Source organism: Neorhizobium sp. T25_13, from assembly GCF_002968675.1.
Lineage (GTDB): Bacteria > Pseudomonadota > Alphaproteobacteria > Rhizobiales > Rhizobiaceae > Neorhizobium > Neorhizobium tomejilense.
In genome coordinates, this window is the sequence record NZ_PVBI01000025.1 from 1 (window position 1) to 41,020 (window position 41,020).

A 41,020-nucleotide genomic window follows, 5' to 3' on the forward strand; every position below is an offset into this window, starting at 1 on the left:
GTTTTTATACTGGTTGAAGGCCCCTCCCCAACCCCTCCCCACAAGGGGGAGGGGCTCCACGCACCGTCGTCCCCTCACATGCTATCGCCCTATCGCGAGCGGGGAAAAGGGTGAGGAGCAATTTCTATCGAGTCAGCCACGGCTCGCCGTAAAGAAGTTCTCCGGCTCCTCCACCTCGACCAGCCGCCGGCCTTCCACCTGCCAGAAACGGGTGCCGACGGCGCGCACGAAACTGCGGTCGTGGGAGACCAGCAGGCAGCTTGCCTGGTGCCCCATCAGCTCGCTTTCCAGCGCCTCCTGCCCGTCGATGTCGAGATGGTTGGTCGGTTCGTCGAGCAGGTAGAAATTCGGCTCGCGCAGCCGCAGCGCCAAAAGGCCGAGCCGCGCCTTCTGCCCGCCCGAAAGCTCTGCCACCGGCCGCGCCTGCATCTCCACCGTGATACCGATGCCGGCGAGCAGTGAACGGGCCTTCTGGTCGCCGATGTCGAACCGGTGGATGATCGTTTCGTGCGGCGTCTGCCGGTCGTCGAGATCTGCGAGCGACTGGTCGCCATAGCCGAGGATCAGCGTCGGCGTCGCCTTGATGCCGCCGATCGTTGACGAAGATTCGGCGATCGCCCGGCGCAGCATAGTCACCAGCCGCGTCTTGCCGGTTCCGTTGCGGCCGAGCAGCACGATCCGGTCACCCTGGCAGATGAACTGCTTGCCGGTCTTGAACAGAAGGGTACCGTCCGGCGTCGTTACCGCCGCATCCTCCAGCGTCACCAGCACCTTGGCATGGGTACCCCGATTGGCGAGGCGGATGGCGCCGGCGGAGCGTTCAAGATGCGCCGGCTTGGCCGTATCCTCCAGCTTTTCGGCGCGTTCTTTCAGCTGCTTGGTCTTGACGACCAGCAGGTCGCTGCCGGAATTGATGCCGATATTCTTCAGCTTCGCCGCCTGCCGGCGCAGCTGATCGGCCGTCTTCATGTCGCGTTCGTAACGCTTCGCATCCGCCGCATCCGCCTCGTCGAGCGCTGCCCGCGCTCGGGAGTAGGGCAGGGAGAAGGCTTGAGAGTTCTCCGGCCGCAGGAAAAGCGTGCGGTTGGTCACGGTGTCGAGGAAGGCACGGTCATGGCTCGACAGGATCACCGGCATGTCGCGGGGGAGCGCGTTCAGCCAGTCTTCCAGAAGCGCGATCTTGGCAAGATCGAGATGGTTGGTTGGCTCGTCGAGCAGCAGCGCGTCCGGCTCGGTCACCCAGGCCCGCGCGATCAGCGCCAGTCTTTGCCAGCCGCCGCTCAGCGCAGCAAGCGGCCGCTCACGCAACTCCTCCGGCACGTCCATGCCTTCGAGCGCGACATCGGCGCGCCAGCTTTCGCTGTCGATCTGGTCTGCCGGGAGCGCCTGGAGCACGGCTTCGCGAAAACTCGCCTGCATCAGGGCAGGGGGCACGTTCTGCTCCACCATGCCGATCGTCAGTCCCCGGCTTCTGGTGATCTCGCCCTCGCTCGCATCGAGCGTGCCGGCGATGCATTTCAAGAGCGTGGACTTGCCGCGCCCGTTGGCCGCGACGATGCCGATCCGGTCGCCGGCATTGACGCTGAGGTTGAGCCCGGAAAACAGCGGGCTGGAAAGGGTAATTCCGAGGTTGCGGAGGTTGATGAGGCTCATTGTCGTTCTCTGGTCTTGGCTTGCAGACACAGGACATCGCGGGCACTCGCGGCCATCATCGATGTCATGCACAGTTTGCAGCGTGTTCGGAAATCGCAGCTATGCACGAGCGGGCGCTCGGCGCTGCGGGCCACGAAGGGCAGACCAGGAAGAGGGTATTTTAAGAGAAACGGCCTCTGGTCAGCCCTGCAAACGCATTTGCAGGGCGTCGACGGGACCACGTGTCCGGTAATACCGGAAATAGAAATTGTGCACGTGGTCCTCCTTTCTCTTGAAAAGCACATTGGCGAAATACCATCGCACTCAGGCGAATGCAACCGGACCATACCAGGCCGGCTTGTTGCAGCAGAGCTTGCCCGGGACGGTTCGGCTGTTATAAGCGGCCATCGCCGACTGGCGAATTGTTGATTTTCAGGAGAGACGCCGATGGCTGGCGATGATGACGAATACGTCTACGACGAAGCGACCGGCGACTGGCGCCCGGCCTCCGAACTGGCTGCGGCCGCAGGTGCCGGTGTCGCCGAGGTTCGCGACGCATCCGGAACCGTCCTCAAGGACGGCGATTCCGTCACCCTGATCAAGGACCTCAAGGTCAAGGGCGCCGGCCAGACCCTGAAGCAGGGCACGGTCATCAAGTCGATCAAGCTGACCGACAACCCCGAAGAAATCGACTGCCGCCATGAGGCGATCAAGGGCCTGGTGCTGCGGACGGAGTTCGTGCGCAAGCGGTGAGAACCTATCCCTCTCTCTTCTCCCCTCGGGGAGAAGATGCCCGACAGGGCAGATGAGGGGGAGGAGCAAAGCGACGCCTTGAGTGAGAGGCGAAAGGCAGAGCCCGCGGTGCAGGCCCCCTCATCCGACCCTTCGGGCCACCTTCTCCCCGCCGGGGAGAAGAAGCCTCAAGTCGCCAGCTCCCAAACGCCGCCTACCGCTTCAAGCTCCCCAAGATCCCGCGCACGATCGCCCGGCCGACTTGCGTCGCAACCGTCCGCGTCACGCTTTTCATCGCCGCTTCGATGATCGTTTCGCGCTGGTAGCCGGAGCGACGCGGCTGGGCGCGGCCCTGGTCGTTGTCGTCGTCCTTGCTGCCGCCGAAGCCCGGCAGGGTCCAGCCGGTCGTCTCGCCGGAACCGGCGGGCGGGGCGGATTGCAGCTCGTCCTGAGCCTTTCTGGCGGCGGCCGCATCGGCAGCCTGCTTGGCGCGGGCGGCGAGGATTTCGAAGGCGGATTCGCGGTCCATGTCCTCGTCATAGAGGCCGAGCACAGGGCTCTTGTCGATGATCATCTGCCGCTCCTGGTCGGAAAGCGGGCCGATGCGTCCGGATGGCGGGCGCACCAGCGTGCGTTCCACGATGGAAGGCGCACCCTTGCCTTCGAGCGTCGAGACCAGCGCCTCGCCGGTGCCGAGATTGGTGATCGCCGTGGCGCAGTCGAAATCGGGGTTGGGGCGGAACGTGTCGGCCGCCGTCTTCACCGCCTTCTGCTCGCGCGGCGTATAGGCGCGCAGCGCGTGCTGCACCCGGTTGCCGAGCTGGGCGAGCACGGTTTCCGGCACGTCGAGCGGGTTCTGGGTGACGAAATAGACGCCGACGCCCTTGGAGCGGATCAGGCGCACCACCTGTTCGACGCGCTCGGTCAGCACCTTTGGCGCATCGTTGAAGAGCAGATGCGCCTCGTCGAAGAAGAATACCAGCTTCGGCTGGGTCGGATCGCCCACTTCCGGCAGTTCCTCGAACAGTTCCGAGAGCAGCCACAGAAGGAAGGTCGCGTAAAGCCTGGGGTTCATCATCAGCTTGTCGGCCGCGAGCACCGAAATCTGCCCGTAGCCGGTGTTCGGGTTGGTGCGCATGATGTCTGAAATCTTCAGCGCCGGCTCTCCGAAGAAATGCTCGGCGCCCTGCTGTTCGAGCACCAGCAGCCCGCGCTGGATCGAGGCGACGGAGCTTTTCGAGATCAGCCCGAACTGGCTCGACAGCTCGCTGGCATTCTCGGCCATGTAATTCAGCAGCGAGGCGAAATCCTTGAGGTCGAGCAGCGGCAGGTTCGCCTTGTCGGCGATCTTGAAGGCGATGTTGATGACGCCTTCCTGCGGCTCGGATGCATCCATCAGGCGCGACAGCAAGAGCGGCCCCATTTCGGCGATGGTGGTGCGCACCCGGTGGCCCTTTTCGCCGAACAGATCCCAGAAGATCACCGGGAACTGTTCGAAATCATAGTCCGCAAAGCCGATCTGCTCGGCGCGCTTCAGGAGAAAATCCTTCGCTTCGCCCTTCATGGCGATGCCGGACAGGTCGCCCTTGATGTCGGCGGCGAACACGGGCACGCCGGCCTTCGAAAAACCTTCGGCGAGAACCTGCAGGGTCACCGTCTTGCCGGTGCCGGTGGCGCCGGTGACGAGACCGTGGCGATTGCCGAACTTCAGTTCCAGATATTCAGCCTTATTGAGCGAATCGTCCGGCTTGCGGCTGCCGCCGATGAAGAGCTTTCCCGTATTGTCCATGCAACTATGCGCTCCCTGACCGCGTTCTGTGGCAACTGCTTATAGGATGTGCGGAGGCGCCGGGCAACGGCAACGAGATCGGCCCGCGCCCGCTTGCGAGGGAAGGCTGGGTAGGCATGACGACCGGCGAAAGGGCGGCCGCATTGGAAACCGACAGAGGCCGTGAGGCCGATTCCCCGCAAGAGATTCCCTCCACGGGCCTGAAGGACGTCTTCTGGCGCGTCTATGCCGGCGTCACCAGGGACCGCATCATGCTGATCGCCGCGGGCGTCACCTATTATCTGCTGCTGGCGCTGTTTCCGGCGGCAAGCGCGCTCGTCTCCCTTTACGGTTTCGTCGCGGATCCCTCGGCGATCGTCGACCGAATCACCTTCCTAAGCTCCGTCATGCCGGCGGACGGCCTCAACATCTTTCTTGAGCAGTTGCGGGCGCTGACGTCGGAGCGCAACACGACGCTGTCGATCGCCCTGATCGGCGGTCTGGCGCTGGCGCTGTGGAGCGCCAACAACGGCATGAAGGCGCTGTTCGAGGCGATGAACGTCGCTTATGCGGAAGAGGAAAAGCGCAGCATCGTCCGCCTCAACCTCATCTCGCTTCTCTTCACGCTCGGCGCGCTTTTGCTGGCGATCGTCATCCTGTTTGCGATGGGCGTCGTGCCGGCGGTGCTGCGTTATCTCTGGCTCGATCGCTTCACGGAAATCACCATCCGGCTGGCGCGCTGGCCGGTGATGATGCTGTTCGTGGCCGGCGGGATCATGATGCTCTACCGCTTCGGCCCGAGCCGCGAGCCGGCCAAAGTCAAGTGGCTCACCTGGGGTGCGGCATTCTCGACCGTCGCATGGCTCGCCGCCTCGATTGCGGTTTCCTTCTATCTGGGGAATATTGCCGACTACAACGCCACCTACGGCACGCTCGGCGCGCTGATCGGTTTCATGGTCTGGACATGGATATCGGTCATCATCGTCATCGTCGGTGCCGAGATCAATGCCGAACTCGAACACCAGACGGCCCGCGATTCGACCACCGGCACACCGGTGCCCTTGGGTGCCCGCGGCGCCTACATGGCCGATACAGTGGGCGAGAGTTCCGGCGACGCATGAAGCCTGGAGATGCTTCACGCTCCCTGTTGGCTTCGGCAAAGACTGTGTGTATTACCTTGACGTTAACGTCAAAACCCGAGGAGAGATTGATGAACGAACTGGTTTCCCGCGTCGCCGAGAATGTCGGCATTGCCCCTGACGTCGCCGAAAAGGCGATCGGCATGATGCTCGGTTTCCTGCAGCGCGAGGCCGATGACGGCGCGGTTGCCAAGATGATCGAGGCGATCCCCGGTGCTTCCGAACTGGTTGCCAAGTTCAACGGCGAAGGTGCCGGCGGCGGCGGTCTCCTCGGCGGCCTGATGGCAAGCTTCGGCGGCGGCGTCATGGCGCTCGGCCAGCAGCTGATGAGCCAGGGTCTCGGCATGGGCGAGATCACCGGCCTTGCCAAGGAAACCATGGCGGTCGCCCGCGAACACGCCGGCGACGAGGTCGTCGATACGGTCATCGCTTCGGTCCCAGGCCTGTCGCAGTTCGTCTGATCTGCATCCTTCGACTTTTCCAAGCCGTCGGCCGCGAGGCCGGCGGCTTTTTTGTCTTATCCAAGGCGATGGGGCCGGCGAGGGGCCAATCGGATACCGTCGGCACCCTTGCAGGCTTGTCCTCGGTTTCGCGCTCTCCATGTCAATGAGAGAGTGGCCCCAAGATGGGAGGTTGCCATGTCCGATGATGAAGAGGCCGCCATGGTGCGGATAACGGGAAGGGTGCAAGGCGTCGGTTTCCGTGCCTGGACCCGCGAGGAGGCGGAACGGCTGGGTTTGACGGGCTGGGTCCGCAACGAGCCGGATGGCTCCGTCCTTGCTCTGCTCGCGGGGTCAACCGCCTGCATATCGCAAATGCTCGAGCGTTTTCGGCACGGTCCGCCCGGCGCTTCGGTCTCCGGTGCGGAGCGACAACCGGCGACGCTCGCGGAAAAGCCGGTCGGCTTCCGGATCACCAGATGACCCGGCCGATCGCTCGGTTTGCCGGTTATCCGGCCCGAAGCGGCGGCAGTTGTTTTGGGCTCGGCTGCGACAGAAAAGCCATTGACTTTTCATCCTCTAAGGCACATTTGCAAAAGCGAAGTGACGCCCGACCGGGTGCCACTCTTTCAAAGGACAATTGAGATGAACCCCGACAGTCGAAGTTCGACGTCATCATACCGACCCGTTCCTCCGGGGCTCTAGTCCTTGCTTGAAAGGATGCGCGCTCCGAAGGGACCGATGGTCCGAAAAAGGAGCCGTCATGCTGCGCATCCATGCCTACGACCTTGATCGCCTTGTTTCCGTCGCTTCCGATGTGCCGGCCGTTGCCGTAGCGCCGGTCGCTACCGATCCGTCGGCACCGGTCACGCCCGCCCTCGCAACCCCTGCAGTCGTCTGGTACGACCTCGTCAGCCCCACACCCGACGAGGAACGCATCGTCGGCGAGCGCGTCGGCATCACCGTGCCGACCATCGACGAGATGGAGGATATCGAACTCTCCGCCCGCCTCTACCAGGAGGACGGCGCCGAGTTCATGACCATGACGGTGCTGACCAGGCCCGACGCCGGCACGCCGCGGAAGGTCCCCGTCACCTTCATCGTCAAGGGTCAGGTCCTGGTCACCGTTCGTTATGCCGAGCCGCGCCCCTTCGATGCCTTCATGGCGCGCGCCCGCAAGCCGAACGGCGCCGGCCTGCATTGCGGTTACGGCGAACTGATTATGACCGGGCTGATCGAGGCGATCATCGACCGCATGGCCGATACGCTGGAACGGCTCGGCACCGAGATCGACCAGATTTCCCAGGAAGTCTTTTCGACCAAGGCCGCCAAGGCCAACAAGAAGACCCGCGACCTGCAGGACCTCATCCGCGAGGTCGGCCAGAAGGGCGAGTTCATTACCGTCGTACGCGAAAGCCTCGTCAGCGTCTCCAGGGTCGTCGCCTATTACGCAGCGCTCGACGGAGTCGACCGCAAGCTGTCGAAGGAATTGCGCCAGCGCCTGAAACTGCTGCAGCGGGACGCCACCTCGCTCGGCGATCACTCGGCTTTCCTGTCCGGCAAGATCAATTTCCTGCTCGACGCGACGCTGGGGCTGATCAATCTCGAACAGAACCAGATCATCAAGATCTTCTCGGTCGCCTCGGTCGTCTTCCTGCCGCCGACGCTGGTCGCCTCGATCTACGGCATGAACTTCGCCTATCAGCCGGAGCTGCAATGGCACTACGGCTATCACGCCGCGATCGCGCTGATGATCTTCTCGATGGCCATGCCCTATCTGTATTTCAAACGGAGAGGCTGGCTGTAAGCAAGGAAGGCCTCCGGATGTTTCCGGCGGCCTTTCTCATCTCCTGGCAAGCCATTCCCTCAGGACGTCGTTGATACGGGACTGCCAGCCCGGTCCAGCGGCCCTGAAACCTTCCAGCACATCCGCGTCCAACCTGATCGTTGTCGACACCTTGGTCTGCTCGCTTTTGGGACGGCCGCGGATGACTGGCGCCGCCGTCAGCTTTTCCGCCCACGGGCTTTCCGTCAAATCCGGCGCATCATCCTCAATGGCCAGCGAGTCGCGGACCATAGGCTTTTTGCTCTCGGTCATTGGCTTTCCTCGGAAACGAAAAATGCGCCGGAGATTTCCGGCGCATCATGTCAGTTTGTCGGCGAACGTCAAAGATCCCATTCCGGCGCCAGGTGGCCCGGGCTGACGATGCGGCCGGTCGGCTTGGCGAGTGCGTGGATCGCCTGCATCTCGTCCTCCGACAGCGCGAAATCGAACACGTCGAAATTTTCCGGTAGGCGGGAAACGGTCGCGGTCTTGGAAAGCGCGATCACGTCCTTCTGCTGGATCGCCCAGCGCAGCGTCACCTGCGCCGCCGTCTTGCCGTGCTTGGCGCCGATGTCCTTCAGCACCGCGTCGCCGGGCACTGCGCCGTTCGCCATCAGGTAATAGGCGGTCAGCGACATGCCGTGCCTGGCGACTTCGGCCAGAACCTTCGTCTGGTCGAGATAGGGATGGTATTCCACCTGGTTGGTGGCAAGCGGTGCATCCGAAAGCTTCACCGCTTCGGCGATCAGCGCGACGGAAAAATTGGAGACGCCGATATTCTTCACCTTGCCGGCCTCTTTGAGCGCGTTCAGCGCGCCCATGCGGTCGGCGAGCGGCATCTCGCTCTGCGGCCAGTGGAGGAGAAGCAGGTCGATATAGTCGGTCTTCAGCTTGGCCAGGCTCTCGTCGACCGAGGCGAGGAAGGCGGCATGGCCGATGCGGTCGACCCAGACCTTGGTGGTGAGAAAGATGTCGGCGCGGGGGATGCCGGACTTCGAAAGCACATCGCCGACGGCTGCCTCGTTCTTGTAAATCTGCGCGGTATCGACATGGCGGAAACCGAGCTTCAGGGCCTCCGGCAGCACGCGGGCGACGTCCTCGTCGGGCATGCGGAACGTGCCGAAACCGAGGGCGGGAATGTTGGCGCCGTTGGCGCTGACTGTGAACATATGGAACTCCTATGGGGAAGCCCGGCATACGGCCGGGCCAAATGAGGCCCGTATTACATGGACCGATTCGGTGGCGGATCAACCACCTTGATTTCAGCAGGCGTCAACCGGCAAGCGGCGGGTTGAGGCGGGCAAAGCCTTCCTGGCGCCGATAGGGGAAGTGCGGGTAGGGGGCGGTGACAGTGCTTGCCGCATCCAGCCTGCCGATCTGTTCCGCAGTCAGCGACCAGCCGACGGATCCCAGATTCTGGCGAAGCTGCTCCTCGTTGCGGGCGCCTATGATTACCGAGGAGACGGTCGGCCGGCTGGTGAGCCAGTTGATCGCCACCTGCGGCACCGTCTTGCCCGTCTCATCCGCCACCACCTGCAGCGCATCGACAACCCGGTAGAGCAGCTCGTCTTCGACTGGCGGGCCGAAATCCGCCGTCTCATGCAGCCGGCTGCCTTCCGGAAGCGGCTTGCCGCGGCTGATCTTGCCGGTGAGGCGTCCCCAGCCGAGCGGGCTCCACACCAGCGCGCAGAGTCCCTGGTCCTGTCCCAGCGGCATCAGGTCCCATTCGTAGTCGCGGCCGACCAGCGAATAATAGACCTGGTTCACGACATAACGCGTCCAGCTATGTTTCTCGGCGGCGGCGAGCGACTTCATGATCTGCCAGCCGGAGAAGTTCGAGACGCCGATGTAACGCAGCTTGCCGTCCTTCACGAGCTGGTCGAGCGTCGAGACGACCTCTTCGACCGGCGTCGAGGCATCGAAGGCATGCAGCTGGAAGATATCGATATGATCGGTGCCGAGCCGCTTCAGGGCCGCATCCACCGCGCCGATCAGGCGGGATCGCGACGAGCCCCAGTCGTTCGGCCCGTCGCCGATCGGCAGGCTGGCCTTGGTGGAGATCAGCACCTCGCTCCGCCGGCCCTTGATCGCCTCACCGAGCACCTCTTCCGAAGCGCCGGCCGAATAGACGTCGGCCGTATCGAACAGGTTGACGCCGGCCTCGAGGCAAATGTCGACAAGGCGGCGGGCTTCTTCGACGTCGGTCGTGCCCCAGTGGCTGAACAGCGGGCCGGAGCCGCCGAACGTGCCGGCTCCGAAGCTTAGGACCGGCACCCTGAGGCCGGATTGTCCGAGATTGCGGTATTCCATGGTCGTGATCCTCGAGTGTGAAAACTATTCGGCCGGGCAGGAGAGGGCGGGGTTGCCGCTTATGGCGATTTCGCGCTTGTCCAGCCGGATGGCGAAGAGGGCGACGGCAAGCGCTGCAAGCGGCACGAGGCCGGCGATCAGCGTGACCGAGCCGAGACCGGGGCCATGGTCGATGACCACGCCGCCGAGCCAGGCGCCGATCGCATTGCCGAGGTTGAAGGCGGCGATGTTGAACGACGAGGCAAGCCCCTGGCCGGCGCCTTCGGCCTTCTGCAGCACCCAGATCTGCAACGGCGAGACGGTGGCGAAGGCTGCGGCGCCGAACAGGCCGATGGCGATGACGGCGAGCACCGGCTGGTGGATCGCGGCCGTCAATGCCAGCAGCACGACGGAGAGCGCGATGAGGCTGGCGACGATGGTCGGCACCAGATGACGGTCGGCAAGCCAGCCGCCGGCAAGGTTGCCGATCACCAGACCGCCGCCGAAGACGAGCAGGATCGGCGAGACCGCGGCTTCCGAAAAGCCGGTGATCTCGGTGAGGATCGGCGCGATGTAGGTGAAGCCCGCGAACACGCCGGCCCAACTCAGCACGGTAATCAAGAGCCCGAGCAGGACCGAGCGGCGGCCGAGCACGGCAAGCGCGCCTTGCGAGCTTTCCTCCTGATTGTCCGCGGCCTTGTCCTTCGGAACGAAGAGCGCGATGACGGCGAGCGCGACGATGCCGATCAGGGTGACCGCAAGGAAGGTCGAGCGCCAGCCGAAGGCCTGGCCGAGCCAGGTGCCGAAGGGCACGCCGAGAATGTTGGCGACCGTCAGGCCGGTGAACATGATGGCGATGGCCGAAGCCTTTTTGTTCGGGGCAACCAGGCTGGTGGCGACCACCGAGCCGACGCCGAAGAACGAGGCATGCGCGAATGCGGTGAGCACCCGGGCGGCCATCAGCGTCCAGTAGTCGGGTGCCAGCGCACAGGCGAGGTTGCCGACGGTGAACACCACCATCAGGCTCATCAGCAGGGTCTTGCGCGACCATTTGCCGGTCAGCATGCCGAGAATGGGCGCGCCGGCGACGACGCCGAGCGCGTAACCGGAGATCAAGAGGCCGGCGGCCGAGATCGACACGCCGAGATCTTTGCTGACGTCGATCAGCAGGCCCATGATGACGAATTCGGTGACCCCGATGCCGAAGGCACCGGCCGTCAGCGCGTAGAGAGCGAGAGGCATTGGCTTGGGTCCTTGTCCCTGGGAGGAAGGAATTGATTATCGTTGGTGAAGCCCCCTCATCCGCCTGCCGGCACCTTCTCCCCGGGGAGAAGAGGCATGCCGTACGGTCCCGTTCACATCTCGCCATAAGCGCGGAGGAATAGTCGCGAACAGGTCCGCTCTTCTTTTCCACGAGGGCCAAGAGGAACGGATATGGTCACGACATCTCCTCTTCTCCTCAGCGGGGAGAAGGTGCCGGCAGGCGGATGAGGGGGCCCTGGGTGACAAGGAGGCCTTCTGCACCGCAATATCGTCATCTCGGACTTGCCTGTGTAGCCGCATAAGCGGATAATCATTTGTGAATTGAAATCACAGGTGATGAGGAATGGATAACCGCGCCGGTGAAATGGAAGTCTTTGCGCTGGCAGCCGAGCTGAAGAGCTTTTCCGCCGCGGGGCGAAAGCTGAAACTCTCTCCGTCCGCGGTCAGCAAGCTCGTGACCCGGCTGGAGGATCGGCTCGGCACGCGCCTTGTGGTCCGTTCCACCCGCATGCTGCAGCTGACGCCGGAGGGGGAGACCTATCTGGCGCGGGCGCAGCGCATACTGGCCGAGATCGCCGATACGGAAGAGATGGTCTCCGGCGGCGGCCGGACGCTGCCGCGCGGGCCGCTGTCGATCAACGCTTCGGTCGGCTTCGGAGAACGTTATGTCCTGCCGCTCACCTGCGAATTCCAGCAGCTTTTCCCGGATGTGCAGCTCGATATCACGCTGACCGACGACATCGTCGATTTGATCCGCGAGCGGGTCGATATCGCCATCCGCCACGGGCCGATGCGCAACTCGTCCCTGATGGCGCGAAAGCTGGGCGAGAGCCGCCAAGTGGTGATCGCATCGCCGGGTTATCTGGAGCGTCACGGTGTCCCGAAGATGCCGGCCGAGCTCATCCATCACAACTGCATCAATTTCAATTTCCGGCGGGCGGTCGAAGGCTGGCCTTTTCGTGATCCGAAAACCGGCAGCCGGGAGCTGTTGCCGGTTTCCGGAAACCTGAAGGCGAGCAACGGCTCGATCATCCGGCAGTTCTGCCTGGATCACCTCGGCATCGGCCGCGTCGGGCGTTTCCATGTGGAGCCGGATATCGAGGCCGGCCGTCTCGTGCCGGTTCTGGAGGATTTCAACCCGGAAGACATCGAGGAAATCCATGCCGTTTATGCCGGCCACGAGCACCTCGCCCTGCGCATCCGCACCTATATCGACTTCCTCGCGGCACGACTTTAAGAGACCGTTCCGGTCGTGTTGATCGGCAAACGTGTCTTTCGGGCCACGGTTTTGCCTTGCTTTGGTCCATTTCCGTACCCAAATCCCGGGTTCAGGAGAATCCCGGCATGAGTGACCAACTGAACGACATCATCGCCCGTCTGCGGGCGGAGGTAATCGCCGATTCGTCGGAGTACCCACACGTAAACGTGCCGCTGGAAGACCTGCGGCTTATCGTCCAGAGCTTCGAAATCCTTCATGCGGAGAAGGAAGCGCTGCGCCGCCGCGTGGAACAGCACGCGGAAGTCGTGGAGGCCGTCGAAGTCTTTATTGCAGCTTACCGCGATAAATATAAGAACTATGGCAATGGCGGCGTTCGTCCCAGCGCCGTGCTTCGCCGCGAGGTACGGATGATCTGGGCTGCCATGAACGGCCACGTCCTGGCGACCGAGAGCACGTTCTGACCGTTGCGGGGAATGCTGGGCCGGGTCGGCACCCGGATAGCCGACCCGTCCTAGTCCCTGTCCGGCGCGCCGAGCGGGAAGAACGGGCGGTAGGGCCGGGCCTCGTCCACCGCACGCGCAAAAGACGGCCGGGCGAGCAGCCGGCTGCGATAGGCCCGCACATTGGCAAACTGCTCACCGATCCGGTGCGTCCAGTCCGCGTAAAAGAGGGCAGGCGCCGCGGCGCAATCGGCCAGGCTGAACGCATCGGCCGCCGCCCATTCCCGGCCCGCCATCCGTTCGTCCAGCCAGCCATAGGCGGCATCCAGCATGCCGAGCGCTTCCTGCACGCCGTATGGATCGCGGTGCTCTTCCGGCCGGATGGCGTTGAAGACCACCTTTTGCTGCGGGGTGGAAATGTAGTTGTCGAAGAAGCGGTCCATCATCCGCACATCGAGCGCCGCATCCGCATCGTCGGGGATCAGCTTCACCGGGCCGGGATAATGAAGATCCAGATATTCGATGACGATCGACGATTCGAAGACCCGTTTCTCCCCGTCGAGCAGGACCGGGAAACGCTTCACCGGCCACATGCTGCAGAGGTCCTCGTAGGCCGAAGGATCCTCCGGCCCGAGCATGCGGGTGTCGAACTCGGTGCCGTTCTCATAGAGCGCGGTGAGCACCTTCTGGCAGTAAGACGAAAATGGATGCGAATACAGAACCGGACGCATGACGGTCTCCCATAACCGATTGCGAAGTGAAACTGGTTTACGGATAACTCAGCCGATTGCTTTTTGCAATCGGTTTTGTGCTGAGGCACGATTCCAACCGTCTGCTGCCGAGCAAGACGGCACCGCCTCTCGGCTCACGCCACCACGCTGACCGCCTCAACCGCCTCCCGCACATGCATCCTGCGAATTTCCTTCGCCACCATTTCCTGCAGCCGCCAGAGATTGCGGTCGTTGATGCCGAATTCGGCGAGATGCACGACGGTATTGTAGAGATATTCGGCACACGATCCCCGATGCCCGCAGGCGCGGGCCAGAACCTTTGCGACCTCGTCGAGCGGCAGAAGCGGCCGGATGATGCGTTTGCTGGTGCCGCCGACCCAGAAGGTCAGCGCCCGCACGGTCTCACCGGCCTGGGTCCGGACCGGCAGCCAGCGGAACGAGGTGAGGCTGTCGCGATGGCTGACCTCACGGCGCAGCGCTTTTTCGATCTGGACGCGTTTGTCGTCATCGGCCACGCGGTAGATCACCCCGTCGCAGCGGCCGCCGCGCGACAGCATCATCATCAGCCCCGGCTGTGTCGGCGAGCCCCGGCCGCGCTCGATCCTCAGCGAAAAGGAGCGATGCCAGCCGAACGCGGCGGCGCGCTGGCAGGCGATGCTGTCGAAGCCCGGCTTCCAGATCAGCGAGCCATAGGCAAAGACCCAGAGCGGATTCTCGCCGATTTCCGCCGCAAGGCGATCGGCGATCTGAATGTAGTCGTCGTCGGTCAGCGGCTCCCAGGTGGCGGGTGGGCCAGGGTCTGCTTCCTCGCGGAAGCAGAGATCGACCAGATCCTGCGTCAGCGACAATGTGGATTGTTTCGGCATGGCTTCGAACGGCTTTTCGGGCAGGACGACAAAACGGCAAGGTTCGAGAGTGCAAGCCGATCAGGCCTGAGTCAACCGTCTTGCTGCACTGCGGCCGAGGCCCGGGCCACGAACGCAGGAGACCTTCCGGCACCGTCCGCGGGACGAAAGTCGGCCTGGCGCCACGAAATGGTCACGGAACATTTCCAGCATGAACCATTCTTGAAGAGCTGACGGTTCAAGGAGCGATGATCATGGATATGACCACCGAAGCCCCGCCAGATCGCGTGCGGGTGAAACACAAGTGGCTCGATCTCAAAGGCATGAAGGTGTTTTACCGGGAGGCGGGCAGGGCCGGTGCGCCCGTGCTTCTGCTGCCGCACGGCTATCCGTGCTCGTCCTATGAGTTCCGCGAGTTGATGCCGCGGCTTGCCGATCGCTGGCATCTGGTCGCGCCGGATTTTCCGGGCTCGGGCTATACCGACACGCCCTCCGGCTTTGCCTACGATTTCGACGGTTTTGCCGATTTTCTCGATACGTTCACGCAGACGCTCGGCCTCGATCGGTTCGCGCTCTACCTCCACGATTTCGGGTCGCAGATCGGTCTTCGCCTGGCGATCCGGCGCCCCGAGAAGATCGCCGCGCTGATTGTCCAGAACGGCGATATCTACGAGGACGCGCTCGGTCCCAAATATGCCGGCCTGCAGGAGTTCTGGCGCAACCCGACCGAGGAGGGGCGCCGCGAGATCGCGGGCGCCGTCAGCGAGGAGGGTTTCAGGGAAGAGTTCCTCAACGAGGTCCGGCCGGAGATCGCCGAGCGCATCTCGCCCGACCTTTGGAAGCTGCATTGGGCCCTGATGGACGAACGGCGGCGGCAGATCGCCGTCGATGTCATCGCCGCGCTGCGCGAGAATGTCGCCTGGTTTCCGCGTTATCAGCAATATCTGCGCGACCGCCAGCCGCCCACCCTGATCGTCTGGGGTCCACAGGACGGCTATATGCCGGAAAAATCCGCCCGCGCCTTTCTGCGCGACCTGCCCAGGGCGGAACTTCATCTTCTCGATGGTGGTCATTGGCTGCTGGAAACCAATCTCGACGAAGTCGCACCGCTCATCCGCGATTTCCTTGGTCGGGTGCATTCCGGTTGATGGCCGGCGGAGGAATTTGATGCGTTGGCTTTTTATCGCGGTGCTGTTGATCCTCATCGGCTGTGTATTGAGTATCGGTTGGATGAATGACCCCGGTAATGGCCGGATAGAAGCGACGCCGCCCCAGCAGCAGAACCCGCTGGCCCCGCCTCCGGGCACCCCTTGAAGCCGCTCTTCACGCCTTGACCGCGATGATGAAGAACCGCGGGAAGCGCAACAGCGCCCGCCCGTCGGCCATCGGCGGGTAGGCCCCGGCGATGCGGGCGGTGTAGTCGGCCGCAAAGGCTTCCGCATGGGCAGGGCCGGCGGCGTCGAGATAGGGCCGCAGCCCGGTCGCCCTGACCCATTCGACGATCGCGGGCGCATTGGCGAGCGGGTGGTAATAGACCGTGTGCCAGACGTCGATCCGGGCGGATTTCGGCATCAGCCGCTCGAAATACGCCCCGGGCGGCGGCAGCACCGAGCGGCGCACCCGGCCACCTTCGAAGGCCGCCTTCCACGGGCCGGCCGCACCGGTTTCCTCCATCAGCACATGGCTGGGTTCGGAGAGGTTGTCCGGCATCTGCACCGCGAGCACGCCGCCGGGCCTCAGGTGGTCCATAAGCCGGGCGAGTACGGAAATATGGTCCGGCACCCACTGGAAGACCGCATTGGCGTAAAGCAGGTCGGCCGGCTCATCCGGCACCCAGGTATTCAGATCGGCCTTGGTGAATTGCGTGCCGGGCAGGCGCTTGCGGGCCGCCGCCAGCATGTTGTCGTCGCTGTCGAGGCCGGCGACATTGGCCGCCCCGAAACGTTCCGCGATCAGCTCCGTCGAATTGCCCGGGCCGCAGCCGAGGTCGTAGGCATGGGCCACCGAGCCGAGCGGTACCTGCGCCAGAAGATCGCGCGCCGGCCGCGTCCGCTCGTCCTCGAATTTCACATATTGCTCCGCCGACCATGCCATGAGCGTCTTCCTCAAGTGTTCGTTTCGATGGAACATGGCACTCCGACACCCTGGTCTCCATGGGCAAAAATATCAATTTTTGTGATGATCCATTTCATATTATCGCTTGACCTCTGCCGCGAGCCCGGACTTCACTCACCCCGCAATTTTGAAGCGTCAGAATGACCCCGAGAATGACCGAGGAGATCACCATGTCCGTCAACACCGCCCCCCGCACCACCACCTGGACGTTCGTGGATGGCGAATGGCTGGAGGGCAATCCGAAGCTGATCGGCCCCACCTCGCATGCCATGTGGCTCGGCTCCACCGTGTTCGACGGCGCCCGCTGGTTCGACGGCATTGCCCCGGACATCGACCTGCATTGCCAGCGCGTCAACCGGTCGGCCACGAACATGGGCATGAAGCCGGTGATGCAGCCCGAGGAGATCGAGGCGCTCGCCTGGGAAGGCATCAAGAAATTCGATGGCAAGACGGCGATCTACATCAAGCCGATGTACTGGTCTGAACACGGCATGCCCTACAGCGTCGTCACCGCCGACCCGGAATCGACCCGTTTCGCGCTCTGCCTGTTCGAGGCGCCGATGCAGACCGCCAAACCCTCGTCGCTCACCGTCTCGCCCTATCGCCGCCCGAACCCGGAAGTGGCGATGACCGGCGCCAAGACCGGCAGCCTTTATCCCAATAGCGGCCGCATGATCATGGAAGCCCGCGGCCGCGGCTTCGACAATGCGCTCGCCCGCGACATGAACGGCAATGTCGCCGAGACCGCCTCCTCGAACATCTTCATGGTCAAGGACGGAGTGATCATGACGCCGATCGCCAACGGCACCTTCCTTGCCGGCATCACCCGTGCGCGGGTCATCAACCTGCTGCGCCGCGGCGGGTTCGACGTGCGCGAGACGACGCTGACGGTCGCGGATTTCATGGATGCCGACGAGATCTTCACCTCCGGCAACTATTCCAAGATCGTCCCGGTCAACCGCTTCGAGGAACGCCAGCTCCAGGAAGGCCCGGTCGCCCGCAAGGCGCTGGAACTCTACATGGACTGGGCCCGCTCCCCCGGCGACGAGGCCTGAAACCTCCAGGCGGCGGCGTGCGACACAGGGGACAAGTCAGAATTCGTCGTCCTCGATGTCGTCCGCGCCGGTGAGGCTTTTGCCACCATAAAGAATACGAGCAATCGTGACGGTATTCTCATCCACGCGAAAGGCGATGGTTGCTTTTCGGCGGTACCCCACGAGCCTCAAGCCCGGCTCTATGTCGTTGCGGAGGGTTCCCCGCTTGGGGAGAGTGCTGAAGCCATTGCAATGGTCCATGATCCTGCGGATGTAAGCACGCGCGAAATCATCTCCGGTCTTGCCTGAGAGGTAATCGAACAGATCAGCCAGATCCAGACGAGCTTCCAAGGAGAGGATGACTGAATATTTCATGCACCGATCGATCTTCGATCCTTGGTCCGCATGTAGTCTTCAAGTTCTTTTCTCGTCTCTTCGATTGTGCGCCCCCTGCTGGGATCGGCGTCATGCGCTCTCAGCGCCGGCACGACCTCGTCCCGCAGCCAGCTCTCTATTCCCGCATCGTGATCCGCCAGATACCGCAATCCTTCGGCGATGACCTCGCTCTCGTCGGCAAATTCGCCGGATGCGACCTTCTTCTGGACGAGTTCGGCCATGTCTTCCGGCAGGGAGATGGTAATCGATCGGTTCGGGCGCATCGGTCGGTTCCTGTTCGCGGGCAAGCCTATCACAATCGGGCAAGGCGCGCTATTTCGCTGCCGGCTTTATTGCCGTTGGAAGCACGGTGCTGCAGGCAATCCCGCGTCTGCTGCCCCGCCATGCCTCCTCACACAAGCCTGACCGCAGCCGTGCCGATGATGATCATCGAGACGGCGATCATCAGGGGTTTGACCGGCAGGTAGCGGACGATGAAGGCGCCGATCGGCGCCGCCAGAATGCCGCCGAGGATGAGGCCGAGGGCGGAGGAGAGTTCCGACCAGCCGAGCGCCACGATGAAGGTTGCGGAAATCACCGTGGTGACGGAAAATTCGGTCAGGTTCGTGGAGCCGATCACCTTTTTGGGATCGTGGCCACGGCCGAGCAGCGAGCTCGTCACGATCGGTCCCCATCCGCCGCCGCCCATCGCATCGAGCAGCCCGCCCCCGCCGCCCACAAAGGGCACGATCCAGTCGCGCACGTCGCGCGGCCATTTCGGTTGAAAGGCCTTGTAGAGGATGAACAGGCCGACGGCGATCAGATAGGCGGAGACGAAGGGTTCGATCGCCTTGCCGTCGATATTCGACAGGACGTAGGCGCCGATCGCCCCGCCGACCATGCCAGCCGGTGCAAGCCTTGCCACCAGCCGCCAATCGACATTGCGGTTATAGAGATGCGACAATCCCGAGGCCGCGGTGGTGAAACACTCGGTCACGTGGGTCATGGCGCTTGCCGCCGCGGGCGCCACGCCGACGGCAAGTAGGCTGGTCGTCGTCAGCACCCCGAAAGCCATGCCGAGCGCCCCGTCGACGATCTGTGCGAAAAAGCCGATGGCGACGAAGATCAGGAAATCGGACGTCAGGAAGTCGAACGACATGCAGCCTCCTCTTTGCCAAGGGCGTTTGCTTTCAATTCGCAGGCGCGAAGAAAGGTTCCCGTTTTACCGTCGGGCAGACCAGAGGATTTCGCCTCAGTTATTCGAAAAAGCAGAACGACCTCCGACGGTTGGATGCAGGGTTGCATCGACCCGACAAGGGATCGCATCGTCTTTGGACCTGTACCTGATGCCGGCGGAGAGCCGGACGGGCATGGCCGCGAACTACTTCCCCGTCTTCACCGTCAGCTTGTCGGCGGAGATTTCGCCGCCGATCTCGGCCTTGCGGGTTTTCTTGTCGAAGGCGCAGAGGGTGCTGATCGTCACCTTGGCGCCGACCGCCTTGCCGGAGACGACGGCCAGCCCGTAGCTCTGGCTGCCGAAGGGATCGACGAGCGCCTTGCCGTTCTCGATCAGCCCCTTGGCGGCGGTCACGCAAGCCTTGGCGACCTCGGCCTGGAAACCGGACCATGCGTCGTCCGAGGAGGCGTGCGCGACGGTGACGCTGGATGCGAGGAGGGCGGCTGCGAGAGCGGAAGTGGTCTTCATCGAACGGGCTCCGAATCGTGATCTGGCCCGTTTCTTGTATCTCGAAATTTCCGCAAGTTCTTGACCCAATCGGCTTGATTTTTGGCAAGTTCACCGTTGCCTCTTGGCCCCTCCGCTCCTATGTTCCCGCACGACGCTATGCCCAGGTATCTGCCGAACCCAGGTAGCTATCGAACAAGGAGTAGACCAATGGCCTTCGAACTTCCCGAACTCCCCTACGACTACGAAGCTCTTTCGCCCTTCATGTCGAAAGAGACGCTCGAATTCCACCACGACAAGCACCACAAGGCTTATGTCGACAACGGCAACAAGCTTGCTGCCGAAGCCGGCATGGCCGATCTGTCGCTCGAGGAAGTCGTCAAGAAGTCCTTCGGCACCAACCAGGGCCTCTTCAACAATGCCGCCCAGCATTACAACCACGTGCATTTCTGGAAGTGGATGAAGAAGGGCGGCGGCGGCACCAAGCTGCCGGGCAAGCTCGAAGCAGCAGTCGCCTCCGATCTCGGCGGCTACGACAAGTTCAAGGCTGACCTGATCGCCGCCGGCACGACCCAGTTCGGCTCCGGCTGGGCCTGGGTTTCGGTGAAAGACGGCAAGCTCGTCATCTCCAAGACCCCGAACGGCGAGAACCCGCTGGTTCACGGTGCCGAGCCGATCCTCGGCGTCGACGTCTGGGAACATTCCTATTACATCGACTACCGCAACGCCCGCCCGAAATACCTCGAAGCCTTCGTCGACAGCCTGATCAACTGGGACTACGTCCTCGAGCGCTACGAAGCCGCCACGAAATAATCCGGCCAACCGCCGTCATCCTCGGGTTTAACCCGAGGATCCCACCCGGTGTCGCAAAGGCGCCGGGTGTTTTTTGTTTTTGAACTCGGTCATCGGCGCGAAAATAGGAGGGAAGCAGGATATGGACGAGCAATCGATAGAGATGATCCTGGCAGAGCTCGCCGCCCGCGAGCCGATCTTCCATCGTCGCGAATTAGGCACCAGTCGCGAGGCGCTGGAAGCCATGACCGATGAAGCCTTCTGGGAAATCGGCGCCAGCGGCAAAGTCTACCGACGCGAATTCGTCATCGCCAACCTTCTCGAACGATACCGCGAGCCGGAGCCCCACGACTGGCTCTGCCGGGATTTCACCATCAGCCGCCTCGCCGACGACCTCTACCATCTGTCCTATGTTCTGGAAGAACCCGACCGCCTCAGCCGGCGGTCCACGTTCTGGAGGAGCACTGCGACCGGCTGGAAGATCGTCTTTCATCAGGGCACGGTGATCGCTTGAACTAGAGCCCCGAATCCGGGCACATGGTTTGAAGCCATGTTTGCTAAGGTCTTCGGAAGCCTGGATCCATGCTGAAGACCGTTCGCATAGCTGCAGCCCAGACGGCCGAATATCGGGACGATATCGCTGCGGCTCTGACCTGCGTCAACGAGGTGGCACGACAGGCTGAGGCTGGCGGGGCACGCCTGCTGTGTTTTCCCGAAGGATTTCTCCAAGGTTATCTGACCGATGCCGATGCCGCCCGGCGCGTGGCCCTCGACCTGTCTTCACCCGCCTTCAAGGCCATACTTGACCGGTTTCCAAAATCCGGGCCGATCATCGCACTCGGCCTGATCGAGGCGGAGGGCGGGCGGCTGTTCAACGCGGCCGTAGTGATTGCGTGCGGCAGGCTCGTCGGGCGGTATCGCAAACGCCATCTCCTCAGGGGCGAAGGGGCATTCGATGCCGGCACCGATCCTGCCATGTTCGATGTCGACGGCCTGCGTTTCGGCATCAACATCTGTTACGACACCAATTTTTCCGACGTGGCGCGCGAGGTGGCCGATCTCGGCGCGTCGCTCATCGTCTGCCTCGCCAACAACATGATGCCGCGGGAGAAAGCCGAAATCTACCGGGATCAGCACAATGCCATCCGAGGTGAAAGATGCCGCGAGACTGGCCTTTGGCTCGTGTCTTCGGACGTGACCGGCGAGCGCAATGGCCGGATTGCTTGGGGACCAACGGCGGTGCTGGACCAGCAAGGTCAAGTGGCGGCGCAACTGCCGCTCGACAAGTTCGGCCTGCTGTTTTTCGATATTCCACTGTGAGGAGATCCGTTGTCGGTACATGCTGGAAAGATCTGTGCCCACGAGCCCTCGCCACGCCCCAATCGTCACACGCCTGTCACAGCCACCGGCTAACTCCGCGAAATGCCCCACGAAAAACCGCTTCTCCGCTTCGGCGTGATCGCCGATCCGCAATATGCCGACCTGCCGCCATGGCTGGAGATGGACCGTTATTACGCCAACAGCCTCGACAAGCTGCGCCAGGCGATCGGCGTGCTGAACGGCGAGGATCTGTCCTTCGTGGTGACGCTGGGCGATCTCATCGATCGGGGCTGGGAGAGCTACGATCCGGTGCTTGCTGTCTATCAGGGCCTGCGCCACGAAAGTTTTCTGATGCCGGGCAATCACGATTTCTTCGTCGCGCCAGCGCAGCTCGGCGATGTCCACAAACGGCTCGGCATGCCGGCCGCCTGGCACGATTTTGCCCGCGGCGGTGTTCGCTTCGTGGTGATCGACGGCAACGAGATCAGCCTGTTTTCCACCCCGGAAGGCCACCCGCGCCACACGTTGGCGCAGCAGCGGCTGGAAACATTGCTGGGCGAAGGCGCGATCAACGCCAAGGAATGGAACGGCGGCATCGGCGACGACCAGTTCGCCTGGCTGGAGGCGGTGCTGGAGCGGGCAAGCGCTGCGGACGAGAAGGTCGTGGTCATGGGCCACTATCCGCTTTACCCAGAAAACGAGCACAATCTCTGGGGTGCCAAGCGGCTGACCGCTCTTTTCGCCCGTTCGGGCAATGTGATCGCCTATCTGAACGGCCATAACCACGTGGGCAATCTCGGCCGGGCCGGAAACACCTGGTATGTGAACTTCAAGGGCATGGTCGATACGCAGGCGGAAAACGCGTTTGCCGTCATCGAGATCTTTGCCGACCGTATCGAGATCATCGGCCACGGCCGCGAGGAAAGCCGTACCCTCGCTCTCTAGGCTCAGCCGCGCGCCGCCCAGGAAAGCCCGCGCCGCAGGATGCTGCGCATCTGCGGATGGTCGAATTCGGCCGCTACATGGCCAAGTGCCGAATAGAAAATCCGTCCCTTGCCGAAATGGCGCTTGAAGACGACGGGCATCGTCACGTTGCGCACCGCCTCGTCATATTCGCCGGAAAAAGTCGTCGTCGCGAGGATTTCGACTGACGGATCGTAATGCAGGTAATACTGCTCAGACCGGTAGTCGAAATCGGCTATGCCCTGCATCACCGGGTCGTTGGGGCGAGTGACGTTGACGCGGTAGTCGATGATATTGCCAGGATGCGCCGCCCAGGTGACCCCGGCAAGATAACGGAAGGCAGCACTCTCCTTGAAGGAGGTTGCAAGCGCCCCGTGGTGGCCGCCAAGCCCGAGCCCGCCGCGCACCGCCTCGACAAGCGCATTGGCATCCACCCTTTCCAGCTTTTCGCCGGTGATGATCGGCACCAGCAGGTCGGCAGCGGCGATGGTCTGGGAGCCGAAGATGCCGAGATCGCCGGTGATCTCGACCGCAAAACCGTCCTCCCGAAGGATCTCGCCGGTAATGCCTGCGCATTGCTCCGGCTCATGGATTTTCGATCCGCCCCAGACGATGATGGCCCTACGCATTCGATGTCTCCCATGTCCTGCTGTTTCCTGACGAAGCGGGCGCACCATAGGGACAAAGCCGCCGGCTGTCAGGAGAGGGGCGAAAGTCACGGGGCGGTCACATCGGCGGGCTGGTCCAGCCCTGAACCCAGAGCGACCGCAGTTTCTCGCCTTCGCCGCGGAAGAAGCCATCCGCCAGTTCGCAATGCTCCACCCGGTCGGCGCGGAAATTGCGGATCGCCTGCCGGAGCTCGCACCAGGCGACGATATTGGCTGTCTGCGAATAATAGATCAGCGCCACCGGCCGGATCGTCCGTTCCGTGGCCCGGGCATATTCGTCGCGGTAGTCGAGCGCCAGCTTCTGTTCGTCGCGGATCGCCCGGCGCACCATCGCAAGGTCCAGCGCGTCCGGCACCGGCGCGACCGAACCCCAGGCATGCAGCGCATTGGCGGAAAACGTCCCGGCAAGCGGCGCCGGCACCACGGCGGCGATCTTGCGGTTCACCTGCTTGGCGGCCTGCCGGAGCTCGGTGTCGCCGGTCCGCTCCAGCAGCGCCAAGGCCAGCACGATCGCTTCCGTCTCCTCGATCGACAGCATCAGCGGCGGCAGCGTGAAGCCGGGGCGCAGGATATAACCGATGCCGCGCCCGCCCTCGATCGGCACCCGCATCGCCTGCAGCGCCGCGATATCCCGGTAAATGGAACGGACGGTGACTTCCAGCTGCGCCGCGATCTCCGCCGCCGTCACCGGCTTTTTGGCGAGCCGCAGGATCTGGATGATCTCGAACAGGCGCGAGGCCTTGCGCATGCCGGTTTTCCTTGTGGTCAGACGATCGCTACTGACAATACGCTGTCAGTTGGGCTGCCGTATAGGACCGCATATCCGGTTGAAAAACAAGGCTTCGGCATTCGAAGCCGACATTGCGAGGCTCAAGAAACTGACATGACTTACACCGAAAATCTCTGGCTCTTTTTCACCCTCCTGTTCGGCATCATCGTCGTGCCGGGCATGGACATGATCTTCGTGCTCGCCAATTCGCTGACCCGCGGCCGCACGGCGGGGCTTGCCGCCACCGCCGGCATCATCGCCGGCGGGCTGGTGCACTCGCTTTATGGCGCGGTCGGCGTCGGCCTGCTCGCAAGCCTGATGCCGGTCCTGTTCAAGCCGCTGCTGATCGCCGGCGCGCTCTACATGGCCTGGATCGGCGTCAGCCTGATCCGCAGTTCGATCACCGTCGATCATGTCGGCCCGGCGGACACGCGGTCGAACTGGGAAGCGTTCCGGCGCGGCGCGGTCACCTGCCTCATCAATCCCAAGGCCTATCTGTTCATGCTCGCCGTCTATCCGCAGTTCCTGCGGCCGGATTTCGGGCCGCTCGCCCCGCAGGCGACGATCATGGCGGCGATGACGGCTGGGACCCAACTCGCGATCTACGGCGGCCTCGCCGTCGCCGCCGGCCACGCGCGACAATTCCTGGTCGGCAATGGCAGCGCGACGATCTGGGTCGGGCGGATCGCCGGCCTCCTGTTGCTTGCCGTTTCCATGCTGACGCTCTGGGAAGGGGTGACGGCCTGAAGGACGGCTTGAGCAGTCTCGGCGAGACATATCTCCTTCACATTCCGTGCCTGCCCGGCAACAGGGCGGAGCGCTCGCGGCCTCATGACAGAAAAGTTACTTTTTTCAAACGCATAAGCCGGCAATCATGAGGTTGCTAAAATGCGCCGGCATGACCGGCTCGATGAGGAGAGGAATGGATGAAGCTTAAACTGATTGCCGCCGCCGCGGCCGTACTCTGTCTTGGCTTTACGGCCGTGACCGCACAGGAAACGCCGATTACCAAGCGCCAGGCGCTGATGAAGGGTATCGGCGGTGCAGCCGGCGCGCTCGGCGGGATCGCCAAGGGCGAAAAGCCCTATGACCAGGCTGCCGTGCGCACGGCGCTGACCACGATCAGCACCAATATCAAGGCCTTCCCGGATCAGTTTCCGGCAGGCTCCGAGACCGGCGACAAGACCAAGGCGGCACCAGCCATCTGGGAAAAGAACGCCGAATTCCGTGGGAACGCGCAGAAGCTCGGTTCCGACGCGGAGGCGCTTCTGGCGTCCATGCCGGCGGACCAGGCCGCCGTCGGCAAGGCCCTGCAGACGCTCGGCGGCAACTGCAATACCTGCCATCAGAACTTCCGCCTGAAGTGATCGCTGCCCTGTCTTGGCATATGGGACGGCCGCAGCCTTCTGCGGCCGTCCTGGTATGATCTCGTAACGCTGGAGGAAGGCGATGGCCTCGATATGGTCCAAAATCCTGGCGGCGGGCGTCGTGGTGATCGCCGCGGGTGCTGCCACGGCCTGGGCGCTGACCAAGCCCGATCCCTATCCGGATTCCCATTGGGCGGGCCTCGGCGCGCCGGATCTTGCCAAGGGCGAACAGCTCTTCTGGGCCGGCGGCTGTTCGAGCTGTCATACCGCGACCGGCGCCACCGGCGACGCGCTGAAGGTTCTATCCGGCGGCAGGGCGCTGCCGAGCCCGTTCGGGACATTCCATATTCCCAACATCTCGCCCGATCCGAATGCCGGCATCGGCAACTGGACCTTGGCGCAGTTCGGCAATGCCACGACCCGCGGGGTGGGGCCGGACGGCGAACACCTCTTCCCGTCCTTCCCCTACGGCTCCTATTCGAGGCTCTCGGCCAGGGACATCAACGATCTCTTCGGGTACCTGAAGACCCTGCCGGCGAGCACCAATGTCGCGCCGCCGCACGAACTGCCGTTCCCCTATAATATCCGGCTGGCGGTCGGCGGCTGGAAACTCCTCTATTTCAACGATCAGCCGCGGGTGCAGCTTGCCTCTGCCGACGACAAGGTCAAGCGCGGCCAGTTCCTGGTCGAAGGTCCCGGCCATTGCGGCGAATGTCACACGCCGCGCGACGCGACGGGCGGTTTTCTCCCCGACCGCTGGCTCGCCGGCGGCCCCAACCCGGAAGGCAAGGGAACCATCCCCAACATCACGCCGGGCTCGAAGGATGTCGGCTCCTGGAGCGAGAGCGACATCGCCGGTTACCTCGAAACCGGCTTCACCCCGGATTTCGACACCGTCGGTGGCTCCATGGTCGAAGTGCAGCAGAACCTCGCGCATCTGCCGAAAGGCGATCTTGAGGCAATCGCCGCCTATCTGAAGGCGGTGCCGGCGAGATAAGGGAGTACACTATGGGTCCGCAGGATCACATGAAACTCTACGAGACGAAGATCAATCTTCGCCGCTTCGACGACGTTGAACCGCTGATCTCGCGCGACGCGACCTTTTGGTTCACGGACGGCACCCATCGCGGAATTGCGGAAATACGGGCCGCATTCGAGGAAACCTGGAAAAACCTCCAGAATGAAATCTATTGGCTGGAGGACGTGGAGTGGATTGCAGTAGGCGCTGAGGCCGCGAGTTGCACCTATCGCTTCCGGTGGAAAGCGGATATCGACGGCAAGACCTTCGAAGGGGAGGGGCGCGGTACGACCGTGCTACGCAGGGAGGGTTCGGAGTGGAAGATCATTCACGAACATCTCAGCCGTTTTCCGGAATGATGAACGAGTTCGGGAACGAAGCCATGGACCTACGGGAATACAAAGGCCATTCCGCCGTCATCGAATTTGATGCCGAAGACGAAATCTTCGTTGGTCATATCGCGGGCATTGCCGATCTCGTCGGCTTTCACGCCAAGACCGTCACTGGTCTTGGGACCGCCTTCCACGAGGCGGTCGACGATTATCTGAGAATCCTGGCCAAGGCCGCCGGATAGGCCTCGGCCGCAGATTCTACGCCAGCGCCTGCGTATAGCGCATGCCGGTGACCGGGCGCGGCTTGAAATCCATGTGTTCGTAGAAGCGGTGGGCGGCGAAATTGCCGGTGGCGGCGCTGACCGAAAGATAGTCGCAGCCGGCATTCTTGGCGATCTCGCGGGCACGCGTGACCAGGTGCTGACCGATGCCGTGGCCGCGATGCCCGTCGCGCACGAAGAGATGGTGCAGGTCCATGCCACGGGTGCCTTCCTGCGCCCGGTAGAGCGGCACGAGAATGGCGTAGCCGATCAGCTCCGAGCCGGTATCGGCGACAAGCGCGCTGATCCACGGCATCGCGCCGAACAGGTCGCGCTCGAGTTTTTCGGGGGTGATGCCGGCGGGATCGTTGTGATGCGCGGCAAGCAGCGCGATCATCTCGTTGAGTTCCGGCAGATCGCGTGATTTCGCGCTGCGGATCGTCACGACCGACGGGCGAGGCAGGGTAATATCGGTATCTTCAGTCATTTCCGGCATCCTTTTTCGGTCTTCTCGCCGTCAGGTGCCGTTTGAAACAACAAAGCCGCCTGACGGCGGCTTGTTGACATGGTGATCTGTCGAGCCGCCCTTTAAAGGAAGGCCCAAAAATACGAGCAGGCGATGGTTGTGCGCGTGTTGATCATGGCGCCTAGATGCTCCCGATCTCAAATCTTGTCAAGCGCCATCCGCGAAACGGTTGGCCGCCGCCATGATCGCCTCCGCCATGCCCCGGTCACTGGTTGAATCCAGGTTATTAGACTGGCAGGGCATGGCCCATACTGGCAACAGCTAGGTATCATATAATAACAATAGATGTTACATTCTCGCTGTCCGTAGGAGTGTAAAACACGATGGCCAGCATAGCACTGAATGACCACTATGAGCGCTTTATCAAGAAGCAACTGGAGTCGGGACGTTATAACAACGCGAGCGAAGTGGTACGCGCCGGTCTGCGCATGCTCGAGGATTTCGAAGAGGCTCGAGATAAGTGGCTTCGCAACGAAATTCCCTCGCGGTTCGAGGAGTTGCAGGCGGATGCTTCGAAAGGCGTGCCGCTCGATACCGCTTTCGCTCGGCTTGAAGCCAAGCATCACGCTCGCGTGGCGAAAGCCAAATAGGCGATGCGGCGCACGATCATCATTCACGAAAAGGCTGAGGAAGAACTCGACGCGCTATATGACTACATCGCCGATCGGGCCGGTCCGCCCGTCGCCTGGAATTACGTTGTCGGCATTCGCAAATTCATTGAGGACATGGCCGAATTTCCCGAGCGGGGGACTGTCCGCGAAGGACCTGTTCCGGGGCTGCGGATCATCGGTTATCGTCGCAGCCTCAGCATCGCCTTCGTCGTTCAGGAGGAGCGGGTCGTCATTCTGGGCTTCTTCTACAATGGTCGCTTGGCGACCACCGAGATTCTCGAAGAACGCCTCTGACCCGCTCTCAATGCTCCCCCTCGCACAGCCCGTGGTCGGATAGCGCCCGGATCACATAACAATCCTCGATCGAATGGCCGTCGCAGTGTGAGATGATCCGTTCGAGTTCGTGTTCCAGCTTCTTCAGTTTTTCGATCTTTTCACGGACGGCGATCAGATGATCGGCGGCGATCCTGTCGGCGTTGACGCAAGGGAGGTCGGGGTGCTGGCTGAGCGCGATCAGTTCGCGGATCGCCGGAATATCGAGGCCGAGGTCGCGGGCATGGCGGATGAAGGCGAGCCGCTCGAGGTCGTGCCGCTCATAACGCCGCTGGTTGCCCTCCGAACGCTCGGCCGCTTCGATCAGGCCCATCTGCTCGTAATAGCGGATGGTCGGCACCTTGACGCCGGTGCGTTTCGAAAGATCGCCGATCGACAGCATGGCTGAAAATTCCTCTTGAAGCTCTAGTCACTGGAGGAATTATTTAGTCAGTCACCGGCATGAAGGCAAGCGGGGCATGGCGCCGATCGCCCAACGTAAAACGGCTACAGCCCTGACTGACAAGGCCGCAGCCGCCGAAAGCTTTATAACCTTACATGGAGAACAGCGGATCGTCCTCGGTGCCGTTCTGCAACTGCTGCTTCTGCGCGTTGCCCTGTGCCAGTGCAGCAGGGTCGCCGCCCATGTCCATCGCGGTTTCCTGCTTCTGACCGTTGACGCCCATGGCCTCGAGGATCGCCTTGCGGATATCCGCCTCGATCGCCTCGCGGTCTTCCGCCGACATGGTCTTGAGATCGTCTTCGGTAAGATCCTTGTCCTTGAGATACTGTTCGCGGATGCGCTCGGCCAGGGTCTTCTTGGCGAGATCCATGAACTCGTCCTCGTATCTCGTCGACGGTGCCTCGCCGAGCCAGGTGTCGCCGGCGTCCTGATCGACCTCGGCGCCCTGGCTTTCCATCGTCCACAGGCTATCTGCCAGCTTTGCGCCGAACACCGTATCGCTGCCGGTTATGCCGCCCGAGACCGACTGCCGCGGCGCCGCGTAGTCGTTGGCATTCCCCGAAGCATTCTTGTCGCCGCCGTTCTTGCCAAGGATACCGTAAAGAGATGCGTAATAAGGATTGGTGCTTCCAATTGTCGTCATCGCGACTCTCCCCGTGTGAGACCACTAGCGGCTTAGGTCCCGAAACCTGCACGGAGCTTTCGGATTCCACTTGTATCGGCGGTGCGCAGAGATATAGGGTACCCCCCTATATTACATGGAGACGCTCGTGGCGCATACCATTCGGGAACAGGCAAAGCTTCTGGCGCGGGTGCGCCGGCTGAAGGGGCAGATGGAGGCGGTCGAGCGGGCGCTGGAAGCCGAGGCGCCCTGCGGCGAGGTGCTGCAATTGCTCGCATCGATCCGTGGCGCGCTTTCCGGGCTTACCGGTGAAGTCATGGAGGATCATCTGCGCGAGCATGTCCTGCATGCCGATGACGAGAAACAGAGGGCGCAGGCGGTGGACGAACTCGCCGATGCGCTCCGCACCTATATCCGCTGATCGAGACGAAGGAGAAGACCATGCCCCAATCCATCGAGGAGCTGAAGCATGAGCACGTTTTTCTGGGCGCCGACCATGAGCGCAACGAGCGCAAGGTCTGGCTGGTGATCGCGCTGACGGCGACGATGATGGTGGCGGAAATCGTCGCCGGCTCGATCTTCGGCTCGATGGCGCTGACCGCCGACGGCTGGCACATGTCCACCCATGCCGGCGCCATGCTGATTGCAGCGCTCGCCTATCTCTATGCCCGCCGCCAGGCCCGCAATCCGCGCTACACGTTCGGCACCGGCAAGCTCGGCGATCTCGCCGGCTTCGCGAGCGCCATCGTGCTCGCCCTGATCGCGCTGCTGATCGCCTGGGAAAGCTTTGTCCGCCTCGCCAATCCGGTGGCGATCGATTTCGACCAGGCGATCTTCGTCGCCGTGGCCGGGCTGGCGGTCAACCTGCTCAGCGCCTGGCTGCTGCGGGAGGATCATGGCCGGTCTCATCACGGCGGCCATGCACATGACGGCGGTCATCATCATGGCGGCCATCATGGACACCACGGTCATCACGGCGCCCATGCGCACGGGGCTGCCAAGGACCACAATCTGCGCGCCGCCTATCTGCATGTCCTTGCCGACGCGCTGACTTCGGTTCTGGCGATCGTCGCGCTCATTCTCGGCCGGTCCTATGGCTGGGCCTGGCTGGATCCGGTCATGGGCGTCGTCGGCGGTCTGGTGATCGCGCGCTGGTCCTGGGGGCTCATCCGCGCGACCGCGACGGTGTTGCTGGACGCGCAACCGGATGACGCGGAACTGGCCGGCAGGATCCGTCGGACCGTCGAGACGGAGGAGGACAGGATTTCGGACCTGCATGTCTGGCAGCTTGGTCCGGGACACCATGCGGCGATCGTCGCGCTGGTCACGCCAAAACCCCAGGCGCCGTCCTTCTACAAGGATAAGCTCCGGGGCATTCGGGATCTGTCGCATGTCACGGTGGAAGTCACGCCCGCCCGAACGGCGTAGCGGGATGTCTTAGAATTCGGCGAATTCCTGATAGCGGCCTTCGACCCAGTCCTGGGGGGCGGATCGGCCTTGCGTGTCGACGTTTGCGGAGCCCGCATCGTCGGTTTCCATGACCCAGAGCGCATTGGCAAGCGAAGACGACAGCAGCGTGGCGCTTCCCGTCAAGGCATTGGGAGACCGCTGGAATGCCGCAGCTTCACGCTGAGGCGCTTCCTCGACTTTCCGGTCCATCTCTTGTGCCCGGTTGGGATAATAATAGCCGTTGAGGCCGCTATCGATCTTCATGGCGCAACGCCCGTGTTCAGAATGGTTAACAAATAGTTAACGCACGAAGCTTGCGCGAGGCTTGCGTCCGGGATTGCCGATTGACGGCAGGGGCTTGACAAAAAAATGACAATGAACGGCTGTTCGGTGCGTTCCTTATCCGTTCTGGTTGCGGAGAAACCTGTCGAATATCGCCTGAGTGAGCCGCTGATTGTGCCGGTACCATGTGTCTTCCGTGTAGAAGACCGGTTCGGCCGGATCCCAGCCGCTTAAGGTAAAGTCGCTCTGGCGGGAGAAGAAAGCGACGAATTCTTCTTCGCTTGCCCAGGTGGCGATGGCCGGTTCCGGATGAAAGCCGTCCTGGATGTCACAGAGAATGACGCCGGTCTCGGTACGGATCAGGCCGTGGCCGCAGAAGTCGCGGTGGAATTCGTGGATCAGCCCTTCGCCGATCTTGGCCTCCTGCAGCTTTTCCCACACAAGGCGCATCCGCTCGGCTCCGAGCGCCCGGTGCGAAAGCCTGTCGCGCACCTCCGCCCGCCGCCGGTCCATCTCTTCCTCGGTCGCATTGATCAAGGGGTAGGGCGGCCAGGCAGGCTGCTTGGTCTTCCGCTGCCGCCAGACGGACCAACCGGCCACGCCCAGGACATAGAGGATCACGGCATAACAGACGATCGGAATGATGATGCCCGCCATCCGTTCACCTATCCCATCGCCCGTGCCATTTCGGCGAGCTTGCGCACGGTGTTGAGGTTTCGCGACGTGCCGGGTTTCAGCGCCGGCAGCTTCAGCTTCGATTTGCCCGAACCGACCGGATAATGGACATAGATCTCGCGCCCGGCAACGACCGCCTCCTCGCCATCCGGCGCGACCATCTTGTCGAGCGCATCGTTCGAGGCCTTTTCGGGCAGGAAATGCACGAGCAGAAAATTCGGCTTGGCATCGGGGAAGGGCGCGTTCTCGGCAATCGCCTCCATCTCCCGCGTCGAGCGCACCATGACGCCCGGCTTTTTGCCCAATTTCCCGCCCAACGCTTCGTCAAGCTTCTCGGCGACCTCGGCCTCCGTCTCGTCGGACCGGAACAGCACGTTGCCGCTCTGGATATAGGTCTTGACGTCGGTGAAGCCGAGATTTTCGCAGATCGCCTTGAGTTCGGTCATCTGGAGCGTGGTGCCGGCGACGTTCACCGCACGAAGCAGGGCAATGTAGACGGTCATTTTCTCCCCTCCCGAAGGCAACCTAAATTATGGTCCGGTGTAGCCGGGCATGCATTGAAAGGCATCGCCCACCACCCCCCCCTGTCCTGCCGGACATCTCCCCCTCAAGGGGGGAGATCACAAGCGGCTTGCTCCTCCCACCGATTAAACCTTACGCTGGGCGGTAGCGTTTCTTGTTTGGGGAAGCCGGTGCGCCCAGCCGATCTCCCCCCTTGAGGGGGAGATGTCCGGCAGGACAGAGGGGGGTATCGCGCGGTAAAACCTCTCTCATCCCCTCCACACCCTTCTACATCTTCCCCGCCACCTTGATCGCAAACGCATATTCGAAGGCGATCTCCTCCAGCCGCTGGAAGCGGCCCGATTTGCCGCCATGCCCCGCTGCCATGTTGGTCTTCAAGAGGATCGGTGCGGTACCGGTCGAGAACTCGCGGACCTTCGCAACCCACTTGGTCGGTTCCCAATAGGTGACGCGCGGGTCTGTCAGGCCGGAAATGGCCAGGATCGGCGGATAGGGCTTCGCCTCGACATTGTCGTAGGGCGAGTAGGCGGCGATCCACTGGTATTCTTCGAGGTTGTCGATCGGGTTGCCCCATTCCGGCCATTCCGGCGGGGTGAGCGGCAGCGTGTCGTCGAGCATGGTGTTGAGCACATCGACAAAGGGTACGGCGGCGATGATGCCGGCGAATTTTTCCGGCGCCATGTTGGCGATGCCGCCCATCAGCATGCCGCCCGCCGAGCCGCCCTCGGCGATGATGTTCTCGTAGGAGGTAAAGCCGTGGGCCACCAGGTGGTCGGCGGCGGCGATGAAGTCCTTGAACGTGTTTTCCTTGAATTCCATCTTGCCGGTCTCGTACCAGGCGAACCCCTTATCCTTGCCGCCGCGCACATGGGCGATGGCATAAACGAAGCCGCGATCGGCGAGCGAAAGGTTGTTGGTCGAAAACCCGGCCGGAATGGTGATCCCGTAGGCGCCGTAGCCATAGAGCAGGCAAGGCGCCGAACCATCGAGCGGCGTATCTTTCCGGTAGAGCAGCGAGACCGGCACCAGTTCGCCGTCATGCGCGGGCGCCATCACCCGGCGGGTGACGTAGTCGTCGGGATTGTGGCCCGACGGCACTTCCTGGGTCTTCAGAAGCACCCGCTCGCGGGTCCTCATGTCGTAGTCGTAGAGTTGGCTCGGGGTCGTCATCGACGAATAGGAAAAGCGGATGACGTCGCTGTCGTATTCGGCAGCCCCCTGCAGGCCGAGCGAATAGGCCTCTTCGGCAAAGGCGATAGCATGTTCCTCACCGGTCGTCCGGTCGCGGATGATGATCTGCGGCAGGCCGTCCTTGCGCTGCAGCCACAGCAGATAACGGGCGAATGCCATGTGGCTGATGATCAGCCGACCCGGCTCGTGCGGCACGACCTCGGTCCAGTTCTGCTTGCCCGGCGCCGTCACGGGCGTTTGGCAGATCTTGAAGTCCTTGGCGTCGCCGTCATTGGTGAGGATGTAGAAGACGTCGCCGCCTTCGGTCATCGAATATTCGATGCCTTCCTCGCGTTCGGCGACCAGCGCCGGCTCCGCCGTCAGGTCCTTGGTCGAGAGCAGACGATATTCCGACGTCTCGTGGTCGTGGATGTCGATATAGATGAAGTCGTCGAGCAGCGATCCGCCGACGCCCATGAAGAAACCCGGATCCTCCTCCTCGTAGACCAGTCTGTCTTCCGACTGTGGCTGGCCGACAATGTGGTGGAAGACTTTCGAGGGGCGGTGGTTCTCGTCCTGCAGCGTATAGAAGAAGCTCCGGCCGTCCGGCGCCCAGACGCCGCCGCCGCCGGTATTTTCGACCACGTCGGAAAGATCCTCTCCCATCGCGAGGTCGCGGATGCGCAGGGTGAAATATTCCGAACCCTTGTCGTCATAACCCCAGATGCCGCGGGAATGGTCGCTCGTGTGGTCGATGCCGGAGAGCCGAAAATAATCCTTGCCCACCGCTTCCTTGTCGCCGTCGAGCAGCAACTGTTTGTCCCCGCCGTCGCGCGGGGTGCGGAAATAATGCGGCTGCTCGCCGCCGGTGACATAAAGCGTACCGTAGGCAAAGGCTCCGTCCTTCATCGGCACGGAGCTGTCGTCTTCCTTGATGCGGCCGCGCATCTCGGCAAACAGCTTTTTCTGCAGCTCGGCCGTGTCGCCCATGGCCGCTTCCATATAGGCGTTCTCGGACTCCAGATGTTTGCGGATTTCCGGATCGAGGAGCGACGGATCCTTGAACATCGCCTGCCAGTTGTCGGCGCGGAACCAGGCATAGTCGTCGGTGCGGGTAATGCCGTGGCGGGTATCGGAGACCGGCTTCCTGGGCGCAACGGGAGCGGCGGGAAGATTGGCGAAAGGCGATAGGCGGGAGGTGGCCAAGGAAGCACTCCGGTTGTGAGGCAAGGAGTGCCAGAGATAGGGGGCGCTTAGGCGCTAGGCAAGCGGGGAGGCGAGGGCGAGCTTACTTCTTCTTCGGCTTCTGATTTGGAAGCACGCCGTCAAGCCAGCTCTGCCAGAATACGAAAGCAACAACGAACGCCAAAGCAACAGCCGGCATCAGAAGCAGGATTATTTGCTCACTTGTCATTTGCTGAGCCCTCTTAAAATCCAACTACCCGCAAAATGTAATACTCCCCCGAATAAAAAGCAAACCGCCATGGTTCCACCGATGGAGACCAGATCTCCCGATGCTGCGGAAGGCTCGTACATTGCCCGAACGATCGGCGTGAACACGCCGATCAGAATGGCACCGATCCCGATATTGTTCAGGAATGTCGCCCGCAATTTAATCTGTTCCTTCTTCGCATCAGAAAGCGCACCGTCTGTCATCCAGGCCCATTACTCCCACCCAATCACATCATCCTATTTCCCGTTCTGGTAGGTGGTCAATTGCGTAACCGTCTCATAGTTTCCGCCCGTCCGAGTCATATTGGATAGGAAATGACATGATAAAAACCTGGTCGCTTGCCGCACTCGCCCTTCTTTCCGCCCTGCCGGCGCATGCGCTCGATGCCCGCATCGTCCGACAGCTCGATGCGCTCGCCCCGGACGAGCGGCGCGAACAGCGCTGCGATATCGAGGCGATGGATCGCATCAAGCAGGACAACAAGGGCGAGTTCAAACCGGACAAGGTGATTGCCTACACGTTTGGCGATCCGATCGAGGCCGGCAATGCCATCCGTGCACCGGGCGCTGTTTTCCGCAGCGCCGGCGACTGGTACCGGCTCAAATACAAATGCGAGACCGGCGACGAAGGCCTGAAAGTGATGTCCTTCGACTACAAGATCGGCTCGAAGGTCCCGCGCGAGGAGTGGGAAAAATATTACCTCTACGAGTAGAGTAACATCTCGACGAACGAGGTCATCCCGGCAGGTGCGGCACGGTCTTCCGGTCGGGGAAAAGTTCGTTCAGCACCGTCATCATGATCAGGGAAAGCGGCAGGGCGAGCATCGCCCCGACCGCGCCCCACATCCAGGTCCAGAACAGGATGGCGATGAAGACGATGAAGGGATTGATCTCCCATTGCCGGCCCATGATCGCCGGGAAGAGCAGGTTCTCCATCGCAAGGTGGATGGTGAAGAAGATGATCGCCGGGATCAGGCCGAGGAACAGGGCGTCGTGGGTAAGAATGCCGGCGATCGCCACCGAAACGGTCATCAGGGTGATGCCGAGGAACGGGATGAAGCTGGAGACGAAGGCGAACAGGCCCCACAGGACCGGCATCGAAAGTCCGCCGAAATAGGCGATCAGCGCCATCACCACCCCGAGCCCCAGATAGAGAAGGCTGGCGGTCGCGAAATAATAGCCGAGCACCTGGTCGATCGAGTTGAGCACCCGGATCGCCATCAGCCGCTGGCGGCGTGTCGGGAAGGCGAGAATGATGGTGCGCCGCAGCCGCACCCGGCCATAGAGGAAGAGCAGCAGGGCCGCAAAGAAGATCATCCCCTGGATGATCGCCGGGGTCAGGTTGGCGGTGACGATGCCGAGGATGTTTCCGGAATTCTCGATCAGCGACTGCATCGACATCGGTCCGGTCTCGAATGTCGCGGGCGATACGTTCAGCCAATGTTGGCTTTCGAGGAACGGCTTGATGCGGTTGATGGTCCGCTCGATGAAACTGGGGCCCTCCTGGATCAGCGTCGCGACCGGTTCGGCGAGCGAATTGATGATCAGGAACAGGGCCGCGAAGACCAGCGTCGAAAGGATGAAGGCAATGCCGAAACGGGGCACGCCGGCCTTGCTGAGGCGATCCGCGACAAGACCCAGGATCAGGCCGACGACGATGGCGAGCGTCACGGGGATCAGGATCAGCGACATGTAATGGACGAGCGAGAAGAACACGATCGCGAAAATGCCGATCACCGCCCAGGCCATCGCCACGTCGAGCGCCTCGCGCCCCAGCGGCAGGTTCTCGGCGGCCTCGATATCTTCGGGACGGAGGACCGCCTCCTTGCGTTGCGCCGACATGTCCGTCAGGTGTTTCTTCAGCTTGCCATTGCCGCGCGCACTCATGATTGTCATGTCCAGAGGTCCCCGTGATGGCTCTCAACGCGAAAGCGGCGCTCCGGTTCCGGAACGCCGCTCGTGCGCAAAAACGGGGCTGGCTGCGCTCAGGCGGCCAGCGTCAGGCCAATGCCCCAGGGGTCTTTCAGCGACCAGCCTTCGGCAGTTTTGGTCGTGGCGATCTCCTGGGCATCGAGCGCCGTCAGCGCCCTGTCGAGCGCCGCCTTGTCGTTGAACCGGACGGTGTAGTCCGAGAGCCCGGTCATATTGCCTTCGCGGGCCTGCGCGCCGCGGCTGTTCCAGATATTGGCGGCGATATGGTGGTGGTAGTCGCCTGTTGCAAAGAAGCTGGCGCCGGGATACCGCGCCATCACCTTCAGGCCCAGCACGTCACGATAGAAGGCGTCGGCCTGTGGAATATCGCCGACCTGCAGATGGATGTGACCGACCGCCGTGCCGTCCGCCATGCCGTCAAACGCCTGCTTCGGAGCGCTGTTGTAGAGTTCCTGCAGGTTCAGGCGTTCGGTCGCCATGGCGACCGTGCCGTCTGGCTGATAGGCCCATTCCTGCGGGGTACGGTCGCGGTAGATCTCGATACCGTTGCCCTCGGGGTCGGACAGATAGATCGCCTCGCTGACGAGGTGGTCTGAGGCACCCTCCAGCCGGATCTGGTTATGGGCGGAATGTGCCAGCCAGCGGGCAAGCTCCTGTCGGTTCGGCACCAGGAAGGCGGTGTGGAACAGGCCGGCGGCATTGCGCGGCGCGCGGGCGACGTTTTTGCCGGTCGAAAGCGTCAGGAGCGGTTGGCTGCCGACGCCCAGCACCTCGCCGCTCGGGTTCTTCTCGATAACCTTCAGGCCGATGATATTCTGGTAGAAACCGGAAACCAGGGGCAGGTCGCTGACGACCAGATGCGCGCCGCGGACATGGGCGGGCCGGGTAAGGGCAAAGGGCTGCGTGACATCGGACATATCGAAATCCTCTCTGACATCGGGCGGGGGTAAACGCCCTGTTGCAGCTATATGGCCCACGCCCATCGTTCACGACAGAGCACAAATCGGCGATTCATCGTCTCCAAATTGTGGACAATGTACGGGTTTTGACCCTGATCAAGGCGGCTCGAAACAGGCGGAGCTACGACAGGACGAAAAGCATGAAGGAGATCGCATGTACAAGAAGATCATCGTTGCAGTGGATGTCTCTGCTCTGGAAAAGGGCGAGCGCATCCTGCGCACCGCGTCGAACCTGCTCGACACGGGCGGCACCATCCTGATCGTCAACGTGGTCGAGGACATGCCCGCTTATCTCGTCTCCGAGCTGACCGTGGATCTGACGGTCGCAGCCCGCCAGGATGCCGAACGGCAGCTCGTCGAGCTTCGCGAGAAAGCCGGCATCGAGGCCGATATCGAGATCCGCCAAGGCTCGCCGGCGCGCGAGATCCTGGCCGCTTCGGTGGATCAGGGCGCCGACCTGATCGTCGTCGCCTCGCATATCCCGGACCTGTCGAACTATCTGATCGGCGCCACCGCCGATCGCGTCGTGCGCCACGCCACGTGCTCGGTCCTCATCGACCGCTGAGAAGGAACGGACCCATGGATACGACAAGATATGGCGGTGTTCTGAGGGCGAGAAAGGCGGAGCTGGAAAGCCGCCTGAACCGCATCGAACAAGATTTCGTCGCTCCCCGCAATCCTGACGACGACGACCGCGCGGTCGAACGCAACAATGACGAGGTGCTGGAAGAATTGGGCGAAGCCGGCGAACGGGAGCTTGCGGCCATCGATGCGGCACTTCACCGCATCGCCGCCGGAACGTTCGGCATCTGCGCCAGATGTGGCCAGCCGATTGCCGAGCAGCGCCTCGATGCCGTGCCGCACACGCCGCTTTGCCAGACCTGCGCCGCCGAGGTGTCGGGCGAAGTTTAACGCGGGAAACGGAATGTGAATCGTCCCTCTCTTGCCTTCCGCCGCAGTCATGCTCATTCTTAAAAGCAGGCAGGCGGAAGGTCGGATGAACGAGTTTTTCAATTTCGGACGGAAATACGATTTTCACGAGATCGTCGCGGATGGCATCATCCACGGCGTCGGTATCGTATTCGCGCTGATCGGCGCCACCGCCCTGATCTTCTATGCGACCGTCTGGTCGAGCCATGGCGAAATCGCTGCCGCCTGGATCTACGGCCTCGGACTGATCATCTGCCTGTCGATCTCGTTCACCTACAATATCTGGCCTCACTCGCGCACCAAATGGGTGCTGCGGCGGCTCGACCATTCGGCGATCTTCATCCTGATCGCCGCCACGTATACGCCGTTTCTGCAACGCGGCGCGCACGACCCCTGGATATTCGCCATGCTTCTGGCGATCTGGGCGACCGCGATCTTCGGCATCACGCTGAAATGCCTGTTTCCCGGCCGTTTCGACAAGCTGACGATCCTGCTCTACCTCGCCATGGGCTGGAGCGGGGTGATGGTGGCGGGGCCGATATCCCAATATCTGCCGGCGGTCACCGTCTGGCTGATCGTCATCGGCGGCTTCATCTATTCGCTCGGGGTGATCTTCCACGTATGGGAGCGGCTGCGGTTCCAGAACGCCATCTGGCACGGGTTCGTCGTCGCCGCAGCCGCCGTCCACTACGGCGCGGTCATGACCTGCTTCAGCCTCTCCGGCGGTTTCTGATCCGAGGTTCGGTTATCGCGGGTAGCCGGCCGGCTTCAGGCTCTCTACTCCGGCATTCCGTCGGCCAAGCTAGGACCTCAGCAAATACCGCCCGCCGTAACCATTCCCATGAAGTTATCAAAGGAGAAGGCCGGCCAATCTGGACTCGGTATCCAGTCGTCTGATATAATGGACGGACGAGTATCATGATGGACGAAACCTGATGACCGAACCCCTTGTCCGCGACGCCACCGAAGCCGATCTCCCGACCGTCATGGAGATCTACAACGACGCGGTCGCCAACACGACGGCGATCTGGAACGATGTTCTGGTCGACCTCCAGAACCGCAAGGAATGGTTCTCCGCCCGCAAGGCGCGCGGCTTTCCGGTTGTGGTGGCGGACGTGAACGGCAAGGTCGCCGGTTACGCTTCCTACGGCGACTGGCGCGCCTTCGACGGCTTCCGCCACACGGTCGAGCATTCCGTCTACGTCCACCGCGATTTCCGCGGCGCCGGCATCGGCCGGCTGCTGATGCGGAAGCTGATCGCCCGCGCCTCCGAAAACAACATCCACGTCATGGTCGCCTGCATCGAGGCTGGAAACACCGCCTCGATCGGCCTGCACGAAAAACTCGGCTTCCGCACCGCCGGCACGTTCTCCGAAGTCGGCACCAAATTCGGCCGCTGGCTGGATTTGACCTGCATGGAGCTGAAGGTTCCGGGGTGACGTTGATAATAGTTATTGATTTTGGTATTCTCCGATGAACGGAGAAGGACCATGGCAAGCAGCGCAAATCTTGGACAGCATCTCGAAAGCTACGTCGACGAACTGGTGAAGTCCGGCCGCTACAATTCCCGTAGTGAGGTCCTGCGCGAAGGCGTGCGGCTGGTCGAGGAACGCGAGAAACGCCTTATGGCGTTGGACGCCGCGTTGGCTCGGGGTCTGGCAGATGTCGAAGCGGGGCGCTTCAAGCCTATTGACGAGGTTGCTGCTCGCTTGAAGGCTAAATATGCCGCGATGGCGAAAGACGGCGGCAAGTGATCGTTGTCATCACGTCCGAGGCCGAAGAGGACTTCGAGCGCATCGGTGACTATATTGCTCAGTTCAATCCTTCGCGGGCGGAAAGCTTTGTCGAGGAACTGCTCTTGCGGTGCCAGAATCTGGCGAGGATGCCATTCCGATTTCCGCTTCTTTCTCGGTTGCAACACGCCGATATACGCCGCGTTCCCCACGGGAATTACGTGATTTATTATCGTGTCGATGATGCCAATGTCTACATTCTCAATATCCTGAACGCCGCCCAGGATTACGAAGCCATCCTCTTCCCGGACGACTGACCACTCAGCTCCGCTGCAGCGCCAGATGCGCCCCCAGCCCCACCA

General features: G+C 62.3%; 55 protein-coding genes. 30 read left to right on the plus strand and 25 right to left on the minus strand.

The window, feature by feature from the left end; all coding sequences use genetic code 11:
- Positions 1 to 132: 132 nt before the first annotated feature.
- Entirely contained in the window at positions 133 to 1,653 is a 1,521-nt protein-coding gene (locus C5J22_RS29450; RefSeq protein WP_105441147.1) for an ABC-F family ATP-binding cassette domain-containing protein, read from the minus strand.
- Between the two features lie 426 nt (positions 1,654 to 2,079).
- Here C5J22_RS29450 and C5J22_RS29460 point away from each other — a divergent pair, with 426 nt between their 5' ends.
- Positions 2,080 to 2,385: an alkylphosphonate utilization protein gene (locus C5J22_RS29460; protein ID WP_105441149.1), complete on the plus strand. Its 306-nt coding sequence runs from the start codon at positions 2,080 to 2,082 to the stop codon at positions 2,383 to 2,385.
- 193 nt (positions 2,386 to 2,578) lie between these two features.
- Here C5J22_RS29460 and C5J22_RS29465 read toward each other — a convergent pair whose 3' ends face one another.
- Positions 2,579 to 4,153 carry a helicase HerA-like C-terminal domain-containing protein gene (locus C5J22_RS29465; protein ID WP_105441150.1) on the minus strand — a complete coding sequence of 525 codons (1,575 nt, stop codon included), beginning with the start codon at positions 4,151 to 4,153 and terminating at the stop codon, positions 2,579 to 2,581.
- A 116-nt stretch (positions 4,154 to 4,269) separates the two neighbouring features.
- Between C5J22_RS29465 and C5J22_RS29470 the strand changes: the two genes are divergently transcribed.
- The 4 genes from C5J22_RS29470 (at position 4,270) to C5J22_RS29485 (ending at position 7,518) form a co-directional block, all read left to right on the plus strand.
- Positions 4,270 to 5,253 (plus strand): YihY/virulence factor BrkB family protein, encoded by a 984-nt coding sequence (locus tag C5J22_RS29470; protein WP_105441151.1) that lies wholly within the window; start codon positions 4,270 to 4,272, stop codon positions 5,251 to 5,253.
- Positions 5,254 to 5,342: 89 nt separating this feature from the next.
- Positions 5,343 to 5,732 carry a hypothetical protein gene (locus C5J22_RS29475; protein ID WP_007764435.1) on the plus strand — a complete coding sequence of 130 codons (390 nt, stop codon included), beginning with the start codon at positions 5,343 to 5,345 and terminating at the stop codon, positions 5,730 to 5,732.
- Positions 5,733 to 5,909: 177 nt separating this feature from the next.
- Entirely contained in the window at positions 5,910 to 6,194 is a 285-nt protein-coding gene (locus tag C5J22_RS29480) for an acylphosphatase (protein WP_105441152.1), read from the plus strand.
- Between the two features lie 280 nt (positions 6,195 to 6,474).
- A complete protein-coding gene (locus C5J22_RS29485) occupies positions 6,475 to 7,518 on the plus strand; it encodes a magnesium transporter CorA family protein (protein WP_105441153.1) in 1,044 nt (347 codons plus the stop codon).
- Positions 7,519 to 7,554: 36 nt separating this feature from the next.
- Here the strand turns inward: C5J22_RS29485 and C5J22_RS29490 are convergent, their stop codons facing one another.
- From C5J22_RS29490 to C5J22_RS29505, 4 genes are all read right to left on the minus strand, one after another.
- Complete coding sequence (locus C5J22_RS29490) at positions 7,555 to 7,809, minus strand: BrnA antitoxin family protein (RefSeq protein ID WP_105441154.1); 255 nt, start codon at positions 7,807 to 7,809, stop codon at positions 7,555 to 7,557.
- A 68-nt stretch (positions 7,810 to 7,877) separates the two neighbouring features.
- Positions 7,878 to 8,705, minus strand: a complete 828-nt coding sequence (locus tag C5J22_RS29495) for an aldo/keto reductase (RefSeq protein ID WP_105441155.1) — start codon at positions 8,703 to 8,705, stop codon at positions 7,878 to 7,880.
- A gap of 103 nt (positions 8,706 to 8,808) precedes the next feature.
- A complete protein-coding gene (locus C5J22_RS29500; RefSeq protein ID WP_105441156.1) occupies positions 8,809 to 9,846 on the minus strand; it encodes an aldo/keto reductase in 1,038 nt (345 codons plus the stop codon).
- Between the two features lie 24 nt (positions 9,847 to 9,870).
- Positions 9,871 to 11,067, minus strand: coding sequence for an MFS transporter (locus C5J22_RS29505; RefSeq protein WP_105441157.1), 1,197 nt, complete (start codon positions 11,065 to 11,067; stop codon positions 9,871 to 9,873).
- Positions 11,068 to 11,431: 364 nt separating this feature from the next.
- On the opposite strand from C5J22_RS29505, the gene C5J22_RS29510 reads away from it, so the two are divergent.
- Together C5J22_RS29510 and C5J22_RS29515 are read left to right on the plus strand one after the other, a co-directional pair.
- Positions 11,432 to 12,325 carry a LysR family transcriptional regulator gene (locus C5J22_RS29510; protein ID WP_105418960.1) on the plus strand — a complete coding sequence of 298 codons (894 nt, stop codon included), beginning with the start codon at positions 11,432 to 11,434 and terminating at the stop codon, positions 12,323 to 12,325.
- A gap of 107 nt (positions 12,326 to 12,432) precedes the next feature.
- A complete protein-coding gene (locus C5J22_RS29515) occupies positions 12,433 to 12,768 on the plus strand; it encodes a hypothetical protein (protein WP_105405138.1) in 336 nt (111 codons plus the stop codon).
- Positions 12,769 to 12,818: 50 nt separating this feature from the next.
- Here the strand turns inward: C5J22_RS29515 and C5J22_RS29520 are convergent, their stop codons facing one another.
- Together C5J22_RS29520 and C5J22_RS29525 are read right to left on the minus strand one after the other, a co-directional pair.
- Positions 12,819 to 13,478 (minus strand): glutathione S-transferase family protein, encoded by a 660-nt coding sequence (locus tag C5J22_RS29520; RefSeq protein WP_105441158.1) that lies wholly within the window; start codon positions 13,476 to 13,478, stop codon positions 12,819 to 12,821.
- Positions 13,479 to 13,612: 134 nt separating this feature from the next.
- On the minus strand, positions 13,613 to 14,344 hold the full coding sequence (locus C5J22_RS29525) for a gamma-glutamylcyclotransferase (RefSeq protein WP_105441159.1): 732 nt from the start codon (positions 14,342 to 14,344) through the stop codon (positions 13,613 to 13,615).
- A 233-nt stretch (positions 14,345 to 14,577) separates the two neighbouring features.
- On the opposite strand from C5J22_RS29525, the gene C5J22_RS29530 reads away from it, so the two are divergent.
- Both C5J22_RS29530 and C5J22_RS31415 read left to right on the plus strand, forming a co-directional pair.
- Positions 14,578 to 15,471 (plus strand): alpha/beta fold hydrolase, encoded by an 894-nt coding sequence (locus tag C5J22_RS29530; RefSeq protein ID WP_371412685.1) that lies wholly within the window; start codon positions 14,578 to 14,580, stop codon positions 15,469 to 15,471.
- Positions 15,472 to 15,490: 19 nt separating this feature from the next.
- Positions 15,491 to 15,637, plus strand: coding sequence for a hypothetical protein (locus C5J22_RS31415; protein WP_172717276.1), 147 nt, complete (start codon positions 15,491 to 15,493; stop codon positions 15,635 to 15,637).
- Between the two features lie 9 nt (positions 15,638 to 15,646).
- Here the strand turns inward: C5J22_RS31415 and tam are convergent, their stop codons facing one another.
- Positions 15,647 to 16,417, minus strand: a complete 771-nt coding sequence (gene tam, locus C5J22_RS29535; RefSeq protein ID WP_105441161.1) for a trans-aconitate 2-methyltransferase — start codon at positions 16,415 to 16,417, stop codon at positions 15,647 to 15,649.
- A 191-nt stretch (positions 16,418 to 16,608) separates the two neighbouring features.
- Here tam and C5J22_RS29540 point away from each other — a divergent pair, with 191 nt between their 5' ends.
- A complete protein-coding gene (locus C5J22_RS29540; protein ID WP_105405154.1) occupies positions 16,609 to 17,493 on the plus strand; it encodes a branched-chain amino acid aminotransferase in 885 nt (294 codons plus the stop codon).
- Positions 17,494 to 17,529: 36 nt separating this feature from the next.
- On the opposite strand, the gene C5J22_RS29545 is transcribed toward C5J22_RS29540, so the two are convergent.
- The 4 genes from C5J22_RS29545 to C5J22_RS29560 all read right to left on the minus strand — a co-directional run bounded on the left by C5J22_RS29545 (position 17,530) and on the right by C5J22_RS29560 (position 19,552).
- Entirely contained in the window at positions 17,530 to 17,847 is a 318-nt protein-coding gene (locus tag C5J22_RS29545) for a type II toxin-antitoxin system RelE/ParE family toxin (protein WP_105441162.1), read from the minus strand.
- A complete protein-coding gene (locus tag C5J22_RS29550) occupies positions 17,844 to 18,131 on the minus strand; it encodes a type II toxin-antitoxin system ParD family antitoxin (protein WP_105441163.1) in 288 nt (95 codons plus the stop codon). The genes C5J22_RS29545 and C5J22_RS29550 overlap by 4 nt, the downstream gene beginning before the upstream one ends.
- A gap of 128 nt (positions 18,132 to 18,259) precedes the next feature.
- On the minus strand, positions 18,260 to 18,991 hold the full coding sequence (locus tag C5J22_RS29555) for a sulfite exporter TauE/SafE family protein (protein ID WP_105441191.1): 732 nt from the start codon (positions 18,989 to 18,991) through the stop codon (positions 18,260 to 18,262).
- Between the two features lie 237 nt (positions 18,992 to 19,228).
- Entirely contained in the window at positions 19,229 to 19,552 is a 324-nt protein-coding gene (locus C5J22_RS29560) for a hypothetical protein (protein WP_105441164.1), read from the minus strand.
- 189 nt (positions 19,553 to 19,741) lie between these two features.
- On the opposite strand from C5J22_RS29560, the gene C5J22_RS29565 reads away from it, so the two are divergent.
- The 4 genes from C5J22_RS29565 to C5J22_RS29580 all read left to right on the plus strand — a co-directional run bounded on the left by C5J22_RS29565 (position 19,742) and on the right by C5J22_RS29580 (position 22,588).
- A complete protein-coding gene (locus C5J22_RS29565) occupies positions 19,742 to 20,344 on the plus strand; it encodes a superoxide dismutase (protein WP_046607192.1) in 603 nt (200 codons plus the stop codon).
- Between the two features lie 121 nt (positions 20,345 to 20,465).
- Positions 20,466 to 20,837, plus strand: a complete 372-nt coding sequence (locus tag C5J22_RS29570; protein WP_105441165.1) for a DUF4440 domain-containing protein — start codon at positions 20,466 to 20,468, stop codon at positions 20,835 to 20,837.
- A 71-nt stretch (positions 20,838 to 20,908) separates the two neighbouring features.
- Positions 20,909 to 21,643 carry a carbon-nitrogen hydrolase family protein gene (locus C5J22_RS29575; RefSeq protein WP_105441192.1) on the plus strand — a complete coding sequence of 245 codons (735 nt, stop codon included), beginning with the start codon at positions 20,909 to 20,911 and terminating at the stop codon, positions 21,641 to 21,643.
- Positions 21,644 to 21,745: 102 nt separating this feature from the next.
- A complete protein-coding gene (locus C5J22_RS29580; protein ID WP_105441166.1) occupies positions 21,746 to 22,588 on the plus strand; it encodes a metallophosphoesterase in 843 nt (280 codons plus the stop codon).
- Positions 22,589 to 22,590: 2 nt separating this feature from the next.
- Here the strand turns inward: C5J22_RS29580 and C5J22_RS29585 are convergent, their stop codons facing one another.
- Entirely contained in the window at positions 22,591 to 23,235 is a 645-nt protein-coding gene (locus C5J22_RS29585; protein WP_105441167.1) for a ThuA domain-containing protein, read from the minus strand.
- 97 nt (positions 23,236 to 23,332) lie between these two features.
- On the minus strand, positions 23,333 to 24,022 hold the full coding sequence (locus tag C5J22_RS29590) for a YafY family protein (protein WP_105441168.1): 690 nt from the start codon (positions 24,020 to 24,022) through the stop codon (positions 23,333 to 23,335).
- Positions 24,023 to 24,157: 135 nt separating this feature from the next.
- Between C5J22_RS29590 and C5J22_RS29595 the strand changes: the two genes are divergently transcribed.
- The 5 genes from C5J22_RS29595 to C5J22_RS29615 all read left to right on the plus strand — a co-directional run bounded on the left by C5J22_RS29595 (position 24,158) and on the right by C5J22_RS29615 (position 27,002).
- Positions 24,158 to 24,790: a LysE family translocator gene (locus C5J22_RS29595; protein WP_105441169.1), complete on the plus strand. Its 633-nt coding sequence runs from the start codon at positions 24,158 to 24,160 to the stop codon at positions 24,788 to 24,790.
- A gap of 179 nt (positions 24,791 to 24,969) precedes the next feature.
- Positions 24,970 to 25,410, plus strand: a complete 441-nt coding sequence (locus C5J22_RS29600) for a cytochrome c (RefSeq protein ID WP_105441170.1) — start codon at positions 24,970 to 24,972, stop codon at positions 25,408 to 25,410.
- 82 nt (positions 25,411 to 25,492) lie between these two features.
- Entirely contained in the window at positions 25,493 to 26,407 is a 915-nt protein-coding gene (locus C5J22_RS29605) for a cytochrome c (protein WP_105441171.1), read from the plus strand.
- 11 nt (positions 26,408 to 26,418) lie between these two features.
- Entirely contained in the window at positions 26,419 to 26,787 is a 369-nt protein-coding gene (locus C5J22_RS29610; protein WP_105441172.1) for a nuclear transport factor 2 family protein, read from the plus strand.
- A 23-nt stretch (positions 26,788 to 26,810) separates the two neighbouring features.
- Positions 26,811 to 27,002 carry a HicB family protein gene (locus C5J22_RS29615; protein WP_105441193.1) on the plus strand — a complete coding sequence of 64 codons (192 nt, stop codon included), beginning with the start codon at positions 26,811 to 26,813 and terminating at the stop codon, positions 27,000 to 27,002.
- 16 nt (positions 27,003 to 27,018) lie between these two features.
- On the opposite strand, the gene C5J22_RS29620 is transcribed toward C5J22_RS29615, so the two are convergent.
- Positions 27,019 to 27,507: an N-acetyltransferase family protein gene (locus tag C5J22_RS29620; protein WP_371412686.1), complete on the minus strand. Its 489-nt coding sequence runs from the start codon at positions 27,505 to 27,507 to the stop codon at positions 27,019 to 27,021.
- Positions 27,508 to 27,869: 362 nt separating this feature from the next.
- On the opposite strand from C5J22_RS29620, the gene C5J22_RS29625 reads away from it, so the two are divergent.
- Together C5J22_RS29625 and C5J22_RS29630 are read left to right on the plus strand one after the other, a co-directional pair.
- Positions 27,870 to 28,136: a type II toxin-antitoxin system ParD family antitoxin gene (locus tag C5J22_RS29625; RefSeq protein ID WP_105441174.1), complete on the plus strand. Its 267-nt coding sequence runs from the start codon at positions 27,870 to 27,872 to the stop codon at positions 28,134 to 28,136.
- A gap of 3 nt (positions 28,137 to 28,139) precedes the next feature.
- Positions 28,140 to 28,451, plus strand: coding sequence for a type II toxin-antitoxin system RelE/ParE family toxin (locus tag C5J22_RS29630; RefSeq protein ID WP_105441175.1), 312 nt, complete (start codon positions 28,140 to 28,142; stop codon positions 28,449 to 28,451).
- 7 nt (positions 28,452 to 28,458) lie between these two features.
- On the opposite strand, the gene C5J22_RS29635 is transcribed toward C5J22_RS29630, so the two are convergent.
- Together C5J22_RS29635 and C5J22_RS29640 are read right to left on the minus strand one after the other, a co-directional pair.
- Positions 28,459 to 28,872, minus strand: a complete 414-nt coding sequence (locus tag C5J22_RS29635; protein WP_105405121.1) for a helix-turn-helix domain-containing protein — start codon at positions 28,870 to 28,872, stop codon at positions 28,459 to 28,461.
- Between the two features lie 151 nt (positions 28,873 to 29,023).
- Positions 29,024 to 29,575, minus strand: a complete 552-nt coding sequence (locus C5J22_RS29640) for a hypothetical protein (RefSeq protein ID WP_105441176.1) — start codon at positions 29,573 to 29,575, stop codon at positions 29,024 to 29,026.
- 115 nt (positions 29,576 to 29,690) lie between these two features.
- Between C5J22_RS29640 and dmeR the strand changes: the two genes are divergently transcribed.
- Both dmeR and dmeF read left to right on the plus strand, forming a co-directional pair.
- The gene (dmeR, locus tag C5J22_RS29645; protein ID WP_371412011.1) at positions 29,691 to 29,975 is read left to right on the plus strand and encodes a Ni(II)/Co(II)-sensing transcriptional repressor DmeR; all 285 of its coding nucleotides are present in this window, start codon (positions 29,691 to 29,693) and stop codon (positions 29,973 to 29,975) included.
- Positions 29,976 to 29,995: 20 nt separating this feature from the next.
- Positions 29,996 to 30,982 (plus strand): CDF family Co(II)/Ni(II) efflux transporter DmeF, encoded by a 987-nt coding sequence (dmeF, locus tag C5J22_RS29650; RefSeq protein ID WP_105441177.1) that lies wholly within the window; start codon positions 29,996 to 29,998, stop codon positions 30,980 to 30,982.
- A 9-nt stretch (positions 30,983 to 30,991) separates the two neighbouring features.
- Here the strand turns inward: dmeF and C5J22_RS29655 are convergent, their stop codons facing one another.
- The 5 genes from C5J22_RS29655 to C5J22_RS29680 form a co-directional block, all read right to left on the minus strand.
- A complete protein-coding gene (locus tag C5J22_RS29655) occupies positions 30,992 to 31,267 on the minus strand; it encodes a hypothetical protein (RefSeq protein WP_105441178.1) in 276 nt (91 codons plus the stop codon).
- A gap of 135 nt (positions 31,268 to 31,402) precedes the next feature.
- Positions 31,403 to 31,942 (minus strand): hypothetical protein, encoded by a 540-nt coding sequence (locus C5J22_RS29660; protein WP_105441179.1) that lies wholly within the window; start codon positions 31,940 to 31,942, stop codon positions 31,403 to 31,405.
- An 8-nt stretch (positions 31,943 to 31,950) separates the two neighbouring features.
- Positions 31,951 to 32,463 (minus strand): DUF1697 domain-containing protein, encoded by a 513-nt coding sequence (locus tag C5J22_RS29665; protein ID WP_105441180.1) that lies wholly within the window; start codon positions 32,461 to 32,463, stop codon positions 31,951 to 31,953.
- Positions 32,464 to 32,749: 286 nt separating this feature from the next.
- Positions 32,750 to 34,858 (minus strand): S9 family peptidase, encoded by a 2,109-nt coding sequence (locus C5J22_RS29675; protein WP_105441181.1) that lies wholly within the window; start codon positions 34,856 to 34,858, stop codon positions 32,750 to 32,752.
- 204 nt (positions 34,859 to 35,062) lie between these two features.
- Positions 35,063 to 35,308, minus strand: coding sequence for a hypothetical protein (locus C5J22_RS29680; protein ID WP_105441182.1), 246 nt, complete (start codon positions 35,306 to 35,308; stop codon positions 35,063 to 35,065).
- 116 nt (positions 35,309 to 35,424) lie between these two features.
- Here C5J22_RS29680 and C5J22_RS29685 point away from each other — a divergent pair, with 116 nt between their 5' ends.
- Positions 35,425 to 35,817 (plus strand): DUF930 domain-containing protein, encoded by a 393-nt coding sequence (locus tag C5J22_RS29685; RefSeq protein WP_105405115.1) that lies wholly within the window; start codon positions 35,425 to 35,427, stop codon positions 35,815 to 35,817.
- Between the two features lie 22 nt (positions 35,818 to 35,839).
- On the opposite strand, the gene C5J22_RS29690 is transcribed toward C5J22_RS29685, so the two are convergent.
- Positions 35,840 to 36,946 (minus strand): AI-2E family transporter, encoded by a 1,107-nt coding sequence (locus C5J22_RS29690; RefSeq protein WP_371412687.1) that lies wholly within the window; start codon positions 36,944 to 36,946, stop codon positions 35,840 to 35,842.
- 143 nt (positions 36,947 to 37,089) lie between these two features.
- Positions 37,090 to 37,953 carry a VOC family protein gene (locus tag C5J22_RS29695; protein ID WP_105441184.1) on the minus strand — a complete coding sequence of 288 codons (864 nt, stop codon included), beginning with the start codon at positions 37,951 to 37,953 and terminating at the stop codon, positions 37,090 to 37,092.
- Between the two features lie 196 nt (positions 37,954 to 38,149).
- Here C5J22_RS29695 and C5J22_RS29700 point away from each other — a divergent pair, with 196 nt between their 5' ends.
- From C5J22_RS29700 to C5J22_RS29725, 6 genes are all read left to right on the plus strand, one after another.
- Positions 38,150 to 38,560, plus strand: a complete 411-nt coding sequence (locus tag C5J22_RS29700; RefSeq protein WP_105441185.1) for a universal stress protein — start codon at positions 38,150 to 38,152, stop codon at positions 38,558 to 38,560.
- Positions 38,561 to 38,574: 14 nt separating this feature from the next.
- Positions 38,575 to 38,907 carry a TraR/DksA family transcriptional regulator gene (locus C5J22_RS29705; RefSeq protein WP_105441186.1) on the plus strand — a complete coding sequence of 111 codons (333 nt, stop codon included), beginning with the start codon at positions 38,575 to 38,577 and terminating at the stop codon, positions 38,905 to 38,907.
- Positions 38,908 to 38,992: 85 nt separating this feature from the next.
- Positions 38,993 to 39,658 (plus strand): hemolysin III family protein, encoded by a 666-nt coding sequence (locus tag C5J22_RS29710; protein WP_105441187.1) that lies wholly within the window; start codon positions 38,993 to 38,995, stop codon positions 39,656 to 39,658.
- A 202-nt stretch (positions 39,659 to 39,860) separates the two neighbouring features.
- On the plus strand, positions 39,861 to 40,364 hold the full coding sequence (locus C5J22_RS29715; RefSeq protein ID WP_105441188.1) for a GNAT family N-acetyltransferase: 504 nt from the start codon (positions 39,861 to 39,863) through the stop codon (positions 40,362 to 40,364).
- A gap of 51 nt (positions 40,365 to 40,415) precedes the next feature.
- The gene (locus C5J22_RS29720) at positions 40,416 to 40,679 is read left to right on the plus strand and encodes a type II toxin-antitoxin system ParD family antitoxin (protein ID WP_105441189.1); all 264 of its coding nucleotides are present in this window, start codon (positions 40,416 to 40,418) and stop codon (positions 40,677 to 40,679) included.
- A complete protein-coding gene (locus C5J22_RS29725) occupies positions 40,676 to 40,975 on the plus strand; it encodes a type II toxin-antitoxin system RelE/ParE family toxin (RefSeq protein WP_105441190.1) in 300 nt (99 codons plus the stop codon). The genes C5J22_RS29720 and C5J22_RS29725 overlap by 4 nt, the downstream gene beginning before the upstream one ends.
- Positions 40,976 to 41,020 lie beyond the last annotated feature (45 nt).

What these genes read in the sequence shown, in the direction of transcription:
- C5J22_RS29685 (WP_105405115.1), top strand. Translation starts at nt 35,425, where the DNA reads ATGATAAAAACCTGGTCGCTTGCCGCACTCGCCCTTCTTTCCGCCCTG.
- C5J22_RS29635 (WP_105405121.1), bottom strand. Translation starts at nt 28,872, where the DNA reads ATGCTGTCGATCGGCGATCTTTCGAAACGCACCGGCGTCAAGGTGCCG.
- tam (WP_105441161.1), bottom strand. Translation starts at nt 16,417, where the DNA reads ATGGCATGGTCGGCGGAGCAATATGTGAAATTCGAGGACGAGCGGACG.
- C5J22_RS29630 (WP_105441175.1), top strand. Translation starts at nt 28,140, where the DNA reads ATGCGGCGCACGATCATCATTCACGAAAAGGCTGAGGAAGAACTCGAC.
- C5J22_RS29500 (WP_105441156.1), bottom strand. Translation starts at nt 9,846, where the DNA reads ATGGAATACCGCAATCTCGGACAATCCGGCCTCAGGGTGCCGGTCCTA.
- C5J22_RS29490 (WP_105441154.1), bottom strand. Translation starts at nt 7,809, where the DNA reads ATGACCGAGAGCAAAAAGCCTATGGTCCGCGACTCGCTGGCCATTGAG.
- C5J22_RS29505 (WP_105441157.1), bottom strand. Translation starts at nt 11,067, where the DNA reads ATGCCTCTCGCTCTCTACGCGCTGACGGCCGGTGCCTTCGGCATCGGG.
- C5J22_RS29510 (WP_105418960.1), top strand. Translation starts at nt 11,432, where the DNA reads ATGGATAACCGCGCCGGTGAAATGGAAGTCTTTGCGCTGGCAGCCGAG.
- C5J22_RS29665 (WP_105441180.1), bottom strand. Translation starts at nt 32,463, where the DNA reads ATGACCGTCTACATTGCCCTGCTTCGTGCGGTGAACGTCGCCGGCACC.
- C5J22_RS29485 (WP_105441153.1), top strand. Translation starts at nt 6,475, where the DNA reads ATGCTGCGCATCCATGCCTACGACCTTGATCGCCTTGTTTCCGTCGCT.
- C5J22_RS29660 (WP_105441179.1), bottom strand. Translation starts at nt 31,942, where the DNA reads ATGGCGGGCATCATCATTCCGATCGTCTGTTATGCCGTGATCCTCTAT.
- C5J22_RS29460 (WP_105441149.1), top strand. Translation starts at nt 2,080, where the DNA reads ATGGCTGGCGATGATGACGAATACGTCTACGACGAAGCGACCGGCGAC.
- C5J22_RS29710 (WP_105441187.1), top strand. Translation starts at nt 38,993, where the DNA reads ATGAACGAGTTTTTCAATTTCGGACGGAAATACGATTTTCACGAGATC.
- C5J22_RS29715 (WP_105441188.1), top strand. Translation starts at nt 39,861, where the DNA reads ATGACCGAACCCCTTGTCCGCGACGCCACCGAAGCCGATCTCCCGACC.
- C5J22_RS29515 (WP_105405138.1), top strand. Translation starts at nt 12,433, where the DNA reads ATGAGTGACCAACTGAACGACATCATCGCCCGTCTGCGGGCGGAGGTA.
- C5J22_RS29720 (WP_105441189.1), top strand. Translation starts at nt 40,416, where the DNA reads ATGGCAAGCAGCGCAAATCTTGGACAGCATCTCGAAAGCTACGTCGAC.
- dmeR (WP_371412011.1), top strand. Translation starts at nt 29,691, where the DNA reads ATGGAGACGCTCGTGGCGCATACCATTCGGGAACAGGCAAAGCTTCTG.
- C5J22_RS29605 (WP_105441171.1), top strand. Translation starts at nt 25,493, where the DNA reads ATGGCCTCGATATGGTCCAAAATCCTGGCGGCGGGCGTCGTGGTGATC.
- C5J22_RS29495 (WP_105441155.1), bottom strand. Translation starts at nt 8,705, where the DNA reads ATGTTCACAGTCAGCGCCAACGGCGCCAACATTCCCGCCCTCGGTTTC.
- C5J22_RS29620 (WP_371412686.1), bottom strand. Translation starts at nt 27,507, where the DNA reads ATGACTGAAGATACCGATATTACCCTGCCTCGCCCGTCGGTCGTGACG.
- C5J22_RS29600 (WP_105441170.1), top strand. Translation starts at nt 24,970, where the DNA reads ATGAAGCTTAAACTGATTGCCGCCGCCGCGGCCGTACTCTGTCTTGGC.
- dmeF (WP_105441177.1), top strand. Translation starts at nt 29,996, where the DNA reads ATGCCCCAATCCATCGAGGAGCTGAAGCATGAGCACGTTTTTCTGGGC.
- C5J22_RS29560 (WP_105441164.1), bottom strand. Translation starts at nt 19,552, where the DNA reads ATGAAGACCACTTCCGCTCTCGCAGCCGCCCTCCTCGCATCCAGCGTC.
- C5J22_RS29640 (WP_105441176.1), bottom strand. Translation starts at nt 29,575, where the DNA reads ATGACGACAATTGGAAGCACCAATCCTTATTACGCATCTCTTTACGGT.
- C5J22_RS29530 (WP_371412685.1), top strand. Translation starts at nt 14,578, where the DNA reads ATGGATATGACCACCGAAGCCCCGCCAGATCGCGTGCGGGTGAAACAC.
- C5J22_RS29680 (WP_105441182.1), bottom strand. Translation starts at nt 35,308, where the DNA reads ATGACAGACGGTGCGCTTTCTGATGCGAAGAAGGAACAGATTAAATTG.
- C5J22_RS29470 (WP_105441151.1), top strand. Translation starts at nt 4,270, where the DNA reads ATGACGACCGGCGAAAGGGCGGCCGCATTGGAAACCGACAGAGGCCGT.
- C5J22_RS29700 (WP_105441185.1), top strand. Translation starts at nt 38,150, where the DNA reads ATGTACAAGAAGATCATCGTTGCAGTGGATGTCTCTGCTCTGGAAAAG.
- C5J22_RS29450 (WP_105441147.1), bottom strand. Translation starts at nt 1,653, where the DNA reads ATGAGCCTCATCAACCTCCGCAACCTCGGAATTACCCTTTCCAGCCCG.
- C5J22_RS29705 (WP_105441186.1), top strand. Translation starts at nt 38,575, where the DNA reads ATGGATACGACAAGATATGGCGGTGTTCTGAGGGCGAGAAAGGCGGAG.
- C5J22_RS29585 (WP_105441167.1), bottom strand. Translation starts at nt 23,235, where the DNA reads ATGCGTAGGGCCATCATCGTCTGGGGCGGATCGAAAATCCATGAGCCG.
- C5J22_RS29565 (WP_046607192.1), top strand. Translation starts at nt 19,742, where the DNA reads ATGGCCTTCGAACTTCCCGAACTCCCCTACGACTACGAAGCTCTTTCG.
- C5J22_RS29625 (WP_105441174.1), top strand. Translation starts at nt 27,870, where the DNA reads ATGGCCAGCATAGCACTGAATGACCACTATGAGCGCTTTATCAAGAAG.
- C5J22_RS29615 (WP_105441193.1), top strand. Translation starts at nt 26,811, where the DNA reads ATGGACCTACGGGAATACAAAGGCCATTCCGCCGTCATCGAATTTGAT.
- C5J22_RS29655 (WP_105441178.1), bottom strand. Translation starts at nt 31,267, where the DNA reads ATGAAGATCGATAGCGGCCTCAACGGCTATTATTATCCCAACCGGGCA.
- C5J22_RS29550 (WP_105441163.1), bottom strand. Translation starts at nt 18,131, where the DNA reads ATGCGCCCGAACCGATCGATTACCATCTCCCTGCCGGAAGACATGGCC.
- C5J22_RS29480 (WP_105441152.1), top strand. Translation starts at nt 5,910, where the DNA reads ATGTCCGATGATGAAGAGGCCGCCATGGTGCGGATAACGGGAAGGGTG.
- C5J22_RS29595 (WP_105441169.1), top strand. Translation starts at nt 24,158, where the DNA reads ATGACTTACACCGAAAATCTCTGGCTCTTTTTCACCCTCCTGTTCGGC.
- C5J22_RS29570 (WP_105441165.1), top strand. Translation starts at nt 20,466, where the DNA reads ATGGACGAGCAATCGATAGAGATGATCCTGGCAGAGCTCGCCGCCCGC.
- C5J22_RS29520 (WP_105441158.1), bottom strand. Translation starts at nt 13,478, where the DNA reads ATGCGTCCGGTTCTGTATTCGCATCCATTTTCGTCTTACTGCCAGAAG.
- C5J22_RS29525 (WP_105441159.1), bottom strand. Translation starts at nt 14,344, where the DNA reads ATGCCGAAACAATCCACATTGTCGCTGACGCAGGATCTGGTCGATCTC.
- C5J22_RS29610 (WP_105441172.1), top strand. Translation starts at nt 26,419, where the DNA reads ATGGGTCCGCAGGATCACATGAAACTCTACGAGACGAAGATCAATCTT.
- C5J22_RS31415 (WP_172717276.1), top strand. Translation starts at nt 15,491, where the DNA reads ATGCGTTGGCTTTTTATCGCGGTGCTGTTGATCCTCATCGGCTGTGTA.
- C5J22_RS29545 (WP_105441162.1), bottom strand. Translation starts at nt 17,847, where the DNA reads ATGAAATATTCAGTCATCCTCTCCTTGGAAGCTCGTCTGGATCTGGCT.
- C5J22_RS29695 (WP_105441184.1), bottom strand. Translation starts at nt 37,953, where the DNA reads ATGTCCGATGTCACGCAGCCCTTTGCCCTTACCCGGCCCGCCCATGTC.
- C5J22_RS29540 (WP_105405154.1), top strand. Translation starts at nt 16,609, where the DNA reads ATGTCCGTCAACACCGCCCCCCGCACCACCACCTGGACGTTCGTGGAT.
- C5J22_RS29465 (WP_105441150.1), bottom strand. Translation starts at nt 4,153, where the DNA reads ATGGACAATACGGGAAAGCTCTTCATCGGCGGCAGCCGCAAGCCGGAC.
- C5J22_RS29690 (WP_371412687.1), bottom strand. Translation starts at nt 36,946, where the DNA reads ATGTCGGCGCAACGCAAGGAGGCGGTCCTCCGTCCCGAAGATATCGAG.
- C5J22_RS29580 (WP_105441166.1), top strand. Translation starts at nt 21,746, where the DNA reads ATGCCCCACGAAAAACCGCTTCTCCGCTTCGGCGTGATCGCCGATCCG.
- C5J22_RS29590 (WP_105441168.1), bottom strand. Translation starts at nt 24,022, where the DNA reads ATGCGCAAGGCCTCGCGCCTGTTCGAGATCATCCAGATCCTGCGGCTC.
- C5J22_RS29475 (WP_007764435.1), top strand. Translation starts at nt 5,343, where the DNA reads ATGAACGAACTGGTTTCCCGCGTCGCCGAGAATGTCGGCATTGCCCCT.